51 protein-coding genes, 3 tRNA genes and 1 pseudogene (2 of these 55 cut by a window edge) are annotated in these 57,671 nt (G+C 48.4%); 29 read left to right on the top strand and 26 right to left on the bottom strand.

Going from position 1 to position 57,671, the window contains the following annotated elements; translation table 11 throughout:
* Window positions 1-577, top strand: partial view of an EamA family transporter RarD gene (rarD, locus tag HMPREF3091_RS15400; protein WP_004096061.1) — the 3' portion only. The gene continues 350 nt to the left of window position 1, outside the view; the window shows 577 of its 927 coding nt (coding positions 351-927); its start codon lies beyond the left edge, outside the window; it ends in the stop codon at window positions 575-577.
* A gap of 99 nt (window positions 578-676) precedes the next feature.
* Here the strand turns inward: rarD and HMPREF3091_RS15395 are convergent, their stop codons facing one another.
* The 4 genes from HMPREF3091_RS15395 to HMPREF3091_RS15380 all read right to left on the bottom strand — a co-directional run bounded on the left by HMPREF3091_RS15395 (window position 677) and on the right by HMPREF3091_RS15380 (window position 5,512).
* Window positions 677-2,065, bottom strand: a complete 1,389-nt coding sequence (locus HMPREF3091_RS15395; RefSeq protein ID WP_035504081.1) for an APC family permease — start codon at window positions 2,063-2,065, stop codon at window positions 677-679.
* Window positions 2,055-2,273: a hypothetical protein gene (locus HMPREF3091_RS15390; RefSeq protein ID WP_004096065.1), complete on the bottom strand. Its 219-nt coding sequence runs from the start codon at window positions 2,271-2,273 to the stop codon at window positions 2,055-2,057. Before HMPREF3091_RS15390 ends, HMPREF3091_RS15395 begins: the two co-directional genes overlap by 11 nt.
* A 265-nt stretch (window positions 2,274-2,538) precedes the next feature.
* Window positions 2,539-3,861, bottom strand: a complete 1,323-nt coding sequence (gabT, locus tag HMPREF3091_RS15385; RefSeq protein WP_070716825.1) for a 4-aminobutyrate--2-oxoglutarate transaminase — start codon at window positions 3,859-3,861, stop codon at window positions 2,539-2,541.
* 232 nt (window positions 3,862-4,093) lie between these two features.
* A complete protein-coding gene (locus HMPREF3091_RS15380) occupies window positions 4,094-5,512 on the bottom strand; it encodes a glutamine synthetase family protein (RefSeq protein ID WP_070716822.1) in 1,419 nt (472 codons plus the stop codon).
* A 216-nt stretch (window positions 5,513-5,728) separates the two neighbouring features.
* On the opposite strand from HMPREF3091_RS15380, the gene puuD reads away from it, so the two are divergent.
* From puuD to sanA, 10 genes are all read left to right on the top strand, one after another.
* Complete coding sequence (gene puuD / locus HMPREF3091_RS15375) at window positions 5,729-6,511, top strand: gamma-glutamyl-gamma-aminobutyrate hydrolase (RefSeq protein ID WP_070716819.1); 783 nt, start codon at window positions 5,729-5,731, stop codon at window positions 6,509-6,511.
* A 12-nt stretch (window positions 6,512-6,523) separates the two neighbouring features.
* Window positions 6,524-7,081, top strand: coding sequence for an HTH-type transcriptional regulator PuuR (puuR, locus tag HMPREF3091_RS15370; RefSeq protein WP_008812899.1), 558 nt, complete (start codon window positions 6,524-6,526; stop codon window positions 7,079-7,081).
* Window positions 7,082-7,174: 93 nt separating this feature from the next.
* On the top strand, window positions 7,175-8,671 hold the full coding sequence (puuC, locus tag HMPREF3091_RS15365; protein ID WP_070716816.1) for an aldehyde dehydrogenase PuuC: 1,497 nt from the start codon (window positions 7,175-7,177) through the stop codon (window positions 8,669-8,671).
* A gap of 5 nt (window positions 8,672-8,676) precedes the next feature.
* Entirely contained in the window at window positions 8,677-9,957 is a 1,281-nt protein-coding gene (locus HMPREF3091_RS15360) for an NAD(P)/FAD-dependent oxidoreductase (protein ID WP_004096078.1), read from the top strand.
* 793 nt (window positions 9,958-10,750) lie between these two features.
* Entirely contained in the window at window positions 10,751-11,962 is a 1,212-nt protein-coding gene (locus tag HMPREF3091_RS15350) for an MFS transporter (RefSeq protein ID WP_070717169.1), read from the top strand.
* Window positions 11,963-12,098: 136 nt separating this feature from the next.
* Window positions 12,099-12,506, top strand: coding sequence for a CidA/LrgA family protein (locus HMPREF3091_RS15345; protein ID WP_070716807.1), 408 nt, complete (start codon window positions 12,099-12,101; stop codon window positions 12,504-12,506).
* Window positions 12,506-13,198 (top strand): CidB/LrgB family autolysis modulator, encoded by a 693-nt coding sequence (locus HMPREF3091_RS15340; protein ID WP_004096085.1) that lies wholly within the window; start codon window positions 12,506-12,508, stop codon window positions 13,196-13,198. Before HMPREF3091_RS15345 ends, HMPREF3091_RS15340 begins: the two co-directional genes overlap by 1 nt.
* A 200-nt stretch (window positions 13,199-13,398) precedes the next feature.
* Window positions 13,399-14,283: a cytidine deaminase gene (cdd, locus tag HMPREF3091_RS15335; protein WP_070716804.1), complete on the top strand. Its 885-nt coding sequence runs from the start codon at window positions 13,399-13,401 to the stop codon at window positions 14,281-14,283.
* A gap of 238 nt (window positions 14,284-14,521) precedes the next feature.
* Entirely contained in the window at window positions 14,522-16,219 is a 1,698-nt protein-coding gene (locus HMPREF3091_RS15330; protein WP_070716801.1) for an NAD-dependent malic enzyme, read from the top strand.
* 178 nt (window positions 16,220-16,397) lie between these two features.
* Window positions 16,398-17,144, top strand: coding sequence for an outer membrane permeability protein SanA (gene sanA, locus HMPREF3091_RS15325; RefSeq protein WP_004096090.1), 747 nt, complete (start codon window positions 16,398-16,400; stop codon window positions 17,142-17,144).
* A gap of 726 nt (window positions 17,145-17,870) precedes the next feature.
* On the opposite strand, the gene mglC is transcribed toward sanA, so the two are convergent.
* The 7 genes from mglC to HMPREF3091_RS15285 form a co-directional block, all read right to left on the bottom strand.
* Complete coding sequence (mglC, locus tag HMPREF3091_RS15315; RefSeq protein ID WP_004096093.1) at window positions 17,871-18,881, bottom strand: galactose/methyl galactoside ABC transporter permease MglC; 1,011 nt, start codon at window positions 18,879-18,881, stop codon at window positions 17,871-17,873.
* 33 nt (window positions 18,882-18,914) lie between these two features.
* Window positions 18,915-20,492: a galactose/methyl galactoside ABC transporter ATP-binding protein MglA gene (mglA, locus tag HMPREF3091_RS15310; RefSeq protein WP_083321439.1), complete on the bottom strand. Its 1,578-nt coding sequence runs from the start codon at window positions 20,490-20,492 to the stop codon at window positions 18,915-18,917.
* Between the two features lie 145 nt (window positions 20,493-20,637).
* On the bottom strand, window positions 20,638-21,636 hold the full coding sequence (gene mglB, locus HMPREF3091_RS15305; RefSeq protein WP_070716795.1) for a galactose/glucose ABC transporter substrate-binding protein MglB: 999 nt from the start codon (window positions 21,634-21,636) through the stop codon (window positions 20,638-20,640).
* 358 nt (window positions 21,637-21,994) lie between these two features.
* Window positions 21,995-22,993: an HTH-type transcriptional regulator GalS gene (gene galS / locus HMPREF3091_RS15300; RefSeq protein ID WP_070716791.1), complete on the bottom strand. Its 999-nt coding sequence runs from the start codon at window positions 22,991-22,993 to the stop codon at window positions 21,995-21,997.
* Window positions 22,994-23,224: 231 nt separating this feature from the next.
* Window positions 23,225-24,430 carry a DUF418 domain-containing protein YeiB gene (gene yeiB, locus HMPREF3091_RS15295; protein ID WP_256385889.1) on the bottom strand — a complete coding sequence of 402 codons (1,206 nt, stop codon included), beginning with the start codon at window positions 24,428-24,430 and terminating at the stop codon, window positions 23,225-23,227.
* 86 nt (window positions 24,431-24,516) lie between these two features.
* Window positions 24,517-25,179, bottom strand: coding sequence for a GTP cyclohydrolase I FolE (gene folE, locus HMPREF3091_RS15290; RefSeq protein ID WP_004096103.1), 663 nt, complete (start codon window positions 25,177-25,179; stop codon window positions 24,517-24,519).
* 140 nt (window positions 25,180-25,319) lie between these two features.
* The gene (locus HMPREF3091_RS15285; RefSeq protein ID WP_070716789.1) at window positions 25,320-26,480 is read right to left on the bottom strand and encodes a YbfB/YjiJ family MFS transporter; all 1,161 of its coding nucleotides are present in this window, start codon (window positions 26,478-26,480) and stop codon (window positions 25,320-25,322) included.
* A 132-nt stretch (window positions 26,481-26,612) separates the two neighbouring features.
* Here HMPREF3091_RS15285 and HMPREF3091_RS15280 point away from each other — a divergent pair, with 132 nt between their 5' ends.
* The 3 genes from HMPREF3091_RS15280 (at window position 26,613) to fghA (ending at window position 29,637) form a co-directional block, all read left to right on the top strand.
* Window positions 26,613-27,587, top strand: coding sequence for a putrescine utilization regulator PtrR (locus HMPREF3091_RS15280; RefSeq protein ID WP_070716786.1), 975 nt, complete (start codon window positions 26,613-26,615; stop codon window positions 27,585-27,587).
* Window positions 27,574-28,698, top strand: a complete 1,125-nt coding sequence (locus tag HMPREF3091_RS15275; protein ID WP_004096108.1) for an S-(hydroxymethyl)glutathione dehydrogenase/class III alcohol dehydrogenase — start codon at window positions 27,574-27,576, stop codon at window positions 28,696-28,698. The genes HMPREF3091_RS15280 and HMPREF3091_RS15275 overlap by 14 nt, the downstream gene beginning before the upstream one ends.
* Before the next feature lie 93 nt (window positions 28,699-28,791).
* Window positions 28,792-29,637, top strand: a complete 846-nt coding sequence (gene fghA / locus HMPREF3091_RS15270; RefSeq protein WP_070716785.1) for an S-formylglutathione hydrolase — start codon at window positions 28,792-28,794, stop codon at window positions 29,635-29,637.
* Window positions 29,638-29,677: 40 nt separating this feature from the next.
* Here the strand turns inward: fghA and HMPREF3091_RS15265 are convergent, their stop codons facing one another.
* Together HMPREF3091_RS15265 and HMPREF3091_RS15260 are read right to left on the bottom strand one after the other, a co-directional pair.
* The gene (locus tag HMPREF3091_RS15265; RefSeq protein ID WP_004096110.1) at window positions 29,678-30,310 is read right to left on the bottom strand and encodes a helix-turn-helix domain-containing protein; all 633 of its coding nucleotides are present in this window, start codon (window positions 30,308-30,310) and stop codon (window positions 29,678-29,680) included.
* The gene (locus HMPREF3091_RS15260; RefSeq protein ID WP_004096112.1) at window positions 30,310-30,984 is read right to left on the bottom strand and encodes a helix-turn-helix domain-containing protein; all 675 of its coding nucleotides are present in this window, start codon (window positions 30,982-30,984) and stop codon (window positions 30,310-30,312) included. Before HMPREF3091_RS15260 ends, HMPREF3091_RS15265 begins: the two co-directional genes overlap by 1 nt.
* A gap of 619 nt (window positions 30,985-31,603) precedes the next feature.
* Between HMPREF3091_RS15260 and moeA the strand changes: the two genes are divergently transcribed.
* The 4 genes from moeA to HMPREF3091_RS22260 all read left to right on the top strand — a co-directional run bounded on the left by moeA (window position 31,604) and on the right by HMPREF3091_RS22260 (window position 35,103).
* The gene (gene moeA, locus HMPREF3091_RS15255) at window positions 31,604-32,842 is read left to right on the top strand and encodes a molybdopterin molybdotransferase MoeA (RefSeq protein ID WP_070716783.1); all 1,239 of its coding nucleotides are present in this window, start codon (window positions 31,604-31,606) and stop codon (window positions 32,840-32,842) included.
* Between the two features lie 2 nt (window positions 32,843-32,844).
* Entirely contained in the window at window positions 32,845-33,624 is a 780-nt protein-coding gene (gene moeB, locus HMPREF3091_RS15250) for a molybdopterin-synthase adenylyltransferase MoeB (protein WP_070716780.1), read from the top strand.
* A gap of 141 nt (window positions 33,625-33,765) precedes the next feature.
* Window positions 33,766-34,152: a VOC family protein gene (locus HMPREF3091_RS15245; RefSeq protein ID WP_070716777.1), complete on the top strand. Its 387-nt coding sequence runs from the start codon at window positions 33,766-33,768 to the stop codon at window positions 34,150-34,152.
* 129 nt (window positions 34,153-34,281) lie between these two features.
* On the top strand, window positions 34,282-35,103 hold the full coding sequence (locus HMPREF3091_RS22260) for a hypothetical protein (RefSeq protein ID WP_083321438.1): 822 nt from the start codon (window positions 34,282-34,284) through the stop codon (window positions 35,101-35,103).
* A gap of 71 nt (window positions 35,104-35,174) precedes the next feature.
* Here the strand turns inward: HMPREF3091_RS22260 and mdoH are convergent.
* The 3 genes and pseudogenes from mdoH to HMPREF3091_RS15225 form a co-directional block, all read right to left on the bottom strand.
* A pseudogene (mdoH, locus tag HMPREF3091_RS15235) lies at window positions 35,175-37,724 on the bottom strand (glucans biosynthesis glucosyltransferase MdoH).
* Window positions 37,717-39,213: a glucan biosynthesis protein G gene (locus HMPREF3091_RS15230; protein ID WP_004096126.1), complete on the bottom strand. Its 1,497-nt coding sequence runs from the start codon at window positions 39,211-39,213 to the stop codon at window positions 37,717-37,719. The pseudogene mdoH and the gene HMPREF3091_RS15230 overlap by 8 nt, the downstream one beginning before the upstream one ends.
* A 496-nt stretch (window positions 39,214-39,709) precedes the next feature.
* Entirely contained in the window at window positions 39,710-40,069 is a 360-nt protein-coding gene (locus tag HMPREF3091_RS15225; RefSeq protein WP_246839998.1) for a DsrE family protein, read from the bottom strand.
* A gap of 166 nt (window positions 40,070-40,235) precedes the next feature.
* On the opposite strand from HMPREF3091_RS15225, the gene HMPREF3091_RS15220 reads away from it, so the two are divergent.
* The 4 genes from HMPREF3091_RS15220 (at window position 40,236) to HMPREF3091_RS15205 (ending at window position 43,919) form a co-directional block, all read left to right on the top strand.
* Window positions 40,236-40,610 carry a MysB family protein gene (locus HMPREF3091_RS15220; protein WP_004096129.1) on the top strand — a complete coding sequence of 125 codons (375 nt, stop codon included), beginning with the start codon at window positions 40,236-40,238 and terminating at the stop codon, window positions 40,608-40,610.
* Between the two features lie 210 nt (window positions 40,611-40,820).
* A complete protein-coding gene (locus HMPREF3091_RS15215) occupies window positions 40,821-42,512 on the top strand; it encodes a sensor histidine kinase (protein ID WP_004096131.1) in 1,692 nt (563 codons plus the stop codon).
* Complete coding sequence (locus HMPREF3091_RS15210) at window positions 42,509-43,243, top strand: LytR/AlgR family response regulator transcription factor (RefSeq protein ID WP_004096133.1); 735 nt, start codon at window positions 42,509-42,511, stop codon at window positions 43,241-43,243. Before HMPREF3091_RS15215 ends, HMPREF3091_RS15210 begins: the two co-directional genes overlap by 4 nt.
* A gap of 274 nt (window positions 43,244-43,517) precedes the next feature.
* Entirely contained in the window at window positions 43,518-43,919 is a 402-nt protein-coding gene (locus tag HMPREF3091_RS15205; RefSeq protein ID WP_070716774.1) for an HdeA/HdeB family chaperone, read from the top strand.
* 93 nt (window positions 43,920-44,012) lie between these two features.
* Here the strand turns inward: HMPREF3091_RS15205 and glk are convergent, their stop codons facing one another.
* The 3 genes from glk to HMPREF3091_RS15190 all read right to left on the bottom strand — a co-directional run bounded on the left by glk (window position 44,013) and on the right by HMPREF3091_RS15190 (window position 46,384).
* Window positions 44,013-44,978 (bottom strand): glucokinase, encoded by a 966-nt coding sequence (gene glk / locus HMPREF3091_RS15200; RefSeq protein ID WP_070716772.1) that lies wholly within the window; start codon window positions 44,976-44,978, stop codon window positions 44,013-44,015.
* A gap of 179 nt (window positions 44,979-45,157) precedes the next feature.
* A complete protein-coding gene (locus HMPREF3091_RS15195; protein ID WP_070716767.1) occupies window positions 45,158-45,859 on the bottom strand; it encodes an aspartate/glutamate racemase family protein in 702 nt (233 codons plus the stop codon).
* A gap of 72 nt (window positions 45,860-45,931) precedes the next feature.
* Window positions 45,932-46,384 carry a multidrug/biocide efflux PACE transporter gene (locus HMPREF3091_RS15190; RefSeq protein ID WP_004096141.1) on the bottom strand — a complete coding sequence of 151 codons (453 nt, stop codon included), beginning with the start codon at window positions 46,382-46,384 and terminating at the stop codon, window positions 45,932-45,934.
* 107 nt (window positions 46,385-46,491) lie between these two features.
* Between HMPREF3091_RS15190 and HMPREF3091_RS15185 the strand changes: the two genes are divergently transcribed.
* Window positions 46,492-47,361 (top strand): LysR family transcriptional regulator, encoded by an 870-nt coding sequence (locus HMPREF3091_RS15185; RefSeq protein ID WP_070716764.1) that lies wholly within the window; start codon window positions 46,492-46,494, stop codon window positions 47,359-47,361.
* A 16-nt stretch (window positions 47,362-47,377) separates the two neighbouring features.
* Here HMPREF3091_RS15185 and HMPREF3091_RS15180 read toward each other — a convergent pair whose 3' ends face one another.
* A complete protein-coding gene (locus HMPREF3091_RS15180; RefSeq protein WP_070716763.1) occupies window positions 47,378-49,051 on the bottom strand; it encodes an alpha-keto acid decarboxylase family protein in 1,674 nt (557 codons plus the stop codon).
* Between the two features lie 223 nt (window positions 49,052-49,274).
* Here HMPREF3091_RS15180 and mgrA point away from each other — a divergent pair, with 223 nt between their 5' ends.
* Window positions 49,275-50,264, top strand: coding sequence for an L-glyceraldehyde 3-phosphate reductase (gene mgrA / locus HMPREF3091_RS15175; protein WP_070716756.1), 990 nt, complete (start codon window positions 49,275-49,277; stop codon window positions 50,262-50,264).
* On the opposite strand, the gene HMPREF3091_RS15170 is transcribed toward mgrA, so the two are convergent.
* Entirely contained in the window at window positions 50,261-50,827 is a 567-nt protein-coding gene (locus HMPREF3091_RS15170; protein ID WP_004096148.1) for a sugar O-acetyltransferase, read from the bottom strand. The genes mgrA and HMPREF3091_RS15170 overlap by 4 nt on opposite strands.
* A gap of 193 nt (window positions 50,828-51,020) precedes the next feature.
* Here HMPREF3091_RS15170 and HMPREF3091_RS15165 point away from each other — a divergent pair, with 193 nt between their 5' ends.
* Window positions 51,021-51,458 carry a DUF2502 domain-containing protein gene (locus HMPREF3091_RS15165; RefSeq protein WP_246839997.1) on the top strand — a complete coding sequence of 146 codons (438 nt, stop codon included), beginning with the start codon at window positions 51,021-51,023 and terminating at the stop codon, window positions 51,456-51,458.
* A gap of 60 nt (window positions 51,459-51,518) precedes the next feature.
* Here the strand turns inward: HMPREF3091_RS15165 and HMPREF3091_RS15160 are convergent, their stop codons facing one another.
* Window positions 51,519-52,754, bottom strand: coding sequence for an Nramp family divalent metal transporter (locus HMPREF3091_RS15160; protein WP_008812864.1), 1,236 nt, complete (start codon window positions 52,752-52,754; stop codon window positions 51,519-51,521).
* Between the two features lie 401 nt (window positions 52,755-53,155).
* Between HMPREF3091_RS15160 and HMPREF3091_RS15155 the strand changes: the two genes are divergently transcribed.
* Window positions 53,156-54,358 carry a NupC/NupG family nucleoside CNT transporter gene (locus HMPREF3091_RS15155; protein ID WP_070716752.1) on the top strand — a complete coding sequence of 401 codons (1,203 nt, stop codon included), beginning with the start codon at window positions 53,156-53,158 and terminating at the stop codon, window positions 54,356-54,358.
* Window positions 54,359-54,596: 238 nt separating this feature from the next.
* Here HMPREF3091_RS15155 and HMPREF3091_RS15150 read toward each other — a convergent pair.
* Window positions 54,597-54,672: transfer RNA gene (locus tag HMPREF3091_RS15150), tRNA-Ala, on the bottom strand.
* Window positions 54,673-54,747: 75 nt separating this feature from the next.
* Window positions 54,748-54,823: transfer RNA gene (locus HMPREF3091_RS15145), tRNA-Ala, on the bottom strand.
* Window positions 54,824-55,082: 259 nt separating this feature from the next.
* Between HMPREF3091_RS15145 and HMPREF3091_RS15140 the strand changes: the two genes are divergently transcribed.
* Both HMPREF3091_RS15140 and HMPREF3091_RS15135 read left to right on the top strand, forming a co-directional pair.
* Window positions 55,083-55,478, top strand: a complete 396-nt coding sequence (locus HMPREF3091_RS15140; RefSeq protein ID WP_070716747.1) for a DNA-binding protein — start codon at window positions 55,083-55,085, stop codon at window positions 55,476-55,478.
* Window positions 55,479-55,509: 31 nt separating this feature from the next.
* Window positions 55,510-55,722 (top strand): hypothetical protein, encoded by a 213-nt coding sequence (locus HMPREF3091_RS15135; RefSeq protein ID WP_004096162.1) that lies wholly within the window; start codon window positions 55,510-55,512, stop codon window positions 55,720-55,722.
* A gap of 110 nt (window positions 55,723-55,832) precedes the next feature.
* Here HMPREF3091_RS15135 and gltX read toward each other — a convergent pair whose 3' ends face one another.
* Both gltX and HMPREF3091_RS22750 read right to left on the bottom strand, forming a co-directional pair.
* Window positions 55,833-57,248, bottom strand: a complete 1,416-nt coding sequence (gene gltX, locus HMPREF3091_RS15130) for a glutamate--tRNA ligase (RefSeq protein ID WP_004096164.1) — start codon at window positions 57,246-57,248, stop codon at window positions 55,833-55,835.
* Between the two features lie 186 nt (window positions 57,249-57,434).
* The coding region (locus tag HMPREF3091_RS22750; RefSeq protein ID WP_210403563.1) for a hypothetical protein at window positions 57,435-57,671 on the bottom strand (237 nt) is incomplete at its 5' end.
* Window positions 57,647-57,671: transfer RNA gene (locus HMPREF3091_RS15125), tRNA-OTHER, on the top strand (it continues 48 nt past the right edge of the window). The genes HMPREF3091_RS22750 and HMPREF3091_RS15125 overlap by 25 nt on opposite strands.

Genomic DNA, 57,671 nt, shown 5'->3' with positions numbered 1-57,671 from the left:
TCTGCACGACAAACTTAGCCGTTTTCAGCGAATTGCCGTTGCGCTCGCGATTACAGGGCTGGCCTATCAGGTCGTTTTGTTGGGACACATCCCCATTTTGGCTCTGGCGATGGGCAGTACTTTTGCCTTTTATGGGCTGGTGCGTAAATTTATCCGCTACGACATCATGACGGCGTTAACGTTGGAAACCCTTTGGATGTTGCCGCTGGCTATTGCCATCACGATTTGGCTGCACATGACAGGCAGCAGCATTTTAGCGGGTTCCGGCACTAAAACTTTTGTGCTTTATGCGCTTACCGCCCCTGTCACCTTTGCACCACTTTTACTGTTCGCCGCCGCAATCAAGCGCACTTCTCTAACGGTGATTGGCTTAGCGCAATATGTAGAACCGTCGCTGCAATTCTTACTCGCCGTATTAGCCTTCGGTGAGCCGATTAGTATGCCGAAAATGATCAGTTTCTCCTTGATATGGCTGGGATTGGCATTTTGCGTGTATGAATTATTCCGCCAGCATTGGCGTTATCGACATCTGGCAACGGATATGGTGCGGGGAAAAAGGAACCATCCCGGACATTAACTCACCCGCCATAGTCGCTTAATAAACATCCTCGCTCTAGCGGTGCTACAGACAAAAAAATCGGGGAGCTTTCACTCCCCGATATGACTTCTGCAAATTTTATTCCGCCTGCGGTTGGCTTTCGAACTGCGGCGGAGGTTTACGGAAGCGTCGGGTCAGGTAGACCAAATATCCAAAGCCGAGCGCTGCCCAAATCAATCCCATCGTCAGTGAACTTTTCTCGAGGTTCAGCCACAATACGGCCACGGTGAGCGCACCAATCATCGGCAATATCAAGAAATGGAAGCGATCTTTCCAGGTTTTATTACGCCCTTCACGAATATAGAAATGGCTAATGACTGAAAGATTCACAAAGGTAAACGCCACCAGCGCACCAAAGTTAATCAACGCCGTGGCCGTCACCAGATCAAACGAAATTGCCGACAGAGCCACCAATCCCACCATGATCACGTTTAACGCTGGCGTGCGCCATTTGGGATGTACATAGCCAAAAATCTTCTCTGGGAATACGTTATCACGCCCCATCACGTACAGCAGGCGCGAAACGCTGGCGTGCGATGCCAAACCCGAAGCCAGCGTATTCACGAAGGTGGTGCACAAGAAGATTGACTGGAACAGCTTGCCACCGACGTATAACGCAATTTCCGGTAACGCCTCATCCGGCTGTTTAAAGCGCGTGATATCAGGGAAGAAGAGCTGAATAAAGAACGACACCGAGATGAAAATGATCCCGCCATACAGCGCGGTCAAGAATATCGCGCGCGGAATGGTTTTTGCCGCATCCTTGGTTTCTTCAGACAACGTAGTCACCGCGTCAAATCCGAGGAAAGAGAAGCACACGATGGTGGCGCCGGTGATTATCGGCAGCAGGTGGGCATTTTCACTGACAAAAGGCTGTAGGCTCCATACCTTCCCCACCCCTTCCCCTTTATGCAGTCCTTGCACCACGAGAAAGATGAAGACCAAAATAATAGCAACCTGCACCATGACAAAAATGGTGTTGAAGTTTGCCACTAAACTCACGCTTTTCAGGTTAGCCGCCGTCATTATCGCAACAAAACCAACGACCCAAATCCACGGGGGGACTTCTGGGAACATCGCCGACAGGTAGATTTTTGCCAACAGCACGTTAATCATCGGTAAAAACAGATAATCAAGCAGCGACGACCAGCCCACCAAGAAACCTACGTGTGGATTTATCGCTTTTTGCGCATAGGTATAGGCAGAACCCGCCGTCGGGAACTGGCGTACCAGTTTTCCATAGCTAATCGCCGTAAATAGCACTCCGGCCAGCGCAAACAGATATGACATCGGTACATGGCCGTTGCTGATACCGGAAACAATGCCGAAGGTATCGAACACCGTCATTGGCGTCAGATAGGCCAAGCCCATCATAACGATCTGCCAAAGCTTTAGAGATTTACGTAATTGAGGCTTGCCCGCTTCATGTGCGGTCGCCTGAGAAACAGAAGGAGTTCTAATCGCCATGACGGTTTCCCCCTTTGTCCTCTGCTGGTAACAAATTAACGTCATTCAGAGAGGCCGCGGGGAAACGTCGTATTAGGCGGCGGGATAATCGACTACAGATATAGGTTTGTTCATTCAGCAAAGCGCCAGAAAAACAGTGAGCTGGCCCGTATTCGCTGCGGCTTAGGCGTTCGCCCAAGCGCGGCGGATAAACATAAACATGCACCATCGTTATATCCTCTAGACGTATCCCGATACGTCACATTGAAACCACTACCGCCTGAACGCTCCGTGGTCCGGTAGTGGAAAACAGCCGCGAGTAATGCTTTTGCTCTGGCTATCGCGCAAATCAACCGATCGCGCTCTGTATTTGGAATCTGCCCAATCAGCTGTTCGGGCAGTTCATCGTTTGTTCACCGTCGATGGGTTGTGTTACGCATCGCTTCAGTGATAAAAAAAAGATAACCGTCAGTAAACTGCCGGTTATCTTTATGTCATGCATTCTGCACTTTTTTAGCTACAACAGAAAGTGCCGCAGCTAACTTTTCCATACCTTCTTTTATAACTTCTTTTTCTGCTGTGAGCGGTGCTAAGAATCGAATGACATTACCGCGCACGCCACAGGAGAGCAAAATCAGCCCCTGCTGACCAGCCTCTTTCACTAACGCCGAGGTCAGCGCTTTATTCGGCTTGGTCGCATCACGGTTTTCAACTAATTCCATGGCCACCATCGCACCCACGGCGCGAATGTCACCAATGCAGTCGAAACGCTCAGCCAGCGCATGTAGTTCGCGGGTGATCTGCTCACCAACCTGTTGTGCCTTCTGATTCAGTTGTTCATCCTCAATCAGATCCGTCACTGCCAGAGCCGCTGCAATCGCCACTGGCGAACCGGCATAGGTTCCACCCAATCCGCCCGGCAGCGCTTTTTCCATTAAACGTTTTTTACCCACCAACGCAGACAGCGGGAAACCACCGGCCAGACTTTTCGCCATAGTCACTAAGTCTGGCTCTACGCCGGTATGCTCGATAGCAAAGGTCTTGCCTGTACGACAGAAACCGCTCTGAATTTCGTCCGCGATCAAGACGATCCCGTGCCGATCGCAAATCTCACGCAGCGATTTGAGGAATCCCGCCGGAGCCGCATAGAAACCGCCTTCACCCTGCACCGGCTCGATAATGATGGCCGCGACTTCAGTCGGCGCAATATCAGCGGCAAAAATGGCATCTAACGCATCCAGAGCCTGTTGTTCCGTAATACCGAGGTATGGCGCAGGATACGGCGCATGATAAATGCCCGATGGGAATGGCCCATATCCCTGTTTGTACGGTGCCACTTTCCCCGTTAACGCCATCCCCATGAGGGTGCGTCCGTGGAAGCCGCCGCGAAACGCAATCACGCCGCCGCGTCCCGTTGCAATACGCGCAACCTTAACGGCGTTTTCAACCGCTTCGGCTCCCGTGGTCAATAACAGTGTCTGAGTCGCTTCCTTTATAGGCACCAGCGCATTCAAACGCTCAGCCAACTCAACGTATTCTGGATACGGTGTCACTTGGAAGCACGGATGAGTAAAGCGAGTCAGTTGCTCTTGCACCGCCGCGATCACTTTTGGATGGTTATGCCCAGTATTTAATACCGCGATCCCAGCTGCAAAATCGATATAACGATTGCCTTCGATGTCCCACAGCTCAGCGTTGCGCGCTTTTTGAATGAACGCTGGCAGTAAGGTTGAAACTCCGCCCGCCACCGCTTCCTCACGGCGCTTCTGCCATGATTGGTTGGTGCCATTACCGGACAGATTGTGATTCTCAGACATGGTGTACTCCGTAATTGAATTTGAATTTCGAATACAGACTTCCCCCCACCGTACGCACTTCCCTCTGACAAAAGAGGGGTTAAGGTGGAGTTACAACATTTTTCCGGCTTTCCCCGAAAGATTTCAGAATGTAGAAAGGCGGCAACGGAATGAATCCCCTGAAACTGACGTTAGTCAGTGACTGGGGCGATCGAAAGCAGCCAACGCATCTACCATTTGAAAAATCAAGGGATCAGGCGTTCTTCAACATCCAGTCAATTTCAGTATCAGTCACCATACGCTCGAACTGAATCAGCTCATCGGTCTTACAAGCATGGTAAACATGGCTGAAACGCTCTCCGAGCAGCGAGCGCAGCGCCTGCTGTTCTTCAAATTCATACAGAGCATCGCTTTGGCGGATCGGGAAAGGTAAACCCTCTTGCTCAATACCGTTGCCGGTGATCGGCTCTGCCAGCGTGAGGTCGTTGTCTAAGCCGTGCAAAATGCCGGCAAGAACCGTGGCCATCACCAGATAAGGGTTGGCATCAGCGCCCGCTACGCGATATTCAACACGGTGGCTGTCACGATCGCCGCACGGAATGCGCAGCGCCACGGTTCGGTTGTTATGCCCCCAAGAGGCCTGAGTCGGTACATACATTCCCGGTTGGAAACGACGGAAAGCGTTGACGTTAGGTGCCAACAGCGCCATAGAGGCAGGCATTAATTCCATCATCCCGGCAAGCGCTTTCTTCAATAGCAGAGAATCTTCGCCGTCATCATCGGCAAATACGTTCTGACCTTTGCTATCCAGCATGCTGATGTGAATGTGCATCCCGCTGCCAGCATGTTCTTCATAGGGTTTTGCCATAAAGGTGGCATGCATATCATGGTTTTCAGCCACCATACGCACCAGTCGCTTCAGAGACAGCGCATGATCGCAGGCCTGCAACACGTTATCGGTATGGTTGAGGTTAACTTCGAACTGCCCCGGGGAGGCTTCGGCAACGGCACCATCGGCAGGAATTTGTTGCAGTTTTGCCAGCTCATCGATATCGCTGAGAACATCAGCAAAATGATTCAGGTTATCAACGGAATAAACCTGACTCTGCGTATTTCGCTCTTGCGTCCCCGGCGCACATGGCGGTTGTAGATACCCTTCCGCATCACGTTGTCGATCGATGAGATAGAACTCCAGCTCTACCGCTACCACGGGGAATAATCCGCGCTGGCGTAGTTGCTGCCAGACATTATTCAGCACGTTACGTGGCTCAACGTCAAAGGGAGTACCATCTTCATCCAGCATGGTCAGAAGAACCTGACCGATAAACTCAGGGTCTGCCGCCGACGGCGTTAGCGAACCCAATACCGGCACACAGGTGCGATCTGGTTCGCCTAATTCTTGTCCTAAACCGGACTCTTCAACCACGTTGCCAAGAATATCCATCGCAAACACCGAAGCGGGGAAATAGCACCCTTTCTCCAGTTTTTTCAAACCTGCAACAGGAATTCTTTTCCCGCGGAAACAACCATTAAGGTCGGTTAGGAGTACATCCACATGCTGCGTTGAGGGATAGCGTTCCAAATAATTTTTAACTTCGCGTTGAAACGCGCTACTTCGTCTCTCTTCGCTATGCTGAACAAAATTTTCAACTTCTACGATATTGGTTTGCATGATTCACCCGCCATTGATTGAAGACCGTGGATCTGACCCTTTGAGTTGCTCGATATAATGTCCACAATTGAAATGTAGATGCAAATAAAATGTTTCGCAAGTGTTGCAATTAGTTTGAATATTGGGCTTACCACTGCTAGATTGAGAAAATATTGAACGGAAAAGCGCTGTATGGAAGCAATATGTTCATAATTTAGACCAAGCGGAGAGGGTGGTATGGGCAATATATTTAACAGGCCGGTAATCGGTGTTGTCATGTGTAGGAACAGGGTGCACGGACACTTAACGCAGACCTTGCAAGAAAAGTACCTAAATGCCGTATTGAATGCCGGTGGCGTGCCAGTCGCTTTGCCCCATGCGCTAGCAGAGCCGGAATTACTGGAAACGCTTCTTCCTCATCTGGACGGCATTATGCTGCCAGGTAGCCCAAGCAATGTGCAGCCGCACCTATATGGTGAAAACGGCGATGAGCCTGACGCCGATCCTGGGCGTGATAGTTTGAGTCTGGCGCTAATTAGCATCGCACTCGAAAGGCGCATTCCCCTTTTCGCCATCTGCCGAGGGTTACAAGAAATGGTGGTGGCAACCGGTGGCACACTCTATCGCCGTCTCTATGAACAGCCTGAGCTGTTGGAACACCGCGAAGATCCTGAGTTACCGCTTGAACAACAATATGCCCCTTCTCATGAAGTGCTGGTACAAGATGGGGGTTTGCTTTCAAAATTAGTACCGGGTTGCAACAAGTTTTGGGTTAACTCATTGCACGGCCAGGGCGCAAAAACGCTGGGGCCTTTGCTGCGCGTGGAAGCCAAGGCATCGGATGGATTAGTGGAAGCCGTGAGCGTTCACGATCACCCCTTTGCTTTAGGCGTGCAGTGGCATCCTGAATGGAACAGCGATGAATACGCCCTATCCCGCTTGTTGTTTGAAGGTTTTATCACCGCTTGTCAGAAAGCCAGTGCTGAAAAAAGCAGCCAGCCTGACAAGAACTATCAATAAGGAAGTATGCATATGAGCGATGTCAGCTTGGCGCCAGGAAAACGCCTGTCACATATCCGTCAACAACTGGGTTTGTCACAGCGCAGGGCAGCTGAACTGTCTGGATTAACGCACAGTGCGATTAGCACCATTGAGCAAGATAAAGTCAGCCCAGCAATTAGCACCTTGCAAAAACTGCTCAAGGTCTATGGGTTGTCGCTGTCGGAGTTTTTTGCCGAACAGGAAAAACCGGATGAACCACAGGTTGTGATTAATGCCGAAGACTTAATCGAAATTGGCAGCCAGGGAGTTTCCATGAAGCTAATTCATAACGGAAATCCTAACCGCACGTTGGCCATGATGATTGAGACTTACGAACCCGGAACCACAACCGGTGAACGCATAAAACATCAGGGTGAAGAGATTGGCACCCTGTTGGAAGGGGAAGTGATGCTGACAATTAATGGTCAGGTATATCACCTTGAAGCGGGACAGAGTTATGCCATTAACACTGGTATTCCCCATAGCTTCAGTAATACGTCAGCGCGTATATGCCGCATTATCAGCGCCCACACGCCAACGACGTTCTAATGCATATGTTGGTTACATAGATAAATACCCAAAATACAGGCCTCGCTGCTAACGCACGGCGGAGCCTGTCACGGCGGGAATTAAGGGGAATGCATGGACTTTCACAACTTGCAGTACTGGCAGCAACGGGCGAAGGCCCTAGAGATTGAGAATCGACTGTTTATCAATGGCCGTTATCAGCAGGCCGCCGATGGCGCACAGTTTTCAGTGGAAGATCCTGCGGGTCAGCGTGAGCTGGTTCGCGTCGCTCAGGGAAATGAGCACGATGTGAATCAGGCCGTCAGCGCAGCGCGCGAAGTTTTTGAGCGCGGCGACTGGTCACGCGCTACCCCAGCTAAGCGTAAATCCATATTGATGAAGCTGGCTGATTTGATGGAACAACATCACGAGGAGCTGGCGCTGCTGGAAACACTGGATACCGGCAAGCCGATTCGCCACAGCCTGCGCGATGATATCCCTGGCGCCATTCGCTCACTGCGCTGGTATGCCGAAGCGATTGACAAAGTCTATGGCGAAATTGCCCCGACCAGCCAAGATGCGCTGGCATTGATTGAGCGTGAACCGGTTGGCGTGGTAGCTGCTATTGTTCCTTGGAATTTCCCACTGCTACTCGCCTGCTGGAAACTCGGCCCCGCGCTGGCGGCAGGCAACAGCGTCATACTCAAGCCCTCAGAAAAATCGCCACTCACTGCGCTGCGCGTCGCGGGGTTAGCCAAAGAAGCTGGCTTACCCGACGGTGTGCTTAGCGTGATTTCAGGCTTCGGCCAAGGCGCTGGACAGGCACTCTCCCGCCATCCTGACGTTGATGTGCTGACATTTACCGGTTCTACCCGTACAGCAAAACAGCTACTGAAAGACGCGGGCGACTCCAACATGAAGCGCGTATGGCTAGAAGCCGGTGGCAAAAGCGCCAATATCATTTTTGCTGACTGTCCCGACTTGCAAAAAGCCGCGGCTAATGCGGCGGCTGGCATTTTCTATAACCAAGGACAGGTGTGCATTGCAGGTACGCGCTTGCTGGTCGAAGAAAACATCAAAGAGGAATTTCTTGCCGCCTTGCGCGATCAGGCTGCGGCCTATCGGCCTGGTAACCCACTCGATCCTGAAAGCGTGATGGGTACGCTGATTGATGCTGAGCACTGCTCTAAAGTACAAGAATATGTTCAGCAAGGCATTGCCGAAGGCGCCACGCTGTATCTCGACGGCCGCGATCACGCCCAAGGCGAGCACGGGGGTTATCTCGGCCCCACCATATTTACCGACGTCAGCAATCACATGCGCATTGCGCGTGAAGAAATCTTTGGCCCTGTGCTTGCCGTCTCAACGTTTACCACCGAACAGCAGGCTTTAGACCTGGCCAACGACAGCGATTATGGCTTAGGTGCGGCGATCTGGACGCGCGACCTGTCTAAAGCTCACCGCCTGTCTCGCCGCCTCAAAGCGGGTTCGGTATTCGTGAACAACTACAACGATGGCGACATGACCGTACCGTTCGGCGGCTATAAACAAAGCGGTAACGGGCGCGATAAGTCTCTGCACGCCTTAGAAAAATTTACCGAATTAAAAACCATCTGGATTTCGCTGGAGTAAATATCATGACAGAACATGTAAACAGCTATTATGCCGCCAGCGCGAATCCACACGCGCCCTATCCACAGTTAACCGAATCCGTCCAGTGCGACGTGTGCATTATCGGCGGCGGCTACACGGGGTTATCCTCCGCACTGCATCTGGTTGAAGCAGGCTACGACGTCGTGCTCTTAGAATCTGCGCGTATCGGTTTCGGTGCCAGCGGCCGTAACGGCGGTCAACTGGTGAACTCGTATAGTCGCGATATTGACGTTATCGAGCAGCGCTACGGCATGGACACGGCCAGAATGCTCGGCAGCATGATGTTTGAAGGTGCTGAAATTATTCGCCAACGTATCAAGCGCTACGCGATCGACTGTGATTACCAACCGGGTGGTATTTTTGTTGCGCTGAATAACAAACAATATCACACCCTGATCGAACAGAAAGCCCATTGGGAGCGATACGGCAATACGCAACTCGAATTGTTGGATTCAGACCGAGTACGTGAAGAAATCGCGTCCGACCGCTATGTCGGTGGCTTATTGGATCACAGCGGCGGCCATATTCATCCTTTAAATCTAGCTCTGGGTGAAGCAGAAGCCATTCGCTTACAGGGCGGTCGTATCTTTGAACAATCTGCGGTGGTAAAAATCAACCACGGCACGCCAGCAACCGTTATCACCGAAAAAGGTCAGGTACAGGCAAAATACGTCATCGTCGCAGGTAATGCCTATTTAGGTAACAAAGTGGAGCCTGAATTAGCGCGTCGCAGCATGCCGTGCGGAACGCAGATTGTTACCACCGAACCGTTACAACCAGAGGTTGCAGCGTCATTACTACCTAAGAACTATTGCGTAGAAGACTGTAACTATCTGCTCGATTACTACCGTCTAACGGGGGATAACCGTCTGCTATACGGTGGCGGCGTGGTCTATGGTGCACGCGATCCTGATGATATCGACAATCTGATCGTGCCAAAACTGTTGAAAACATTCCCGCAGCTAAAAGGGGTCAAAATAGACTATCGCTGGACAGGGAATTTCCTGCTCACCCTATCACGCATGCCGCAATTTGGCCGACTTGAGAACAATATTTACTACATGCAAGGCTATAGCGGGCACGGAGTCACCTGCACGCATTTGGCCGGCAAACTGATTTCAGAAGTCCTGCGTGGTGACGCTGAGCGTTTCGACGCCTTCGCCAAACTGCCACACCTTCCGTTCTTTGGGGGGAGGAATCTACAGATTCCGTTCACCGCTATTGGTGCAGCATATTATACAATCCGCGATCGGTTGGGCGTTTAATTCTTTTTTATCTTATCAAATACAAGAGCCATATAGGCTCTTGTATTTTTTAGTTAAAAACAACACAGCCTTAAATAATTCCACATAAAATAAGTGCTTATTTTTATCACTATCTGCCGCCCTTTTCGTCCCTTATTGTCTAGTTTTATATTAGGAAATTACAATCTGTAATTATTAAATATTAAAATAGCGCTGGCATTACTCTCATTTTAAAAACAAAATATCACCTTGGCATGTTTTGTCTTACTCCAATTATTGATGAGAGGATATTATGCAGTTAATTTATAATTACAATGAATATTACGAATGGATATCTAAGGCCTTTTATTATGAGTCCAGATATGATCCCACACCGCTGATTGATGAAAGTGAAATGCTGGATTTCTGCAATAAATCTCAGCCAGAATCATACCCCTGCCTCGCTTACCTTACTGTTAGCACCGCCTTATCGCCCTTTCCTACAATAAAATTCATCTATAAAAATCAAATTCATGAGTGGTCACAGCTGTTCCTTGTCGCATCTGAGTAACTTAAGCTAGTATCGAAAACCAATGGTAACGGATTGCCATTGAAACCTTTTAACCCATTATTTTTTTGAAGCAGTATTTTCTTTATGCTTTCTGGTTTTTGACAGTTATTGATCATCAAATAAGCCACAAATTATAAATAACTTACTGAATTTATTGTTTACCCTAGCTGATTAGAATTTTTCTAATACACTCCATAATTATCGTGCTCGTCACCGACTCCAGCATTCGTAAAACCACACATAATAAGAAATCAATACATGAGACTGAAAGGATTTCCGCCATTAATTACCCTGCTATTAATATCATCACTGATATTAACCATTGGTCGTGCTATCACCCTGCCTTTTATCACTATCTACATGACTGAGCATTTTCATTTAAAACCTGAAGGCGTTGGATTAATTTTAGGGATCAGTCTCGCCATAGGCATTGTGAGCAGCTTCTATGGTGGATACTTAGTCGATAAATTTAACAAGCACCACCTGATGATCCTCAGCATTGCACTATTCGCCATGACATTCTGCATAATGCCTTGGCTGGGTAACGTGTGGTGGATGGTTCCCGTACTTGCCTTGTTGCACGCTGCCTATTCTGTTTTTAGTATTGCCATCAAAGCCTGCTTCGCTGAATGGCTTCCCGTAAGCGAACGCATCCGCGGTTTTTCAATGAACTACACGTTGGTCAATGTTGGCTGGGCGGTAGGCCCTGCGCTCGGCGTATTTGCCGCTTCTTATTACCCCATGCTGCCTTTTTTCCTTTCTGGCATGCTGGCTTTTTTAGTGGGTCTAACCCTCTGGCTGCGTCTTGATGGCTACGGCTTGCCGCCCAATAACGGCGATGCCGTTTTTACCGAGCAACGCTTAAATTTTAGTGCCACATTTAAGATCCTGAGTCACGATCGCCGCTTAATCTTTTTTACTCTCGGTAGCACAATGGGAGCGGTGGTCGCCGGTCAATTCACCGGCTATCTTTCTCAGTATCTGATTACCGTCAGCAATGCACAGTTTGCCTATCAGGTGATTGGATCCGTCATGACGGTAAACGCCACCGTGGTGATTTGCCTTCAGTATCTGCTCAGCCGAAATATGAACAGTACAAACCTGCTGCGCTGGCTAACCGCAGGCACGTTGTTTTTCTGTTTTGGCTTAGTGGGTTTCGCGCTGGCCGATCGATCCATTCCTATGTGGATGGTCGCAATGGCCATTTTCACGCTCGGAGAAGTGATTGTTATCCCCGTCGAATATCTGTTTATCGACTTTATTGCCCCTCCGCATTTAAAAGGGAGCTACTACGGAGTACAAAATCTGGGGAATTTGGGTGGTGCCGTGAACCCCATCCTGTGCGGTTTTTTGTTATCTTTCGCCCCACCCACTACGCTTTTCTATGTGCTAGTCGCCGTTTCGCTGCTGGGTTTAGGTTTCTTCTGGTACGGCTACCGACTTTCCGGTGCCTCTATCCAACACTCTGAAGGTTGATTCCAGTGCCACATCGTCGATAGATAAACCTTCATAAATGGCATGATTGCGATAACTTGTTTTCATGATGTGATCAGTAGCACATTTCTGAATTTAATTGTATGATGAATGCGTTTTCTTTCTTAGGTATTCACTGATGTCAAAAGCAATTTCAGTTTGCTGGCAGTATTTGAGAGCGTTCATATTAATTTACCTGTGTTTATTCGCCGGTAATGCGATTTCGACGCTGCTGCCAATCACCATCCCCGGCAGCATCATTGGCATGCTGATCTTATTCGCCCTCCTAGCCTCGCAGATTATGCCGGCAAAATGGGTGAAGCCCGGTTGTAATATTTTGATCCGCTACATGGCACTGTTGTTCGTGCCCATCGGCGTCGGTGTGATGCAGTATTATGACGTAGTCGTCAAGCAGTTCGGTCCTATCGTAGTGTCATGCCTTATCAGTACGTTGGTTATTATGGTTGTCGTCGCCTATAGCTCTCATATGGTACATCGTGAACGTATCATCGGAGAGGCAACAGACGGCAGCGAGGAGGAAAAATAATGGCTTATATTTGGTGGTCATTACCGCTGACGCTGTTGGTCTTTTTCGGTGCCCGTCGCATCGCGCAAAAACTCAACATGCCGTTATTAAATCCTTTGCTAGTTTCAATGGTGATTATTATTCCCTTGTTATTAGCGCTGCGAATTCCCTATGAACATTACTTTGCGGGGAGCTCTACGCTTAATAGCCTGTTGCAGCCTGCCGTCGTGGCATTAGCATTTCCGCTTTATGAACAGATTCACCAGATTCGCGCACGTTGGAAATCTATCATCACTATCTGTTTTATTGGGAGTGTTACCGCGATGGTTTCCGGCACCGTGATTGCGCTATGGATGGGGGCAACACCACAAATTGCTGCCTCGATATTGCCTAAATCAGTCACCACACCGATTGCGATGGCTGTCGCTCAGTCAATTGGTGGCATTCCGGCCATCAGCGCCGTTTGCGTTATTTTCGTTGGTATTGTGGGCGCGGTGTTTGGTCATATGCTATTAAACCTGATGAGAATCAGCACCAAGGCATCTCGTGGATTAGCTATGGGTACGGCCTCACACGCATTGGGCACCGCACGCTGTGCTGAGATGGATTTTCAGGAAGGCGCATTCAGCTCATTAGCTCTGGTTATCTGCGGGATAATCACTTCGCTGTTAGCCCCGTTTTTATTCCCAATCCTGATTCATCTCTTTAGCTAAGACGCGTTTTTCCACTCTCTTATCGTTTCCCATCGCGTTGGGAGAGTGGAAAAAGAAGCAAAAATCACAAAAACCCTGCGATATATCTCTCATTTTTTACAATCATTACATTCATTACATCGAAATAGTGACAAAAATCACATAACCGAGCCAATCGCTTGCCTAGAATACTCTCCCGTAACTAACTAAGAGGCTCCCCCATGCACGCACGTTATGACGCGGCATTCAGCCAACTGCCAGCCGCTTTGCAGGCGGCGCTCTCACCCATTCTTAATCACGCCGATTTTCATGCTGTCATTACGGCTTCTCAGGTTGAAACCCTGAAACAAGCGACCGGCATGAACGACAGCGAACTGGCTTTTGCCCTGCTACCTTTAGCCGCGGCCTGCTCATTAGCTCCGATATCTAAATTCTACGTTGGTGCAGTTGCCCGCGGCGTTAGCGGCAACCTGTATTTCGGTGCCAATATGGAGTTTTTGGGTGCCCCTATGCAGCAGACTATTCATGCTGAACAATGCGCAGTCACCCACGCATGGTTACGCGGCGAAAAAGCCTTGGCGTCCATTACCGTAAACTACACGCCTTGCGGTCACTGCCGTCAGTTTATGAACGAGCTAAATACCGGCACCCAGCTAGCGATTCATTTACCGGGTCGCCAGCCAGCGACGCTAGCGCATTACCTGCCAGATGCCTTTGGGCCACGCGATCTGGAGATCAAAACGCTGCTGATGGATGAAGAAGATCACAATCTGTCACTGACCAGCGGTGATGCACTGGCTCAAGCGGCGATGGATGCGGCAAACCGCAGCCATGCGCCATACAGCCAAGCTTATAGCGGCGTGGCGTTGGAAGCAGCAGATGGCAACGTTTACTGCGGTCGCTACGCTGAAAATGCCGCATTCAATCCAAGCTTGCCTCCGCTTCAGGCGGCACTGATCTTGATGAACGTCTCCGGTAAAGATGTGTTGCAGATCCGTCGTGCAGTATTAGTTGAAACCAAAAGCACGATGTTCTCACAGTGGGATGCCACCCAAGCGACACTCAACGCGTTAGGTTGTACTCAGGTCGAACACACGCAAATTTAAAGCACATACTCGCAGGGCCACTCGGCCCTGCGTCTTTATTTCCCGCCAAATCCTGTAAAAAAGTGTTACTTAGTTCTCACTTCTCCAGCTTTATGTCATCTTTCCATAACAACCATTGAACAACTTTATAGTATCTCTTAGGATCGACGGCATGACGTATTATTCTCTCAGATAAATATATCGCCCGACCAATAGACATATAGACATATAGACATATAGACATATAAGAGTGCTACTCATGGAATTGGAATACGAAAGTAAACGCCCGTTATACATCCCCTACGCTGGCCCTATCCTGCTAGAGTTTCCCCTGCTGAACAAAGGCAGTGCGTTTAGCGAAGAAGAACGCAGTAACTTCAACCTGCATGGCCTGTTACCTGAAGCTGTAGAAACTATCGAAGAACAAACCGAACGCGCCTACCGTCAGTACCTAGATTTTAAAACCGATAACGATAAGCACATCTATCTGCGCAATATCCAAGATACCAACGAAACGCTGTTTTATCGCATGCTTGACGCGCATCTGAGTGAAATGATGCCGATCATCTACACCCCAACGGTGGGTGAAGCCTGTGAGCATTTCTCTGATATCTACCGCCGTGCACGCGGCCTGTTCATCTCTTATCCAAATCGCGATCGCATTGATGACATGCTGCAAAACGCCACTAAGCAGAACGTTAAAGTGATCGTCGTGACAGACGGCGAACGTATTCTCGGCTTGGGCGACCAAGGCATCGGCGGCATGGGGATTCCTATCGGTAAGCTGTCTCTTTATACCGCCTGCGGCGGGATTAGCCCTGCCTACACGCTGCCTGTCGTGCTAGATGTCGGAACTAACAATCCACAGCGTCTAAACGACCCGCTGTATATGGGATGGCGTCACCCGCGTATTTCAGGCGATGAGTATTATGCTTTCGTCGATGAATTCATTCAGGCCGTGAAGCGTCGTTGGCCAAACGTGCTGTTACAGTTTGAAGATTTCGCTCAGAAAAACGCTACGCCGTTGCTGAATCGGTATCGCGATGAATTATGCTGTTTTAATGATGATATCCAAGGCACCGCCGCCGTTACGCTAGGAAGCTTAATTGCCGCTAGCCGCGCCGCCGGTAGTCAGCTGCGCGATCAAACCATCACCTTCCTCGGCGCAGGCTCTGCAGGCTGTGGGATCGCAGAGCAAATCATCGCTCAGATGAAATCTGAAGGACTTAGCGACGATGAAGCACGTGCACGCGTATTCATGGTAGATCGCTTTGGTCTGTTGACAGATAAGCTGCCCAACCTGCTGGAATTCCAAAGCAAGCTGGTGCAAAAAAGCGCCTCTCTGACCGAATGGAACGTTGAAAGTGACGCGATATCACTGCTGGAAGTGGTGCGCAACGCGAAACCAACGGTTCTGATTGGCGTCTCGGGGCAGCCGGGGCTTTTCACCGAAGAGATTATCCGTGAAATGCATAGCCACTGCGCACGTCCGATTGTGATGCCACTGTCGAATCCAACTTCACGCGTCGAAGCGCGCCCAGAGGATATTATCAACTGGACCGACGGCGCTGCGCTGGTCGCGACCGGTAGCCCATTTGGCCCCGTGAGCTATAAAGACCAGGTATTCCCTATTGCTCAGTGCAATAACTCTTATATCTTCCCAGGTATAGGTCTAGGTGTTCTGGCCTCGGGAGCCAAACGTGTCACCGACGGCATGTTGATGGCGGCAAGCCGCGCCTTGGCTGATTGCTCTCCTCTAGCTCTGGAAGGAAAAGGTGCGCTGCTGCCGGATGTCAAAGATATCCAGCAAGTTTCCCGCTCCATTGCTTTCCAAGTTGCTAAAGAAGCACAGCTTCAAGGCGTTGCGGTTCTGACATCAGATGAAGCATTGCTGCAAGCCATTGAAAGCAATTTCTGGCAGCCGCAATACCGTATCTATAAACGCACATCGTTCTAATTTTTGGCGTAAAAACGCGCCAATGAGATAGCATCAAGCGCAGCATAATCGCTGCGCTCCTTCCATTCCGTTCAAAAAATCATCAAGCTAGGAAAATCCTCTTCAGATTGCTTGCGTCGTCTTGGCGGGTAAAGTAGCCTCGTATTTAACAACGACAACGGACGCAGCAGGCATCATCATGTGGAGACGACTGATATACGGTATTTTGACCGTCGCGATATTATTGGCGGTGACTGCTATTGGTCTGGATCGCTGGATTAGCTGGAAAACTGCGCCGTATATTTATGAAGAAGTACAAGATTTGCCACATCGTCAGGTGGGTGTGGTCTTGGGCACCGCGAAATATGTCAGCACCGGCACTATCAACCAGTACTATCGCTACCGCATTCAAGGGGCGCTAAACGCCTACAACAGTAATAAAGTAAACTACTTATTGCTGAGCGGCGATAACGCACTGGAAAGCTACAACGAGCCCGTCACCATGCGCCGTGACCTGATCACGGCTGGCGTTCCCAGCGGGGATATCGTGTTAGATTATGCCGGATTCAGAACGCTGGACTCGATTGTCCGCACGCGAAAAGTTTTCGATACCAACGATTTCACCATTATTACCCAGCGCTTCCACTGCGAACGCGCCCTGTTTATCGCGCTTCATATGGGCATTCAAGCACAGTGTCTGGCCGTCCCCTCGCCCAAAAACATGATGATGATAAGAATCAGAGAAATTGGTGCCAGACTCGGTGCCTTAACCGATTTGTACATTCTGAAACGAGAGCCACGCTTTCTTGGCCCCATGATCCCAATCCCAGCGGTGCATAAAGTTCCGGCCGACGCCCAAAGCTATCCGGCGGTATCGCCAGAACAGCTACAAGAACTTGAACAAGTGCTGCAAAAAGAAAAAACCGCCGATAAACCGGCGGAGTAAGTTTTGAGAGAAAAGTGACAAAGATTAACTGTCCTTCGTTTGGCTACGATACTGAAACTCACTGCCGACAGTCAGCCGAACGTTGATCGAAGTCAGAGATGCATCATCTAACAATAAGAAATACAGATACAAAGTCATAAAACGCAAAACTCTTTCTATTAAGAGAAAATCCATTAAATAGCCTTGGTGCCTATAGTTGGTTAAGTTAAAAGCATATCTATTGATTTTTATCGTGGCATTTTTGATAGCACTCACCATTCTCATCGCCTATATAGGCATGGGAAAATATATGGATTACTTTTATACAAAACTATTTTTTGCGTTAAGCATTATTATCGGAAGTATATCGATATTTTATGCAACATACCGAATAAACCATAAGCACCTATACCATAGCGTTATACATAGCATCATCGCGATACTTATGGCGATCTATTTTGTTGGTTTGATTCTAGTAAATATGTATGGTTCATGAACGCTCAGTATACCCATAATTAATGGATAACAGATAACGCGCCGGGAATACCCTATAAACTGGAAGAATGTTTTTTATGGTTTGCTAAATACCGAGGTGAATAAACAAAAAAGCCAGACTTTCACCTAATGCTGATCGTTTAAGAGATCGAGATACACGGGGCTAGTACACCGCGGGGCGGTGTACTAGCCCTAAAATCACGCTTAAGCGACCGGTATTAAACTTTCGCCCGGATTTTTACTACAGATAGACTATTTCTTCTTCGCGTATTTGAGTGAATCAAGCGCTACGGCGAAAATAATAATTGCGCCTTTGATAATGTATTGCCAATACGGATTCACACCGATATAGGTTAAGCCGTAGTTGATAACGGTAAAGATGATAACCCCCGTCACAACGCCGATAACCGTACCAACACCGCCGCTAAACGATACGCCGCCCACTACGCAGGCAGCGATAGCATCGAGCTCATACATAAAGCCTAGGTTATTTGTAGCACTACCGATACGCCCAGCTTCAAGCATCCCACCGAACGCGTAAAAGACGCCTGACAAGGCATAAACCATAATCAGATTTAACGGCACGTTCACGCCAGATACTTTTGCGGCTTCGGGATTCCCCCCGATAGCAAAAATGTTTTTACCAAAGCGGGTTTTGTTCCACAGGATCCAGACAAATACGACGGCAATCAGTGCATAGAACGTAATATACGAAAGTTTAAAATCACCGAAGCGCAAGAATCCTTGCGCAAAATTAGAGAAATTAGGCGCAAATCCGGCCACCGGAGAAGCTCCCACGTAGTCGTAATACAGCGAGTTTATGCCATATACAATAATCATGGTGCCCAACGTCGTAATGAATGGCGTCACGTTAAGATAGGCAATGATTAAACCGTTGACCAAGCCAATCACCGCGCCGACGGCACATACGATCAGAATCACAACCGGAATCGGCACAGTATCAATATTTGGAAATACCTTATTAACGTTATCCATCGACTGTAGCAGCGTCGCAGCGATTACTGCCGCCAATCCGACCTGACGCCCTGCGGACAAGTCTGTCCCCTGAGTCACGATCAGCCCTGCAACGCCTAGTGCAATAATGATGCGCACGGAAGACTGAGTAAGAATGTTACTCAGGTTCATGAGGCTTAAAAACGTTGGATCCTGAAAAATAATAATGGCCAATAGCACCAACAAAACAACGTAAATCCCGCCTTCTTTGAAATAAGTAAACAGGCTTTTTTTATTCAATACGCTCATATTCGGAACCCTTAAAATACGACAGAAGCTGCATTACAGATGCAAAGAGGCCAGACGCAGAATTTCATTCTGAGAAGTTCTTTTGGTATCAACGATACCGGCAACCTGACCATTACTCATCACTAATATGCGATCGGTTATTCCCAATAACTCAGGCATTTCAGATGAAATAATAATGATGCCCTTACCTTTTTTTGCCAGCTCGGTCATCAGTTGGTAAATTTCAAATTTAGCCCCAACGTCAATTCCACGCGTTGGTTCATCCAGCATTAGGATCTCCGGCTGAGTAAGCAACCAGCGGCCAATAATTACTTTTTGCTGATTTCCCCCAGACAGTGAACCAATTGAAGTGTGATGACCCGGCGTTTTCACCCGCATAGAATCGATAACCCACTGGGTATCACTTTTCATGCGGCGATTATCCAGCAGGCCAACCTTATTTTTATATTTCCGAATATTTGAAATCAGCGAGTTAAAGCCTATATCCAGATAGGCATAAATTCCCGTTGAACGGCGTTCTTCGGTAACTAATGCAAAACCATGGTTGATAGCTTCGTTCGCGCTATGGTTATTAATCGCTTTACCACGCAGGCGGATCGTACCTTTGACCTTTTCTCGAATACCAAACAGTGTCTCAACGATATCGGTGCGTTTTGCGCCCACCAGCCCAGCGATACCTAATATTTCACCTTCATGTAAATCAAAGGAAACATCGCGGATGGAAGGCTGACGTAGCGAAGTTAGCTCCCTCACCTCAAGGATTACCGACCCCGGTGTATTAACACGATCGGGAAAACGCTGAGTCAGCGAGCGGCCAACCATCATTGAGATAATCTGGTCCATATTCATGCCATCCAATGTTTGGGTAGCAATCCATTGTCCATCGCGCAGAATGGTAATTTCGTCGCACAGCTTAAATATCTCTTCCATTTTATGGGAGATATACACAATGCCGCAGCCACGATCTTTTAGCTTACGAATAATCGTGAACAGATGATTGACTTCTTTTTCAGTCAAAGAGGACGTAGGCTCATCCATAATGACTATTTTAGCGTTGTAAGAAAATGCCTTGGCAATCTCGATCATCTGCATTTGAGATACAGACAAGCCAGCGACTTTCTCACGCGGATCGATATCAATTTCCAGCTCGTCGAATATCGCTTTGGTATCGTGATACATTTTGTCCTGATCAACAAAGATACCTTTCATGGGATAACGTCCGAGCCACATGTTATCCATGACGCTGCGCTGAAGCACTAAATTAAGCTCTTGGTGTACCATAGATACACCGTGTTCCAATGCTTCTTTAGCACTCTTAAAATTAATCTCTTTTCCCTGAAAAATAATGCTGCCGGAATCCTTTTGGTAAATGCCAAACAAACATTTTAACAGCGTGGACTTCCCTGCCCCATTCTCGCCCATCAAGGCGTGAATAGAGTGTGGACGCACACGAAGATTGACATTATCCAGCGCTTTTACGCCGGGGAATGACTTATTGATATTATCCATTTCCAGCAAATAAGTTGCATCGTGATGATCTGGCGCCGATGTTATTTGTTCGGAAACAGGGGCTTTCGTCAACGAGCTATCGGTAAAAGAGTTCTCTGGCATAACGCCCACCTGAATAAACACGCATTCTCAGCCCAATGAAATTGGGCAGTTAAACAACGGCAGGGTCGAAATAAACCCTGCCGTTGTGCGAACCATCCGTTAATATCGGACTAATAGGTTATTGTTATAAATACTGGGTAGACGCTTATTTCTTAATAAACTGGGCCAGATTATCCTGATCGACACCGACATACGGAACGCGAACGATTTTATTGTCGATTTTCCAGTTAGTGCCTTCGCCAGCAGGTTTTCCTTCAGCCAGATTTTTGGTCAAATCAAAGGTCGCTTTAGCCTGGTTGTTCGCATCGTTCAATACGGTCCCTGCCATGGCACCCGACTTAACCAATGCCAGCGCTTCTGGCAACGCATCCACGCCAAATACCGGAATATTGGTTTTGTTGTGTGCTTTCAGTGCTTCAACCGCGCCCATGGCCATCGCATCGTTATTGGCGATAACCACTTCAATTTTGTTTGCATTTGGACCCGATAGCCACGCGTCCATTTTATCTTTGGCCTGTGCCGTATCCCACATCGCCGTATCTAGCTGCAGCTGTTGGGTTTTAATACCTTTATCGTTAAGGCTTTTCACCACGTACGTGGTACGTGCTTCGGCATCTGGATGACCCGGTTCACCTTTGAGCAATACGAACTGGATTTCGCCGTCTTTATTCAAATCCCAGTTTGGATTAGCCTTCCAGTGTTTAGCGATTAGCTCCCCCTGAATGATGCCGGACTCTTTGGAGTCAGTCCCAACGTAGTAAGCTTTGTCATAGCTATCCAATGCCTTACGAGAAGGTTCTTTGTTGAAGAAAACAACCGGAACATCGTTGGCTCGAGCTTTATCAATAATCGTTGGCGCAGCGGCGGGGTCAACAAGGTTAATCGCAAGCCCTTTCACGCCGCGTGCCATCAAGACGTCAACCTGATCGTTTTGTTTTGACTGATCGTTTTGTGAGTCATTCATCAGCAATTTAACGCTAGGATCGGCCTTAGCATCGTTTTCCAGCGCCTTACGCACCACGGACATAAAGTTGTCGTCATACTTATAGATTGTCACACCAAGATTGGTGGTTGCTGCCTGTGCCGCGACGCCAAACATCATGCTGGCCGCCAAAGTTGCTAAGGTAAACGTCTTCTTATTCATGTGAAGCTCCGGTTGGATGTAGGGTAATTCAGCACGGATGTCCGATTTTTCAGACGCCCTTTGGGTTATCGCTTCTTTATCATTTATTTCTCGCTTCCACCGTCGCTGCGGCAATAAAACAGACACCCACGCGAACCAAAAAACAAAACATATTTTTTACATTTAGAATAATCCTCATGCTCTAGGTTTGACGCCCGAAAAACCTAGAGCACTAGGGCGGTTTACACGTATGGAAGGTATCTATGACAGTGAAAACGCCACAAGAATAGACACGATTATGTTAATTATCTGTGAATAAACTCACAAATTGAAAACGGTTACATGGTGCAATCTGCTGACAAAGTGAGCTATGCCACAATTATCGAGAACCCACGCTCCAACGTTGTACCAGCGTCGGCATAAAACAGTGCCCTTCAGGGGAAAGCGGCGTTTGGTGCACGGATTGAAGCGCCAGCTCAGTAGCCAAAGTTGCCATAGAAACAATAGGATAGCGTATCGTAGTCAATTTTGGGCTGGTGTAACGCGCGATAGGAATATCATCGAATCCAACGATAGAGAACTGCTCAGGGATGGAGATGCCATTTTCTTTCAGCACCGCCAATGCGCCAGCGGCCATGGCGTCGTTATAGGCAAAAACCGCGCTGAGCTGCTGGTTGCGCCCCAACAACTCAACCATCGCCACCTCTCCTCCCTGTAAATCGGGCGAAGCATAGGCATACCAAGCCTTGCTACCATCAATTCCCGCGGAATGTAGAGCCATTTCATAGCCCTTCTGCCGCATTCTTTGATCTTCAATATCATGATTAGAACCCAAAAATCCGACGCGGCGATGGCCTTTATCCAGCAATAATTGGGTCGCCATTTGCCCACCCGCCTGATTGTTGAGCCCTACACAGCGGTGCTCATAGCCTGGCACAATCCGATTAATCAGCACCATACCTGGCACCTGATGCATAAAGGCCACTAACTCTTCATCAGACAACATTTTTGCGTGAACAATCAATGCATTGCACCGCTGGCGGATCAGCATTTCTATGGCCTTACGCTCTTTGTCTGCATCGTGGTAGCTGTTAGCAATCAGTAAATTTTTACGCTCGCGCTGCGCGACCTCATCCACGCCTTTGACTAATGCGCCAAAAAACGGATCTGATACATCCATCACCACAACACCGAGCATATCGCTGCTTTGGGTTGCTAACGCCTGCGCATTGGCATTAGGCCGATAGCCCAACTCAGCCACCGCACTCTGCACAACCGCTTTGGTTTCAGCCGTCGTTATGGCCGTATTGTTCAAGACTCGCGAAACCGTCGCGACCGATACTCCGGCCAGCCGCGCCACGTCACGGATGGTAATCATGCCCGACGCTCGTGGCGGAGAAGAGAAAAGAGAAAAGCAAAACAGAATGGTGCAGGACGAAGAATAGCGTTCATAGAGATCCCTGAGTCGAAAGCACGCACATAGTGTGACCGCGCTATGCTACTCAGTTTTTCATCATCGCTGCGTGAAATATGTCACAGGAAAGAAAACGTTTTCATACATTTCGTTAACCTTTCCTGTTTGCCACGCCTTTTGGGGTATCTCTAAAGGCTACTTTTGCTGAATAGTGCGAGAACCCAGCGCAGTAAGCTTGCGCCACAGCCATTCAACCGGCCCTTGTTTGAAGTGACTTAGCCAGAATAGCGAGAACAGAATATTAATTAGCCATACCGCAGGCACCACCCAGAGCAATGTACTTCTCGACCACTGATTGAACATCCCAAGGTGATAAAACAGCGTAGTGCACAGCAACGTTTGTAGCAGATAGTTACTCAGTGCCATACGTCCGACCTGACGCAGCGCATAGGCAATTTTCAAGCGAGAGAGCTGCGGCCAAAACCCATAAATCAGCGATACATAGCCTATCATCATTAGCGGTGCTGAAAGCTCGCAGGGTACCTGAAGCAAATAGCCACTAACATGATATTCCCAACCGTTCAGCCACTGCGCCAGCGTTGTGGGGATCTGAATACTTAGCCCCACCAGCAGTGACCACAATGCCGTGCGGCGATAGTGCCGCTGGCTGAAATTACCGCTCAACCAGCCGCTGCGTATCAGCGCTGCGCCCGTTAACATCAGGCCGGCAAGCTGCCAGCCGTATTGCACCGCTAACGCCATTAGGTTCGCGCTGAGCAAATCACTGCGATTACGCCAAGCTTCCCATCCGCCGTGAATTTTCCAAATCTCTTCATACTGAATCGCCGCGTAGCCGGGCAGCCAAAATGAGCTCGGCTCAGGTCCGGCAATTAGCCCAAGCAACAGCAATAACCCAAGCCCTATGGCATACAACACCAAACCGGTACGCAACAGCTGCAATGTAGAGCTCGCGTCGCGGATCATGCGCCAACTGATTAAGCCAATGAGCCCGTAAGCGAGCAAAATATCGCCATCCCAAAAGAAAATGGCATGAACCAAGCCAAACAAAACTAGCCAAGATAAACGAGCTCGCAGCCAATGCTTTCCTTTCGGCATCAGCAGCTGTAGCCCCGCGCCGAACAGAAAAGCAAACATAGCTAAAAATTTGCCCTGCACAAAAATGTGCAATATGCCCCACGTTAAGGTGTCTGCACCGTCAGGTAATCCGTTATAGGCAGGGTTGAGATAAGCGGCCTTCGGTAAACCAAAGCCGGTGATATTCATCAAAAGAATAAAAAGAATCGCCAATCCACGCGCAAAATCCAGCGTACCAATACGCGATTTAAGCTGCGTAGATTTGGTCACCGCATTGGACTCAAAGGCTTGCAAACGCTGCAACATAGCGGCGATTCCTATAAAGAGTGTTCATCTCAGACAAAAACGCCGGCACATGGCCGGCGCTGTATCACTTCGGGTCACAGATTCATTTACCCGTGATGGCGTACCGCCCGCAAAAATTCCTGACGCGTGTTTTGGCTAGACTTAAACAGCCCACCCAACGATGTCGTCGTTGTCGCGCTAGTCGCATCTCTGACTCCGCGAGCTTTCACACAATAATGCGTGGCATCAATCGATACCGCAACATTATTGGTACCCAGCAGCGTTTGCAAAGCAACCAGAATCTGCTGGGTTAAACGCTCTTGTACCTGTGGGCGTTGCGCGAAAAACTGTACGATACGATTGATTTTGGACAGACCAATAACGCAATCTTTTGGGATATACGCCACGGTAGCCTTGCCATCAATAGTGACAAAGTGATGTTCGCAGGTGCTGGTCAGTGTGATATCACGCACCGTGACCATTTCATCCACTTTCATCTTATTTTCGATAACGGTAATCTTCGGGAAATTCGCATAATCGAGGCCGGAGAAAATCTCATCTACGTACATTTTTGCAATACGGTGCGGCGTCTCTGCCAGACTGTCGTCCGTTAAATCCAGATTGAGCAACTGCATGATTTCCGTCATGTGCTCTTTGATACGCTGCTTGCGCGTTTCACGATCTAACACTTCGCCCCGGAGCGGGGTCTCCAGACCACGAGCTTCTAACGCCGCATGAACCTGAGCTGCTTCTTTGCTTAGCAATGACATCAATTTTCTCCTGCAGGTGATCTTAATTCTGAGCACTACGTGATGTAGATCAAGTTCAGAATTTTGCCAACACTTTAGTGGAGAGTGAAAGCTTTATCCAGTGATACTCTTTCAGGGACACATGAAAAACTGTCATTTAGTTAAGGCTCAGCCCGCTCTGTTTTCGCACTGAGCGCGGGTTGCACGCGGAAAACTAAACCTCCAGCAACGATTAAACCTATTGCAGCAATATACAATGCGGGCTCTAAGCGATGCGTGAGCGACGTTGATAATGCGGACAGCATAGGGCCAACGAGCTGCCCCACCGCATAGCCGGTCGTGAGTAGTCCCGCCATGTAGCGGATATGCGCCGGTGCCAGTTCACGCCCATATTGCAGCGAAAGTTGTACCACGCACAGAAAACCACCGCCGGTGAGCAGCGCCCCGAGAACCAAGCCGCTAACGCCGGGAACGGTTTCGCTGAACACGATACCGAGCGCCTGAATCCACAGCACGAGCGCCAAACGCTGCTGGGTCAGTAGCCAACGGCGCGTCAGGATCCCCAAACCAATCCCCACGACCGCCGAAAAACCAAACACCGGCCAGACAAACTGGGCAAACAGGCTCGCAGGAAAACGCGCATGCGCCATCTGCGATAAAAACGTGGCGGGGAGAATATAACCAAATCCGGCCAAACTGTAGCTCCAGACCAAGCGTTTCAATGCGGGTGTTAGTACTAGCGGCTCGGCAGGCACATCAGGACGATGTAGCTCTCCCGCTTTAGGCAGAAAACGCGCCACCGCAGCGATCAGCACCAGAGCCAAAACGCCATAGACCAGCCACGCTTGCGCCGCATCGAGATGAAGTGCGCTAATAGCGACGGATAATATTCCACTGATAAAAATTCCTGCCCCCGGCCCAGCAAACACTGCGGCGGCTAAATTAGGTTTACCAAAATGCGCCAAGCGTTCATTGGTCCACGCGGCGACGAGCACCATCGCCCAACCGCTGGCCCAACCAATGGCAAAGCGGATTAGGCTGTGCCACCAAAAACCACTCACACAGGCCGACAAGAGCGTTAACACAACGGCCCCCCATAGCCCTAGCTGTAAGCGGCGCTCTACGCTGCGGCTAGCGCGCATGGCATCAAAGGCACCCGCTAAGTACCCCAGATAATTGAGTGCGGCAACTAATCCAGCGCCGGTCAAAGAAAACTGATGCTCGGCAATCATCAATGGAACCTGAGGCGTAAAGGCAAACCGCCCTATCCCCATTGCAACAACCAAGGCTAAAAAGCCACTTAACGCGATACGCACTGCCATTGCAGGATCTCCCTCTCTCACTTATTCAAGTCAGAGATTTTTTAAATAAATTATTGTTGTTATATTGCCTTGCCAAATAAGTCACAAAAAGTGAATAATGATAACCAAGTTATTCACGATATGAGAACGACAATGGATCTTACTCAACTCCGCATGTTTTGTAGCGTAGCTGAAACTGGCTCGGTTGCTCGCGCAGCAGAGTTGCTTCATCGCGTTCCCTCGAATCTCACCACCCGTCTACGCCAGCTAGAGCAAGAGCTCGGCACGGATTTGTTCATCCGTGAAAAACAGCGTTTACGCCTTTCACCGATGGGACACAATTTTCTCAACTATGCCAAACGCATTTTGGCACTGAGCGACGAAGCCATGAGCATCACTCATGCCGGTGAGCCCGCAGGTAACTTTGCGCTGGGATCTATGGAGAGTACCGCCGCCACGCGACTACCCGCGTTACTTGCGGCCTATCATCAAAACTTTCCTCAGGTTGCCCTTTCACTGGTTACCGGCACGTCAGGCGAAATTATCGAAAAAGTACGTGCGGGTACCTTATCTGCAGGATTGGCTGATGGACCGATCAATCATGATGAACTTAACGGTTGCATTGCTTTTCGCGAAGAAATGGTGGTGATTTCAAGCTTAGAGCATCCGCCGATTACCCGTGCGAAGGACGTTGCAGATGAGACGCTGTTCGCCTTTCGCCCTAGCTGCTCATACCGACTCCGCTTTGAGTCTTGGTTTCAGCAGGATGGCGCCGTTCCCGGAGCCATCATGGAAATTCAGTCATATCATGCGATGTTAGCCTGCGCCGCCAGCGGCGCCGGTATCGCGATGATCCCACGCTCGGTGCTCTCACTGCTGCCCGGCCACGAACGTGTCGCCGTTCATACCTTGCCTGACAGCATTGCACAAACGGCTACGCGGCTAATCTGGCGCCGTGACGCGTTCAGTCCTAACGTCCGTGAGCTTAAGATGCAAATCATTGAGCAAGAGCGCATTCAAGAAAGCGTTGAAGAACAAAATGAATCTGAACACGCCGAAATAACCGTGTCAGAACCCGCTATCGTCTTACATCAAGAAGAACCAGGAGCACACCATGCAAATGATTAAAACTCGCGCTGCCGTCGCTTGGGGGCCAAATCAGCCACTGACTATCGAAGAAGTTGATTTGATGCCACCCCAAAAAGGTGAAGTGTTGGTGCGCATTGTCGCGAGCGGCGTGTGTCATACCGATGCCTATACCCTATCGGGAAAAGATCCTGAAGGCGTTTTTCCGGCCATTCTCGGCCATGAAGGCGCTGGCATTGTCGAAGCCATCGGTGAAGGCGTCACCAGCGTGGCGGTAGGCGATCATGTCATTCCGCTGTACACGCCGGAGTGCGGTAAATGTAAATTCTGTTTGTCTGGTAAAACCAATCTGTGCCAAGCCATTCGTGAAACACAGGGTAAAGGGTTGATGCCGGATGGAACGACTCGCTTCTCCAAAAACGGTAAACCTATTTTCCACTATATGGGCACCTCTACCTTCTCGGAATACACGGTTTTACCTGAAATCTCTTTGGCAAAAATCAGCAAAGAAGCACCACTGGAAGAAGTCTGCCTGCTAGGCTGTGGCGTCACCACCGGCATGGGTGCCGTAGTCAACACCGCTAAAGTGAAAGCCGGTGATAGCGTCGCCGTCTTCGGCTTAGGCGGCATTGGTTTATCAGCCATTATCGGTGCCAAAATGGCCGGTGCGGGGCGCATCATCGGGATTGATATCAACACCGATAAATTCGAACTGGCGAAAAAGCTAGGGGCGACTGACGTTATCAACCCAAAAGACTACGACAAGCCAATCCAGCAGGTTATTGTTGAATTAACTGACGGCGGCGTCGATTTCTCCTTTGAGTGTATCGGCAACGTTGACGTCATGCGTTCTGCGCTCGAGTGCTGTCATAAAGGCTGGGGAGAGTCGGTGATTATCGGCGTGGCTGGCGCGGGAGAAGAAATCTCTACCCGTCCATTCCAACTGGTGACGGGTCGCGTATGGCGAGGCTCCGCTTTCGGCGGTGTAAAAGGACGTACTCAGCTACCGGGCATTGTACAGCGTTATATGGATGGCGAATTCGCCCTCAATGACTTCATTACGCACACCATGAGTTTGGATGAGATCAATGATGCTTTCGATCTGATGCATGAAGGTAAATCCATTCGTACCGTCATTCATTTTGACCGCTAGGACAAGTGAATAGTTAAGAGCCGTTTTAGCCATAATAATTGGGGTTGCGCTTATACGAAGGCAGCTCCAAGTATCAAGGATAAGGAGAACGCCGTGGATTCGCTTGAACTACTGGAAGAACATCGCCTGTTTAATGGCTGGCAGCAGCGTTATCGACATGCTTCTGACGCACTGAACTGCCTGATGACATTTAGTATTTATTTACCGCCTACCGCTGACGATGCCCCGCCACCGGTGCTGTACTGGCTATCAGGCCTCACTTGTAATGACGAAAACTTCTCTACCAAAGCGGGCGCTCAGCGGATCGCCTCTGAGCTAGGCCTAGCCTTAGTGATCCCAGACACCAGCCCACGCGGCAACGAGGTGCCTAACGATGTGGGCTACGATCTCGGGCAAGGCGCGGGCTTTTATCTGAATGCTACCCAGTCGCCGTGGAATAGCCACTATCGTATGGATGATTACATTACACAGGAGTTGCCAGAGCTAATTCGTAATCACTTCAACGTGGGCGATAAGCAGTCAATTAGCGGCCACTCGATGGGCGGCCACGGGGCTCTAGCACTGGCATTACGTAATCCGCAGCACTATCTGTCAGTCTCTGCTTTTGCACCTATTGTGAATCCAACGCAGGTGCCTTGGGGACGCAAAGCCTTTGCGGCTTATTTGGGGGAAGACCCATCGCTTTGGCAAAGTTATGACAGCTGCTATTTGATCGCCCAGTGTAAACCGTCATTCCCGATCTTAATTGATCAAGGCGACGACGATCAGTTTCTCGCCGATCAGCTACAACCCGCTAAACTCGCCGAACTGGCTCGTCAGCACGATTGGCCGCTAACGCTGCGCATTCAGCCCGGCTACGATCATAGTTATTACACCATTGCGACTTTTATCGAAGATCATCTGCGTTTCCACGCACAGCACCTTGGTTTAGCGCAATAGAAAAGTGTACGAGCAGAAATGGTCGCACCTGCGGCCATTTTTAATACCCCTTCGGCAATTTACCCACAGAAATCAACTTTGCACGCTGCATCTTGATGAACTCCCCTTTACGCAGGTCGGAAAGAATCGCCATCACTGCACTACGGGATAAAGCGCTTCGCTCAACGATATAGTTAGCAACATTATATTTATATCGTTCAGCATCATCCATATCAGCAAGTTCGAGCAAATAATTTTTGACGACCTCATAAGCGGTATCAGCGACATTGAGATTCTGCTCGACAAAAATTGAAATGAGATTTGTGCTAAGCACTAAACAAATATCTTCCCACAGATCAAAATCCTCTGCGGCTTGAATAAAATCATCGGGATAAACTAATATAGCCTCGCATGCTTCATCCGCTTTAATATAATGGAACGAGTTGTTATACAGCGCCTCACTAAAGCTAGTCACATTGGGGGCACTAATCGTCCCTAAGAACAGATCGCTACGCCTGCGGTATACTGAGAAAGAACCACTTTTAATAATCAAAACACCTGATGATGTACCATAGTCTTCAAAAGCATAGCGTTTCCCCGCCTTTAACTGCTCATGAACCACATTAGGTAAAGTACTTAGTACATCCACAATACGTAAAATAGCTTTCTTAACAGCCAGTTGTGGTTCCTCCATTATTTTTTCTCCTGTACTTGTTGTGCAATAAGCTCATCAGGTAATCGATTTATCTTTATCAACTTTCCATCTTTCATCTCGATACATTTCTGATTACGTAACTCAGACAAAATGCTCATGATGGCACTACGAGAAAGTACGGTGAGATTTTGCAGATATTTCCATACTGCAATTGACTGACGAAAGTCAGGCGACATAAATTCAAGCTCGATAAGATAGGTTTTTACAATATCGTAAGCTCGGCGACTGTCTGTGTTGGCCAAACGCGAATAAAGCACCTGAGCATGCGCACTAAGCACATAACAGATATCTTTCCACAAATGATTTTCACGTAAAAAAAGCACAAAATCATCATAAGGCGCATAGGCCATCACAATATCAGTCTCTGCCACAACTTCATGAAACCGCTGATTTAATAATAATTCCCCTATCCCGATCATATTAGGCGCTTCACAGATTGCCATCATTTTTCCAGAACTGACTCTCTGAATACTGACACTGCCTTGTTCTATAATCAAAACATGCTGTCCGCCCCAGATTCCGTGTTCTGATAAGTGCTTGCCCTTGGCAAAATGATACTGCCGATAAAAAGGCTGCTGTTTGAGCAAGCTGATAATTCTGTCTATTTGTTCGCTGGGTTTAAAAACAGTATGTTCAACCAAGTGAGTATTCATATCGTCATCTCATTGCTTTAATTCCAGTTCATTTTAACCCAGTTCGTTTAGGGAACATTCCCATTTTTATCCGTAAAAGTCTTATTATTATAGAATCTGTCATTTTTATTGGTAAGAAAACGTTACGTAAGCCAAGGTATTGGCGGTTCCTCTATTGAATTCGTCTCTTTGAATAGGTATCGCCATGAATGCAATTTCACTTTGAACCTCCTTATTTTAGCTTTCGACAAAAAAATATAAATCACCATTTTCATCTTAAGAATCAGTTTAATAGATAGATATCAAAGCATTTTTACCGAAACCCTCAGTAAAATAGCTACCATGTATTCCTTAGACCGTTTGGATCGATATGCGCGAACATGATGTTATATCACTATATATGCCCATACCGTTTTCTAACAATTCATGCAAATGACTTATAAATAATGGCAGTGATTATTTTTTAGAATAAATAGCTAATTATGGTTATTCATATCTGTATTGATATCGAAGAGATTTTTACTTTCAGCGCCGGACAAGCAGGCGTTCTCCCTTCCGCTGATTTCTGCCATAATACGCCTATTATTGACCGCCCTAGAGCTGAGAATGGCTGTCGGGAAACCTGCCACGGAGCTAACCGATGGATTGCTACAACACATCTGATTTAATCTCTATTGAACAAGCGCTAAACAAATTACTGACCCAAACCTCTGCCATTACCGAGCGTGAAGACATTGCACTTACTGAGGCAGCAGGCCGCATCACTGCTCAGCCAGTCATTTCCCCAATCAATGTGCCACCATTTGCTAACTCCGCAATGGATGGATATGCCGTACGTTTACAAGATGTGACTCCCGATGCGGTTCTTACGATCGCGGGAAAGGCATTTGCTGGTTCACCGTTTAGTGGCGAATGGCCATCAGGAACTGCTATCCGCATTATGACGGGAGCGCCAGTCCCCGCGGGAGCGGATGCGGTGATTATGCAAGAACAGGCTGAAGTGTCTGAACAAGGTGTACGCTTCACCGTCATGCCACAGCAGGGACAGAATATTCGCTTGGCAGGTGAAGATATCCAACAGGGTGCCGAAGTTCTGGCTGCAGGTGTGCGCTTGGGAACGGCAGAATTACCCTTATTGGCGTCTTTAGGAATAGCTCGTCTGCAGGTTGTACGTAGACTAAAAGTGGCTCTATTTTCTACCGGAGATGAGCTACAGCCTGTCGGTACTCCGTTGCAGGAGGGGCAAATCTACGATACCAACCGTTTTGCCGTTCGCTTGATGTTAGAGCAAATGAACTGCGACATCATCGATTTAGGTATTATCCGCGACGACCCGCAGGCATTACGTGAAGCCTTCAAAGCGGGCGACCTGCAAGCAGACCTGCTGATTAGTAGCGGTGGCGTATCCGTGGGGGAAGCCGATTTCACCAAACAGATTTTAGATGAAGTAGGCAAAATCAGCTTTTGGAAACTGGCAATGAAGCCGGGTAAACCTTTTGCTTTTGGTCAGCTTAACCGTGCGCTGTTCTGCGGTTTACCAGGCAACCCTGTTTCGGCAGTCGTGACTTTCTATCAGCTCGTGCAACCGCTCATCGCCCATCTTTCTGGCGATAAAAGCTGGCAGGCTCCGGCGCGTTTGAAAGCTAAGGCGATGACGCCTCTGAAAAAATCCCCAGGACGTCTCGATTTTCAACGTGGCATCGTGAGCGCTAATGCACAAGGTGAACTGGAAGTTCGCACCACGGGCCATCAAGGCTCGCACGTATTTAGTTCATTCACCCTTGGAAACGCTTTTATCGTGTTAGAACGCGAACGCGGATCGGTTGAAGCAGGTGAGCTGGTCGATGTTGAGTTGTTTAATCCACTGTTGAGATTCTAACTATGACGCCAGAGGTACCCGTGTCCTCACCAGAAGAGCTAAGTGACGCAGAGATGATGCGCTATAACCGTCAAATCGTCCTGCGTGGTTTTGATTTTGATGGACAAGAAAAACTCAAAGCGTCACATGCGCTGATCATCGGATTGGGCGGCTTAGGCTGCCCTGCTAGCCAATATCTGGCGGCTGCTGGAGTGGGAACGCTAACGCTGGTCGACTTCGACACCGTATCTCTGTCAAATCTGCAACGTCAAATTCTGCATAGCGATGCGCGCATTGGCATGGCGAAAGTTGAATCCGCGGCTCAGTCGCTGCGCGTGGTTAATCCCCATACGCAGCTTCATCCTATTCATGCTGTGCTTGACGATGTGGCTTTGGCTGCGCTGATTGAAAAATCAGATGTGGTTCTTGATTGCACAGATAATGTGGATATCCGCGATCGGCTCAACCGTCTGTGCTTTAGCCAACGTAAACCGCTGGTATCCGGTGCAGCTATCCGTATGGAAGGCCAAGTTAGCGTATTCACCTATCAGGAGAATGAGCCTTGCTATCGCTGCCTCAGCCGCTTATTTGGTACTAATGCACTGACCTGCGTCGAGGCTGGCGTGATGTCTCCTCTCGTCGGGATCATTGGTGCAACTCAGGCGATGGAGGCCATCAAACTACTGAGTCACTTTGGTCGTATCCCGCACGGGCAGATAATGATGTATGACGCGATGAGCTCGCAATGGCGAACCATGAAACTTGCGAAGAACCCGACCTGCGAAGTTTGTGGTAACGCATAGCCGATCTGGTCAGTGCTCCTAGCTGTTGCATATTTGTTGAATATTATAAAGATAAAACGTTATGGTGGCTCCGAAACGTTTTATCCATCGATTTATTGAACGCTATTATCTCTCTGATTTTTTCATTATGCGGAGCCACCTATGCTAAGACTCTCCACGTTGGATCATTTAGTTCTCACCGTCGCTGATATCAACAAATCCGTACAGTTCTATCAGCAGGTGCTAGGAATGGAAGTCGAAACATTCGGCGCTGAAGGTCGAACCGCCCTGAAATTCGGTGAGCAAAAAATCAATCTCCACGCGGCCAAAGCGCCCTTCCGCCCACACGCCAAACACCCAACACCGGGTAGCGCTGATTTATGCTTTATCACGTCTCAACCGGTGCAAGAAGCTGTTCTTTGGGTTATTGGATGCGGCGTTGAGGTAATTGAAGGGCCGGTCACTCGAACCGGTGCGACGGGAAAAATTCACTCTATTTATCTACGCGATCCAGACGGAAACCTGATAGAAATCGCCAATCGCCTTTAAATTTTTCCTGGCCACCACGTATGCAGTGTGAATTATTACAGAGCAGCCCATTCAGTCCTCCTTCTATGTCGCACGTGGTGTATTATCAATAGAGTTATCTCTCCAATTCTACCGCCACAAGGAGCCTGAATGCGGCACCCAGAGATCCTACTCACTGCTGCTACGCTACTTTCCGTCATTTTATCTCAGTCGAGTGCCATGGCCACTCTGCCGCTTCCCAGTAGTCAGCACATTGTGCGCTCCAACAATATTATCTTGATGGAAGGGGATATTATTGGCCCAGCCAAAAGCTACCATCAGTACGTTATTGGCCCGGAAAGCCAAGATACTTTGCGCGATATCAGCATCGAATTTGCCCGTAATGGACAAATAAACACGGCGAGTCAAAGCTACGGACCTAACCCTGTTTGGGAAAGTCGATTAGTCCCTGATGATATTGGCTGGATGAGTCGCAGCGTGGTTGCCGTTCAGACCAACGACGAGCAGGACGTTTCGCAGTTGATTAGCGCTTATAAAACCGATGAGCGCGGACGGATCGTGAAAGTCACAGAAGTTGAAGCCGGTGACAAAACGATTGGGATCACTAACCAATATTATTTCTATACGCCTGACGATCTGGTGCGTTTTTATGTCGCCGTGGGACACAATCCAGGATTTGGCGTCTATCTTTATCGACCTGATGGCCGATTAGAGAAAGTGATCAAAAATGACAATGACTCCGTTTCTACATTTACCGACAATGGTAAAGATCTCAGCTCCACAACAAAAACACCGCATGTCACCTACATTACCGAGTGTCAGAAATGGGATAACAGCAGCAACTGCGTGCTATCAGAAAAGCAGGAAATCATCAGCTTCGACTACCTAGGCGAAACGAAATCCATCACGTCACGCTTTATGCTACAGCAGGACATTTTGTACTACCCGCCACATCGAGCAACTCATCCTTAACGGGAATTGAAGATAAAAAAAGGGCATTTGCCAAAGCAAATGCCCTTTTTACATTTTAGCTCAATCAACCACTAAGCCGCAGGTTTCAATGCCTGGTAAGCCTGAGTCCATTGCGGATAGCGATCTGGCGCATTCCACACAAGCTGATGCAGACGAGCCAGCGTCACAGGATCGCTTAACAGCGCTAAACGCTCATCGCGGCTGAGATCCTGTGGTGCTCCACTCAGTGCTTTCTCAACTCGCTCTTCACGAGCCTTGGAGATCGCTGCGTGTGCGTGGTGACGCGCCGTTGCCATCGCCGTGGCTAAGGCGTTGTATGACGGATCAAACACCGCACGTAAAAATCCATGATCGAGTTCACGCTGGTTATTCATTTCAACGTAGCGCTCAGTCGCCACCATCTCAACCGGAGGTGAATACTCCTCTGGGATCAGGAAGATCTTGGCTCGCTTGCACTTCACGCCAAGAGTACGGCGGCTAGTGATAACCGACACGATCGGTGACAGGATCAACGATACGACGATCGGAGACAGCCACCATAGGAAGCGAAGATCCAGTATCGCAACGCCACCGGCCCAAATAAGACCGAGCAAACATTGCGAACCATGACGACGGAAAGCTTCGCTCCACGGCGTAGCATCATCGTCACGCTGAGGAGACTGCCAAGTAATTGACCAGCCGAGGAATGCACTTACCACAAACACCGTATGGAAGATCATGCGCACCGGCGCTAGCAACACGGAGAACAACATCTCCAGCAGCATAGAAATCAGCAGGCGGAATGAACCACCATACTCTTTCGCACCTTTAGCCCAAATAAGCACCACACTAAGCAGCTTGGGTAGGAACAACAACACCAACGTGGTTGAGAACAATGCAATTGCCAGTTCAGGTCGCCACTGCGGCCAAACCGGGAATAGCTGACGTGGCTGCAAGAAGTATTGCGGCTCCATCAGCGTATGCACCACCTGCAACGCCGTCGAGAGCACCAAGAACATAAACCACAGCGGCGCAGAGAGGTACGACATCACCCCTGTCAGGAACACCGCACGGTGAACCGGATGCATCCCTTTGACGAGGAACAGACGGAAGTTCATCAGGTTACCCTGACACCAACGGCGGTCACGTTTTAACTCATCCAGTAGGTTTGGCGGAAGTTCTTCATAGGAGCCAGGCAAATCGTAGGCGATCCATACGCCCCAGCCCGCACGGCGCATCAGCGCAGCTTCAACGAAGTCATGCGACAGAATAGAACCCGCGAAGGTGCCATTACCCGGCAACGGTGCCAGCGCACAATGTTCGATAAACGGTTTAACGCGGATAATCGCGTTATGGCCCCAGTAGTGAGACTCGCCCAACTGCCAGAAATGTAAGCCCGCCGTAAAGAGCGGCCCGTACACGCGCGTAGCAAACTGCTGAATACGCGCATACAGCGTATCCATACCGGTAGCCTTTGGTGCGGATTGAATAATCCCTGCGCTTGGATTGGCTTCCATCAGACGAACCAGATTGGTTAAACAATCTCCGCTCATCACGCTGTCGGCGTCGAGAATAACCATGTAGCTGTATTCTCCGCCCCAGCGACGGCAGAAATCGTCGATGTTGCCGGATTTGCGTTTTACGCGGCGACGGCGGCGGCGATAAAAAATACGCCCTTCGCCACCGACTTCTTTGCAGATTTCCATCCACGCTTTTTGCTCAGCGACGCAGATATCAGGATCGTAGCTGTCGCTCAGAACAAAGATATCAAAATGCTCAATTTGCCCTGTCGCCACAACAGATTCGTAGGTAGCACGCAGACCCGCAAATACACGCGATACGTCTTCATTGCAAATCGGCATAATGAGCGCCGTGCGATGGTTCGGATTTAATGCTTCATCCCCCACCGTCGTCGCGGAAATGCTGTATTTATCCCGTCCGATCAATAGCTGAAGGAAGCCCATCAGCGCCGTCCAGAATCCCGCCGATACCCAGCAGAACAGAATGGCAAATAGCACCAAAATGCCCGACTGCAATACATAAGGCAGCAATTCCAACACTGACTGCATCAATGGCTTATCAAACATTGACAGCGGATCGATCAGATCCCAGCCCTGATAAGGCAAAATGGTTTTCATGTACCACGTTGCGATCACGGTTTGGGTCAGCATCAAGATCAACAACACCCAACGGCGCATTGAGCCCACTTTACGCCAGCGTTTATCCGCCTCAGCTTCTGCTGCGGTTTTAAACTGGTGCTTAGGCGGCTGGGTTCTGCCTAGGAGACTATCCCACATGCGACCCACTGGGTTAGTGCGCCACTTTTCAGGGAACATCGACGTACGCTTAATCACCGGCATTGCTTTGATCGCAGTACGTCCTGCCGCATCTTTTGTTAGCAATGCTTTTTCTTCCAGCGTATCCGACCAGCCCATTTCCAGACGCGATTCAACTGAACAAAGAGGCGCATCTTGCGCCTCTAAATCCGACAGTTGAACATCGTCTGAGGCCAGCGACCTATGCACCGCATCAACAGAAATTTCCTGTGATGCGGCCATTTACTGCCTGAGCGCGGCTTCTTGCTCCGCGCTCATCGCCAGTGCCTTCAAATAGGCATCAGCATTCTCAGTAGACTTATTCATTGGCAGGTAACTGATAGCTCCAGGTTTCACTCAGCGGTTTATCTTCTTTAACCAGATAAGCGCGCATCTCAACCGGTTTTTTGTTGTCGATAACGTTGAAGCGCAGCGTCAAACGCCAGCCGCCGGTTACCGGGTTGTAACGCAAATCATTCTGTACCAGTTTAGTGTTGTCATCCGTCGTCACCTGAGTAGTCACAGGAGCATCTGGCGTCAACGCTTTCAATGCCGGGCCAACGAAGTCAACAATCAGCGCCGTCGTACCGTCGGGTTCACGGATCAGGTTGGACTGTTTCACGTCGCCAGTTGAGCGCATTGTCTGTTTTACCCACGCTAACGCAGGATCATGAAGTTTTGCTTCGTCACGAGTGAAGTGTAGACGGTAATCCAGATTAATTGGTTTTCCGACTTCTGGCAGGCTGGCAGGGATCCAGAACGCAACGATATTGTCATTGGTCTCATCCGCAGTTGGAATTTCTACCAGTTCAACTTTACCTTTGCCCCAAACGCCACGTGGCTCAACCCAAGCTCCCGGACGCAGATCGTAACGATCGTCCAGATCTTCATACTGGGAGAAATCACGAGTACGTTGCAGCAGGCCGAAACCTTTAGGGTTTTCAACGCTGAAGGTACTTACGGACAGATGCTTAGGATTGTTCAGAGGACGCCAGATCCATTCACCATTACCGGCATGAATCGACAAACCTTCAGAATCATGCAGCTGTGGACGATAGTTCACGTTGCTTGACGGTTGGTTAGAACCGAACAAATACATGCTGGTCAGCGGAGCCATACCCAGCACGCCGACTTTATCACGCAGATAAACGCGAGACTGAACGTCAACCACAGTATCTGTCCCCGGCGTTACAATCATGCGATAGGCACCCGTAGCACGCGGAGAATCCAGCAGCGCATAAATCACTAAATGCTTATCTTTGGCCTTTGGACGTTCGATCCAGAACTCACGGAAACGCGGGAACTCTTCACCAGAAGGCAGCGCGGTATCAATGGCTAAACCACGGGCAGAAAGACCATAAACCTGACCTTTCCCCACCACGCGGAAGTAGCTGGCCCCCAGCATGCTCATTATTTCATCGTTTTTACCCGCCTGATTGATCGGATAAACCACTTTGAAACCGGCAAAACCTAAATCTTTCACAGCTTCAGGGTCGTGTTTGACAGAACCAAAATTAAAGTAATCTGGGTTGTATTTGATCTGACGAACGGACGTTGCTGTCACTTCGTTGATTTTGACTGGTGTATCGAAATACATTCCCTGATGGTAAAACTCTAACTTAAATGGAGTCTTGAGGTTATTCCAATAGGGTTTGTCATGATTGAATTGAATTTGCTGGTAATCAGCAAACTTCATCTCACGAAACTCTGATGGCAGATTGCTTTTAGGCGCCTTGAAGGACTCCCCTGCCAGAGATTGTGCTTTTTTTGCAACATCATCTAGCGAAAACGCCCATGCCTGTGTTGTTGCGAGCATCAGAAATACCGATGCTGCCAGCCCTGTTAAAGCGCGAACCTTGGGCCGGGTGATTAATAAATGTGTTAGCACATACCCCCCTGATGGTGCTCTACGAAACGAAGAACTCAGTTATAAATTGGTTTATTGGACAGCATAGTAATGGATCACTCACCCCGCCGACAACAACCTAATAAGGCTAACGACAAGGCAGAATTGGTTTTAATTATACCTGCCGCAGGTAATAATTAAATTAACATTTAAAATCAAAATGTTACATTAAGTGTTTTTAGGAGTATCCCTAATAGAGAGCTAATTCAATCGGCTAAAAATTTCACTGAATAAAATTAGCGCAATGGTTTCAAACATCGCGATATAGCGCAGGAAGACGCTTTTTTATCCATAATTCTGATTGACCACGGGTGTGATAACGGAACCCTAAAACGCTTAACTCAACATGAGCAAGCCAATCCACACCGGTCGTTTTCAGAAACCGGTGCGGCTACGGGGATACGTTTTAAGGTTTGATGTAGAAATAACCATTTTCTTGGTGCTCTACCAATGCCAATATTCCGGCAGGAACTGCATTTACGCCCATCAATAGTCTATCTAGCGTTATGTTATTCGCTCGCATGGCATTTTCACATGCAAGTAGAACAACGTTAGCTTGCTGCAGGGCTTCCCAATTGGGCGACTCGTCGCTGTCAGCAATCAGTGTACTGATGGCCGAACCCGTGAAGATAATATGAATATCGGTAAACGCGCCGCTTCGGGCTTTGAGTAGATTGGTTGCGTTATTAAAGGCAGAGATACAGTGCATTGATTCAGAGACATGCATAACGACTTTCATGATAGCCAACGATATTGATGAAAACATGAAATGAACCTTAGCAGTCTGCGTAAGCAAAGTCATTGCTGGGCACTTCTGTTGCCATCTTGAAATGCAAAAAAATCTTGCCGTTTTCTTGCACCTTTACAGAAACAATCAACAATAGATATTCAAATAGAAAAATTCATAACCACTACCAATAGCGAGAAACATCATGGACATGTATCTAACCTTAGATGAAGCTATCGACGCCGCCCGCGAAACCTATCTGGCCGATCATGAGAATAGTGACGATGCATCGCAGGTGGCACAATTCAATCTGCAAAAATATGTCATGCAAGATGGCGAGATTATGTGGTTAGCGGAGTTTCACGCCACTGAAGATGAAGGCGGTGAAGGCGTGCCTATGTTTAGTGGCGAAGCTGCACAGGCTATTTTCGATAACGACTACGACGAAGTGGAAATTCGCGAAGAGTGGATCACCGAGAACACACTCTATGAGTGGGACGAAGATGACTTCCAATATGAGCCGCCGCTGGACACCGAAGAAGGCGAAGCGGCCTCCGACGAATGGGAAGAACAAAATTAGTCGCGATTTCACATCTCAATCGATCTATCGTACTTCTGTTCCTTTGATAGATCGATTGTGTTCTCTTCTTCTAATTCTGCCTCCTCATCATAGATCTAAACAGCGCTACCGCTCTGGTTGATTATCATCGCTGATACTTTATGGCTATAATCGCCATTCACCTATGCGATGAATGATTCGGTTTAAAATATTTTGCAAGAAAATTTCAACATGCTGTTGGCGGTTTTTGAACGCGCCGCCCTGATGCTCATCTGTATCTTCTTTCTGACGCGTATTCGCCTATTCCGCCAACTGCTGCAAAAAGAGCAGCATACTCGGATTGAATTGGCTGCGGTCACCGCGATCTTCACCACTTTTGCCCTTTTCAGTACTTATAACGGCATCAGCGTGGAAGGCGCGCTCATCAACGTGCGAATTATCGCCGTGGTTTCTGGTGGGATACTGTTTGGTCCGTGGGTGGGAATTATTACCGGCGTCATTGCTGGAGTGCATCGTTATCTCATCGATATGGACGGTGTAACGGCTATTCCATGCCTAATCAGCAGCATCGTGGCCGGTATTATTTCTGCTTGGATCCATCAACGCGTGGCCAAAGAAAAGCGTTGGAGCGCCGGTATTTTGGCGGGCATGCTGTGCGAAAGCCTCACCATGCTGTTGATCATCGTCTTTATCGACTCCAAACCGTTAGGCATCGATATCGTTGAGCATATCGGTTTACCCATGATCCTTGGCGCGGGTTGTATTGGCCTGATCGTTTTACTGGTGCAGAGCGTGGAGGATGAGAAAGAGGTTATCGCCGCTCGTCAGGCTAAATTGGCACTCGATATTGCCAACAAAACCCTCCCCTACTTCCGTAATATCAATAATGACTCTTTGATGACGATCTGTAGCATCATTCGGGATGATATCAACGCCGACGCGGTCGCGATTACCAACACAGAAAACATTCTTGCCTACGTAGGCGTCGGCCAAGAGCAATATAATATTGGACAAGAGCTCATCAGCGATGTCACTCGCCAAACCATCCAGCGCGGCGACATTACCATTAATAATAACGACGAAGCCCACCGCACACCGCAGATCCATTCGCAAATCATCATCCCGCTTCGGGAAAAAGGTGAAGTGACAGGCACACTAAAAATTTATTACTGCCACGCCCATAAAATTACCTATTCATTGAAAGTGATGGCTGTGGGGCTATCACAAATTATCTCTACCCAAATTGAAGTTTCACGCATTGAACAACTGCGTGAAATGGCTGACAAAGCCGAACTCCGTGCCCTACAAAGCAAGATTAATCCGCATTTTCTATTCAATGCGCTTAACGCTATTTCTTCCTCGATTCGAACTAATCCAGACACCGCTCGCCAACTGATTATCAATTTGGCTAGCTATCTGCGATTCAACCTTGAACTCAACGACGAACATATTGATATCAAACGCGAACTGCATCAGGTACAAGACTATGTCGCGATAGAAAAAGCGCGCTTCGGCAATAAGCTAACCGTCATTTTTGATATTGACGACGTGGATTTAACCATCCCCAGCCTACTCATTCAGCCATTAGTCGAAAACGCGATTGTTCACGGCATTCAGCCATGCCGTGGCAAGGGCGTTGTGGCAATTGCGGTGAAAAAGAAAGACAACCGGATCCGGATTTCAATCAAAGATACAGGTAATGGAATCAGCCAAGAAACGATTGACCGCGTCGAGCGCGGCGATATGCCAGGGAATAAAATTGGCCTGTTGAACGTACATCAGCGTGTCAAACTCCTTTATGGGGATGGGTTGCATATTCGCCGCCTTGAACCCGGCACTGAAATCTATTTTTACATTACCCCAAGCGTTTCTACGCACAGCGAACTCTCGGTGCTAGAACCCAAGGAGGTTAATACACCATGAAAGCCATCATCGTAGAAGATGAATTCTTAGCTCAGGAAGAACTGAGCTACTTAATCCGTACGCATAGCAAAATTCAGATCGTTGGAACCTTCGACGATGGGCTCGACGTCTTAAAATATCTCCAACACAACGAAGTGGACGCTATCTTCTTAGACATTAATATCCCGTCGTTAGATGGTGTTTTGCTGGCGCAAAACCTAAGCAAGTTTGCGCGTAAACCGCAGATTATTTTCATTACTGCCTACAAAGAACATGCGGTTGAGGCTTTTGAGTTAGAAGCGTTTGACTACATTTTGAAGCCCTACCATGAGTCACGCATCATTACCATGCTGCAAAAGCTAGAAGCAAGCCACCAGCGCGATCAGGAATTAACTCAAAACAATACCGTGACGCGTCCTGCGCCAAAAACCATCAATTTGATTAAAGACGAGCGGATCATTGTCACCGAGTGCAACGATATCTATTACGCTGCCGCAGATGAAAAAGTCACGCGCGTCTTTACGCGTCGTGAAGAGTTTGTGATGCCGATGAATATCACCGAATTCTGTAACCGTCTGCCAGAGGAGAAGTTTTTCCGTTGTCATCGTTCGTACTGCGTAAACCTTTCAAAAATTCGTGAAATCGTCCCTTGGTTCAATAACACCTATGTACTGCGTCTTACCGATCTTGAATTTGAAGTCCCAGTAAGTCGTGGAAAAATAAAAGCATTTAGACAATTAATGCGACTTTAACACTGGCATATTTGCCAGAAAATGCCCAATAAATGGAGAGATTTCACAGGAAATCTCTCTTTTTTTTCAAAATAAAAATCTACACCGACACCTACAACTAGACCAAATCACTACACATATAGAGCTAATCTCTAAACAGATAAAATAATTAAGTGATATATATTATTTGTGTTACAAAAAATAATTTCACAAGTTATTATACCCACCTAATAACACAGTAATTTATTGATTGATTTATGAGCAATTAGCTCAGTGGTATGACAAGAGAATAGTGATGAATAACAACATTTTTGCAGTTGCCCTTATTGGCGCACTTCTGGCGACGACCTGTGCTTATGCCACCTCAGTGGAAGGTTGTGAGCAACAGAATAGTATGGTTATTCCCATCGATACGTCGGCGGGCGCGGTGCAAACCGCAGATCTAAAAGAGTCCAAAAACACATCGGTTCATATGTCCTGCGAAGACTTTTTGGCGTTGGATACACAAGCACAAACCCCCGTCGTATTCTGGGTAAGCAATCTCGACCCAAATGACCAAGGTAATGATGACGTTGATGAAAGGCAGATTGACGAATTCGTCACCCCAATGGTGATTGAAGAGTGTCATAAAACACCAGCGCTTAAGCTGGTGGACTTAAAAAGTAAAATAGAGCAATACATCCAAAGACACTTCTGATCGTCGTTATTTCTGATTACCACGACTAACGAAAAAAGCCTGCATAGGATGACTATGCAGGCTTTTCGATCGCATGATTCACACCGGTAGAAGCTAAAGTTTAATCCCCAACTCTTGACGCAAATGTGCACCTGCGCCCAGCAGGCCTGGGTTATCATGCGTAATCATATACACAGGAATATCATGCACATAATCTTTGAAACGACCTTTGTCTTCAAAGGCTGCGCGGAATCCTGAGGCCTTGAAGAACTCAAGGAAACGAGGAACAATCCCCCCTGCGATATATACGCCGCCAAAAGTCGCCATATTCAAGGCCAAATTACCGCCAAAACGCCCCATGATGACGCAAAAGAGTGACAGCGCTCGACGGCAGTCAGTGCATGAGTCAGCCAGCGCGCGTTCAGTCACATCTTTTGGCGCTAAATTTTCCGGCAAACGCCCGTCAGATTTCACAATCGCATGATATAGATTGACTAAACCCGGTCCAGAAAGGATACGCTCAGCGGAAACATGACCGAGTTCTGGACGTAACACTTCCAGAATCATATCTTCCTCTTCGCTATTGGCTGCAAAATCGACATGCCCCCCCTCGCCCGGCAAGCTGATCCAACGATCGGCCGCATGGATCAGGTGTGCAACGCCAAGCCCTGTTCCCGCACCGTAAATAGCGATCGGTTTATCCTTCTGCGGCTCTTTGCCGCCAAATTGCATCAGGTGCTCAGGTTTGAGCATCGGAATCGCCATCGATACCGCAGTAAAGTCATTGATGACTTCTAATTTTTCCAGCGCCAGATTCTTTTTCATCTCTGTAATAGAAAATGCCCAAGAATGGTTGGTCATCGCCACCCAATCTTCGGTCACGGGGCAAGCGATGGCGATACAGGCTTCCTTGACAGAAACGTTATGTTCTTGCAGATAAGTACGGATTGTTGCTTCCAAGCTATCGAACTCTAAGCCGGAATAGGTCTTGGCCAGTGAGATCTCACCGTTTTCCAGCGAACAAAGTGCCAGACGAGCGTTAGTGCCGCCGACATCCCCGACCAGTGCGTGCGTAGTCATACTGCCCTCTCCCCAATGTGCTGCCTGAACCACCCAAAAATGACAGAGCGTATCTAACCACAGCCCCAGCGGCGGTCACAATGACCGATCATCTCCGTGCCACGCAATAGTGAAATCGATCACAAAAATCGTTTCAGCTTTCAATTTCACCTTGTCATTTTACCTGTGAACTTAGGCTATTAACGCACATGCTCCAAAGCCCAATGCGCTGCATATTCGGCGTGTATTTGGGCCGTATCAAACAAAGGAACAGAGGCGTCGGTTTGATCCACCAACAGAGCAATCTCCGTGCAACCAAGAATAATCCCTTGCGCACCCTGTTCAGACAGGCGCTGCATAATCTCGCGATACTGCTGACGTGACTCAGGGCGGATCTGGCCTAAGCACAGTTCCTGATAAATAATGCGGTGGATGACTTCTCGATCTGACTCGTTAGGCACCATGACCTCGATACCAAATTTATCCGTGAGTCGCCCGCGATAAAAATCCTGCTCCATGGTAAAACGCGTGCCTAATAGCCCAATGCGCGTTAGCCCTTGTGCCTTGATGCGCGCAGCCGTTGCATCGGCAATATGCAGCAGAGGTAAACCGCAGCGAGATTCGATCTGTTCAGCCACTTTATGCATGGTGTTAGTACACACCACAATTCCTTCAGCACCGGCGGCCTGTAGGCGCTGTGCGGCATCTGCCAACAACTCTCCCGCCTGCGCCCATTCACCGCGCATTTGCAAATGTTCTACTTCGGCAAAATCAACGCTATATAAAACCAGCCGAGCGGAATGCAATCCACCCAGCTGGTTTTTGACCGTTTCATTGATAATCCGATAATAAGGAACCGTTGACTCCCAACTCATTCCGCCCAGCAAACCCAATGTTTTCATGTTTCAGCCTCCCGCTAATCCCATATTGCTTCTTGGATTAACATAACGCAGGCTTGCGGAGCGAGTACAGCATTAGCGGAGTGTTGACGCCATCTTGCGAGCAGAGCGGCGCTCAACGATACGCTCACGCAAGGTGTCATAAACCCAGTTATACAGCATGGTATACGGCAGGAAGAACAGGATAATCCCTAACTCCAGCAGGAAAGCCTGTAGCATCGAAATCCCTAATACAAAGGCCGCGATATTGACACCAATAACGATAAATCCGCACTCAAAGCCTAGCGCGTGGAAAATACGCACTTTGACATTACGCACGACGCGGCTCACTGGCCACAGTCGATCAAATATCGCGTTATAAATGATGTTCCAAATCATCGCGGCGGTAGCCAAAATAATGGTTAAACCGCCCATCTCCCACACTGAGCGCTGCATAAGATAAGCCCCCACAGGGGCACAAATAAGCGTGGCAATAGCCTCGAAAGTGACGGCATGGAATACACGTTCCATCAAAGTTTTACGTTGCATAATCACAAGAACCTCAAATAAACACTCTGAGAGATGTCAGAGATCGTGATTATCATCGGTTAAAACGTTATATTGAAATTAGATACCATCGATAAAATAGATACTTTATGCGATATTCTCCCGAAGCACTGAATGCCTTTGTTGAAACCGTTTCTGCGGGCTCCTTCTCGGCCGCCGCACGCCGGCTACATAAAAGCCAGTCCACTATCAGTACGGCAATTGCCAATCTGGAAGATGATTTAGGTGTCATCCTATTTGATCGTTCAGCGCGCCAACCGGTGCTGACGGAACAAGGACAGCGGGTATTGATCCATGTGCAAGAGATCCTTGCCGCCAGCGAACGTTTGGATCAGCTTGCCGTGCGGTTAATGGATCAGATTGAGCCGCGACTCACATTCGTCCTTTCTGATACTTTTCATCCCAGCGCGCTCGAAGCACTCCTGCATGAATTCGATCGCCGCTATCCCGATACGGAATTTGAATGCCTGATAGGTGAAGAAGAGGACGTTATCGATCTACTACAAAAAAATCGCGCCCACATCGGGCTTATTGAAGCGAGGAAAAGTTATCCACCCGACATTAGCGCCGCACGGTTAAGCAAACAAACCGAGATGGCCATTTACGCGGCGCCGACGCACCCACTTGCTCAGCGAGAACGTATCCGCCCCGAAGAATTGGATGCCGCTAGAGAGCTACGTTTAAGTACCTATCTGGAACGCGATCAGGCTCGTGTGCATGGGGTGATTTGGTCTGCGCCGAACTATTTACTGCTGCTAAGTATGGCGGTTCAGGGACTTGGCTGGAGCGTTCTACCTTGTGCGCTAGTCGACGAGTTTTGCCACCGCGATGAGCTGGTGCAGCTATCGGTTCCTGGCTGGCCGAAATCCACCTCGGTCGATGTTGTGTGGTCAAAAAGCTCCCCACCGGGACCAGCAGGGAGTTGGATCAAAGACTATTTGTTGGAGATGCCAGCGTAGCCATCACTCGAATATATTACTCATGCGCTGCATTACGCTCGGCAATGGCTTTACTCAGCTTAGCGAGATATTCCGGCACATCCATCTTAGGTAACATCACTTCGATGAGCGTTAATGCCTTGGGAACGTTAACTTCGCTAAGCACCTTTTCCAAAGCCGGAACGCTGTCCGCCTTATAGGTGGAAAAATCGCCATTCACCGATAGCGCCGCCGGAATTTTAGTCCAATTCCACGCCGCAATATCGTTGTAGCTCTCTTCAGGCCCGTGAATTGCGCGCTCCACCGTATAACCGTCATTATTCAGCAAAATAATAACCGGTTTTAGGCCGTGGCGTAGCAGAGTACCCAGCTCTTGGATCGTCAGCTGCGCCGAACCATCACCAATCATCAGTACTACACGTCGGTGAGGCTGCGCCAGCTGAGCACCCAATATTGCTGGCAGGGTATAACCGATAGATCCCCATAACGGCTGAACAATAAAAGTCACCCCTTTAGGCAATCGCAATGTGGCCGAGCCAAAACTGGCCGTCCCTTGCTCGGCAACCACAATGTCATCTGGACGTAAAAAGCGTTGCATCTGCTGCCAAAACGCAGGCTGATCGAGTTTGTTTCCATGGTTTTCCGGCAAACAGTCGCGCAAAGATTCCGGTGCCTGCCATTCAACACTTAGCTCCTTAGCCAGCTCAGTCAGTGCTGCCAACGCATCACCCATCGGTAACTGGCTGAAAACCTGCCCTGCAACGCTGGCCGAAAACGGTTGCAGGTCGATGGTTTTATTAGCCGCGATTTGATGAGTAAAACCAGCCGTAACACTGTCGGTCAAACGCACACCAACGCTAATGAGCACATCGGCGTTTTCCATTGCAGCCTTGACCTTGGGTTGGCTGGCTCCACCGGCATAGGTGCCAATAAAATTAGGCCGGCTTTCATCCAGCACACCTTTCCCCATCAGCAACGTTGCACTGGCTACACCCTGTAGGTCAGAAAGTTGTTGAACCAGCTGTTTTTGCCCAAATCGATCGGCGAGAAAATCTGCCAACAAAGCCACTTTGCGAGCTGGTTTTAGCAGCTCACGCGCAGCCTGAATAAACTCACTCAGCCCAGTCACCTCATCCTGTCTAGCGGCAAATGGATAAAGCTCAGTACGGATTGGCTCATCGCAGACATCGCTTGGCAGTAAGATATAACCCGGACGGCGGTGATACAGCACATCGCTGAGCACGCGGTCGATTTCTAGCGCGGCATTCTCAGGGGTTAACACCGCCTGAGAGCAGGTCACTTCCGCCGCCATACGATAGAAATGACCATAGTCGCCGTCACCTAAAGTATGGTGTAGCAACTCCCCTTTTTGCTGAGAACGGCGGTTGGGAGCCCCTACGATATGTATCACCGGTAAATACTCGGCATAACTACCGGCGGTGCCGTTTATCGCACTCAACTCCCCTACGCCAAACGTCGTTACCAAGGCCGCAGCCGGAGCGCAACGTGCATAACCATCAGCCGCATAGGCAGCGTTAAGTTCGTTAGCGCATCCGACCCACTCCAACTGCGGATGAGCGGTGACAAAGTCTAAAAACCTGAGGTTGTAATCTCCGGGAACACCAAATACGTGTTGGATACCCGCCTGTGAAAGTCGATCAAGGAGATAATCGGACACGCTGTAAATATTGCTGTTTAAAGTCTTGCTCATTACGATGCTCCCAATTAGCGATTTCAGTGCAACACGCGTTGCAGAAACGAAAATTCAATTGACGATTAGAAGTATAGGGGGCGCTTTTTAGTGGCGTAAAAACCCACTGGGGAGCATGATGGAAAGCTAGATTTACGCAGTGAACACGCATTTGTGTGCATTATCAGCGATGAGAATTCACGCTCTAGTGAGCTTTTTTCATGTTTTCGTGTAAGGAAGATCAATGAGTTATCTTGCAAGTCCTAAGCGCTATCAATCTATGGAATATCGACGTTGCGGGCACAGCGGTTTACAGCTACCGGCTATTTCGCTCGGGCTGTGGCATAACTTTGGTGATACCACGCTGTTTGATAACAGCCGCGATATGTTGCTGTGTGCCTTCGATTTAGGCATTACTCATTTTGATTTGGCGAATAACTATGGTCCACCTCCCGGCTCTGCGGAAAGCAATTTTGGCCGCATTCTGCAGCAGGATCTCATGCCATATCGAGACGAAATGGTGATATCCAGCAAAGCGGGTTACACCATGTGGGATGGCCCCTACGGTGACTGGGGCAGTAAAAAGTATCTGATCGCCAGCCTGAACCAAAGCCTGAAAAGAATGGGATTGGACTACGTCGATATTTTCTATCACCATCGACCAGACCCGAATACGCCGTTGGAAGAAACCATGGGCGCTCTCGACTTGATAGTGCGTCAAGGCAAAGCGCTGTATGTCGGGCTATCAAACTATCCGGCCGAAACGGCTCGCCAAGCCATTAAGATCCTGCGCGATCTCGGAACACCGTGTCTGATTCATCAACCGAAGTATTCAATGTTTGAACGTTGGGTTGAAGGCGGTTTGCTGGACGTATTACAGGATGAGGGCGTTGGATCGATTGCCTTTTCCCCATTAGCCGGCGGTTTGCTTACCGATCGCTACCTGCACGGCATTCCACCGGATTCGCGTGCAGCACACAGCAAGTTCTTAAAGCCGGAAGTCATTACTGAGCAGAAGCTTGGTCAGATTAAAAAATTAAATGATATGGCGCTGGCTCGTGGGCAAAAACTTTCGCAAATGGCGCTTGCGTGGGTTCTGCGCGGCGACCGCATCACCTCAGTGCTTATTGGTGCAAGCCGCACCAGCCAAATTGAAGATGCTATTGGTATGCTAGAAAACCGTCATTTTAGCGCCGAAGAGATCAGCGCCATTGAAAGTATTTTGGCCAGCTAGTCTTCATCTACCGAACGCAGTACACGACATGGATTTCCCGCTGCCACCACGCGCGGCGGGATATCTTTGGTCACCACGCTTCCCGCTCCAATCACTGAGCCATCACCAATAGTGACTCCCGGACAGACGATCACTCCACCACCAATCCACACGTTGTTGCCAATGGTTATCGGTTTGCCAAACTCGATACCGGAAATGCGCTGTTCAGGATTTGTAGGATGCGCGGCGGTATAGAGCTGTACGTGCGGTGCAAACATCACATTATCACCAATAGTGACGGGCGCAATGTCCAGAATCGTCAGATCCGTATTGGCGTAAAAATGCTGACCAATGTTGATGTTGTAGCCATAGTCACAAAAGAAAGGGCCTGTGATCTCCGCCTGCTTATCCGCATGGGGTAGCAATTCATGAATCAACGCTTGGCGCGCTTCCCGCTGAGATGGAAGGGTATGATTAAAGCGATAACATAGATCAATAGCCCGCGTTCTATCTGCGACTAATTCACTATCTGACGAGTAATAGTTTTCTCCATCAATCATCTTCTGCTTTTCACTTTTGCTCATGCATACAGCTCCTTTAATTGGCTAGGCAGACAGAATAATCTCAAACACAGACTTCACCAGCAGATTACCCCATTTCTCCACATTATCATCACATTCAGAATGCTAATATCAGCTAACAAAAAGGAATGGCGACGTTATGTATCAGCCATTGATGACAATAGCGATTAGCGTCCTTCCGCATAAGGAGAAAAATATGTACCAGCGCATTGCGGCCATCGCACTGGCCTTCTGTAGCCTGCTGCCTCTGGGCGTTGCACAGGCAACATCGGCGGATATCGATTTACTTCCAGGCGTTACATTGCATTTAGGTGACCGCGACCAGCGAGGGAACTATTGGGACGGCTACGACTGGCGCGATCAGAGCTGGTGGCGTAGCCATCAGGGGCGCTGGATTGGCGATCGTAGCCCTCGCGGATATTATTGGGATGGTGGGCGCTGGCGAGATCAGGGATGGTGGCATAAGAACTATTACTCGCGCGGCGGAAAATACTATCGCTACAAAAACAAACATTACCGCCACGACAATGGCAATCACTATGGTCACTATAAAAATGGCCATAACAAAAATAAAGACCACGATCACCATGACCATGACCATGACGATCATGGTAAAGGGCGTGGACACCATTAAGTACTGAACAAAAATGGGCTCCCAAAAGGAGCCCATTTTTTTCTTTAAATTTTCTCAATGCTAAAACAGCATACTCGCCAGCAGATAAAAGTTTAACCCTACGACGATAACCACAATCACTCTGCCCGCATTCTGTACATAGCGACCGTTAACCATTTCACCCATGAGTTCTTTATTACCGGTAAAGCGAAGCAAAGGCACTAAAGCCAAAGCGATACCGAAACTCAATAATACCTGACTGAGCAACAGGATACGCGTTGCATCTAGACCCGCCATAATGACGATGAACGACGGTAACATGGTCACGACGCGGCGCACCCACAAAGGGATATAGAAGCGGACAAAACCTTGCATCACAACCTGACCAGCCAATGTGCCGACCACGGTAGAAGAAAGACCTGCGGCCACGAGACTCAGGCCAAAGATAGTGGCGGCAGCATGACCAAGCAGAGGTTTCAGCGTCAAATAAGCCTGATCAAGTTCTGCAATCCCACTATGACCAGAGAAGTGAAATGCCGCAGCCGCTGTCGCCATCATCGCAAGGTTCACAAAACCCGCAATTGTCATGGCAATTGCGACATCAAGCTTGGTCGAAGAGTAACGTTCTGCCTTGGTCCCTTTGGATGACGATGTCTGAGTCAGCGAAGAATGCAAATAGATAACATGCGGCATAATGGTTGCGCCCAATACCCCTGCGGCCAAAAATACGGCTTCATGAGTGGGTAAATCAGGAACGAGCATCCCATGAGCTAATTGCGCAATACTTGGCTGAGAAAATACGAGTTCCACAATATAAGCCGCTGCAACAAATAAGAGTAAGCCACCAATCACCAGTTCAAGAGGCTTCTGCCCACGGCGCTGTAAGGTAAGAATCAAAAATGTAGCAATACCGGTTAATACCGCACCTTCCAGCAAAGTGCATCCCAGCAGCAGTTTGAAACCAATCGCTGCGCCGATGAACTCTGCTAAATCAGTAGCCATCGCAATAATTTCAGCCTGAACCCAGTAGGCCCACACGGCAGGTCGAGGAAAGCGATCGCGAATATGTTCTGCAAGGTTTTTGCCCGTAGCAATCCCGAGCTTAGCAGAAAGAAGTTGGATCAGCATGGCCATGAAGTTGGCCCAGACAACCACCCATAACAGCTTGTAGCCGTAAGAAGCGCCCGCCTGAATGTTAGTGGCAAAATTGCCGGGATCGATGTAGCCAATGGCGGCGATAAAAGCAGGCCCCATCAGCGAAAGTTTTATCTTTCGAGACGCTGGAGGAGTTGTTTCTACAACGCGTGAATCAAGCATATCAGCCACCTTAACACCTATAGTCACATCAGCAATTTGTGACCTAAACTTTGTTCTTGACTCCATTATCCTCAAAATGAGAATGATTATCAATATCAACTTAAGCGATATTCCCTATCTCTTTGATAGGTCGTTGGCTTGTGGAGTCTGGCAAGGCGCTTTCTGCTTTACATACTTTCACCTTCATTCCCAAACGGCAGAATATGGTGTTTAATAATAATATCACATTTTTTCAAACTTTCACTAACACCGCTATTGGGGCAGTTTTGTTACTTTTCTAACTTTTTTCTTGATTTACGTTATAACAATTTCAATATTTGCAACCTAAGTCTCGTTTTTACCTGTGCCGTTACATAGAATGTGCTGCGAAATTTAGCCTGCCTCATAATTTGGAGCACTGTATGTCCCCTATTTTGCATTTTGTTTTAGCCCTTGCGGTGGTAGCGGTACTTGCCCTGCTCGTTAGCCGCGATCGCAAAAGCATTCGTGTGCGCTTCATTGTTCAGCTGTTAGTCGTAGAGATCCTGCTGGCCTATTTCTTCTTGAACTCCAACATCGGTTTGGGCTTCGTGAAAGGTTTCTCAGGTTTCTTCGAAACTCTGCTCAAGTATGCGGCAGAAGGTACCAACTTCGTCTTCGGTAACATGAGTGACAAAGGACTGGCCTTCTTCTTCCTAAACGTACTGTGCCCAATCGTCTTTATCTCTGCCCTGATTGGTATTCTTCAGCACATCCGCATATTGCCAATTATCATCCGCGCAATTGGTACCGTGCTGTCTAAAATCAACGGCATGGGTAAACTGGAATCTTTCAACGCCGTGAGCTCACTGATTCTGGGTCAGTCTGAGAACTTCATCGCGTATAAAGATGTTCTTGGTAAAATGTCAGAAAAACGTATGTACACCATGGCAGCAACGGCGATGTCTACCGTTTCGATGTCCATCGTAGGTGCATATATGACCATGCTGGATGCCAAATTTGTGGTGGCAGCGCTGGTGTTAAACATGTTCAGTACCTTTATCGTACTGTCACTGATTAACCCATACTCTGTGGATGGTGAAGCCGATATTCAGTTGAAAAACACCCACGAAGGTCAGAGCTTCTTTGAAATGCTGGGCGAATATATTCTGGCTGGTTTCAAAGTTGCGATTATCGTTTCTGCTATGCTGATTGGCTTTATCGCCCTGATTGCAGCGCTGAACGGCTTGACCGAGTGGATCTTCACATTCTTCCATATCGAAGGAATGACCTTCCAACGACTGCTAGGCTATGTCTTCTATCCATTTGCATGGGTGATGGGTGTACCAAGCCACGAAGCGCTGAACGTGGGTAGCATCATGGCAACCAAGCTGGTTTCCAATGAATTCGTTGCCATGATTGATCTGCAGAAGATTGCTACCGAGCTGTCTCCTCGCTCACTGGGCATTCTGTCTGTGTTCTTGGTTTCCTTCGCTAACTTCTCGTCAATCGGTATCGTTGCAGGTGCAATCAAAGGCCTGAACGAACATCAGGGTAACGTCGTTGCGCGTTTCGGCCTGAAGCTGGTTTACGGTTCTACGCTGGTAAGTATTCTGTCTGCATCGATTGCAGGTCTGTTCCTGTAATTCACAGTCTCATTCTGATTGGTTAAAAGGCGCTTAGGCGCCTTTTTTATTATCTCCTACCCAACCCCACACCTTTTTTAGGAAAATTCCATAGTATCGATTACAGCGCCTTTTGCGGATACGCCTCACTCGATAGCTAGAACCATGGTTTAAAAAGACGAAGTAGAGCTTTTGAGTGGGATTGAACGCGGGATCTAGAAAAGCAAAAAGCCGACATTTCTGTCGGCTTTCTTAATTTTGGTGGAGCTAAGCGGGATCGAACCGCTGACCTCTTGCATGCCATGCAAGCGCTCTCCCAGCTGAGCTATAGCCCCACGACTGATACTACGAGAAGTGGTTGTACTTCTTTCTTATTACTTGAAATGTTTCCAACCAATCTGAGAAAAGGTTGGTGGAGCTAAGCGGGATCGAACCGCTGACCTCTTGCATGCCATGCAAGCGCTCTCCCAGCTGAGCTATAGCCCCAACGCTGACGCTTAATCGCGTTAACGGGGCGCATGATATGAAACCTCACAAAAGCTGTCAACGGCTAAATGTTCTTCCTGATTTAAACGCTGAAAAAGACGCCAACTCAACGTTATTTATCGACAAATCAGTAGTCAGAGCAAATTCAATCTTTAGGAAAGCTAACGCTGTTTTATGGTTCTACTCACTGTATTCTATTAGCTAGATATGTAACTATTTCGAGTAATAGAAACGCGGTGACTTTTAGCAAGGAAGGATTATGAACAAGGAATGGTATGCAGCAAAAGAATTGGTTGGAATCGCCGGTTTCCCGACCACGCCTCAGGCAATAAATCAGCGTGCGAAATCTGAGGGATGGCGTAAGCAGAAGCGAAGTGGCGTTCAAGGCAAAGCGCTTGAGTACCATATCAGCAGCTTCCCGGATGAAGTTGTTTCTGCCCTGCTTGCGAATGAGGAGTCATCGTTTTATTTAGCAGATATGCCCAAGGCAGAAAAAGCATGGAGCGCGATATATTACCAATTGACTGAAGAAGAACGTGAACTGCTAACGCGTTTTATTATGCGCCAAGGTATCAATGCTCTCTTCGATCGCTTAGGTGCACGTCCTCAAGCCGTTACTACACCTGATGACGATAATATCGAACCTCTCTCTTAATCGTATCGTACCCAATTGCAAGGATTGCAAAATGAAAAAGGAATGGTTCACCAAAAAAGATCTGGCCAATTTAGGCTCAGGCTCTTCCACACCAGACAAAGCATGGCTCACTATTTTTAACCAAATGAGCCAAGAAGAGCGCCAGATTCTGACGACTTTTGTCATGCGTGAGGGAATTGATGCTTTACTTTGTTGCCTACACACCAACGCTAAAACTAGCCATACCATGATGATGGAAAACTAAGATTCTCATTAATCTCCATCATACGTAAGCTAGACAACAATAATCGTAAGTTTCAGATGCAAAAAAACCGGCCTTAGCCGGTTTTTGTTTTACTGATGCGACTCTTTTGTTTATTGCTGTGCTTCACGCTCTGCAATAAAGGCCAAAGCCATATCGATACGCTTAAGCGAGCGCTGCTGACCAATAGCATGCACGGTAACATCCACACCTGGTGACTGACCTGCGCCTGTAACCGCAACACGCAGTGGCATCCCAACTTTGCCCATACCTACTTCAAGCTCATCCGCAGTGCCCTGGATCGCGTGATGAATATTTTCAGCAGTCCAATCGGTAATAGCGGCCAGTTTAGCTCGCACTAACTCCAATGGCTGACGTGCAACAGGACGAAGATGTTTTTTCGCTGCGTCAGCGTCAAACTCGGTGAAGTCTTCATAGAAGTAGCGCGCCTGAGCGGCCATCTCTTTCAGCGTTTTGCAACGCTCGGCCAGCAACTTAACGATTTCTACCAGCTGTGGACCGTTGCGAGTTTCATAACCCGCCTCATGGATGTGCCATGCTAGGTGGATAGCAACATATTCTGGAGGCATGGTGTTGATGTAATGATGGTTCAGCCACTGTAACTTCTCAGTGTTGAACGCACTTGCCGACTTGCTGATGTCATCAAGCGTGAAGAACTCTTTCATTTCATCAATGCTGAAAATTTCCTGATCGCCATGAGACCACCCCAAACGAACCAGATAGTTCAGCAGAGCTTCCGGCAGATAGCCGTCATCACGATATTGCATCACGCCAACCGCACCGTGACGCTTAGACAGTTTCTTACCGTCATCCCCCAAAATCATGGAGACGTGTGCATATTCAGGAACCGGAGCTCCCAGCGCTTTCAAGATATTGATCTGGCGTGGCGTATTGTTGATATGGTCTTCACCACGAATAACATGGGTAATTTCCATATCCCAGTCATCGATAACAACACAGAAGTTATAGGTTGGAGAACCATCGGTACGGCGGATAATCAGATCATCCAGCTCCTGATTACTAAATTCGATAGGGCCACGAATTTTATCATCAAAGATCACCGAACCTTCCTGCGGGTTCAAGAAACGCACCACGTGCGGCTCGTCATCAGCATGATGTTCATGGCTATGGCGGCAGCGACCATCGTAACGAGGCTTCTCACCGTTAGCCATCTGTGTTTCACGCAGCTCTTCCAGACGTTCTTTAGAGCAGTAACATTTATACGCAGTGCCCTGCTCTAACATCTGATCGATCACATGGTTATAGCGATCAAAACGTTTGGTCTGGTAGTACGGACCCTCGTCCCAATCGAGATTCAGCCAGTTCATACCATCCATGATGGCGTCGATCGCTTCCTGAGTTGAGCGCTCAAGATCGGTATCTTCGATACGAAGAACAAATTCACCGCCAGCGTGGCGGGCGAACAACCAAGAATAAAGTGCGGTACGCGCACCACCTACGTGCAGGTAGCCAGTTGGGCTAGGTGCAAAACGGGTTTTGATTTTCATGTGAAACGTGGCCTTTATTACGCAATGACCGACATTATATACCCTAAATAATTCGAGTTTCAGGCTGCCGACAGATTTGTGAGCCTATAGCCACATAGATAACGATGTGACCAAGAAGACAAACACTGCCAGCGCACATGCAACGGGAAGAACGACGGGAATAAAAATGTTGCCTGCTTTCTATTACTAATAAGTAGCCAGCATTCTACCATTACGCCCCAATTCCTCAACGCCGTTACGTCTATAGTTCGGGGGCATATTGCAGAATGTGCTTAAAAAGCTATCATTGCTGCCTATGTATAAGACATCTTGACTATTTTTCCAACGAACAGCATTTTTTCTTGAAAAAAGCGTTGACCATTTTCGGGCGCTCCCTATAATGCGACTCCACACAGCGGGGGTGATTAGCTCAGCTGGGAGAGC

The organism is Hafnia sp. HMSC23F03, assembly GCF_001816025.1.
In the GTDB taxonomy this organism is placed as follows: Bacteria; Pseudomonadota; Gammaproteobacteria; order Enterobacterales; family Enterobacteriaceae; genus Hafnia; species Hafnia paralvei.
This window is presented reverse-complemented; position numbering and strand designations above follow the sequence as displayed.

What these genes read in the sequence shown, in the direction of transcription:
- HMPREF3091_RS15395 (WP_035504081.1), bottom strand. Translation starts at nt 2,065, where the DNA reads ATGGCGATTAGAACTCCTTCTGTTTCTCAGGCGACCGCACATGAAGCG.
- HMPREF3091_RS15390 (WP_004096065.1), bottom strand. Translation starts at nt 2,273, where the DNA reads ATGGTGCATGTTTATGTTTATCCGCCGCGCTTGGGCGAACGCCTAAGC.
- gabT (WP_070716825.1), bottom strand. Translation starts at nt 3,861, where the DNA reads ATGTCTGAGAATCACAATCTGTCCGGTAATGGCACCAACCAATCATGG.
- HMPREF3091_RS15380 (WP_070716822.1), bottom strand. Translation starts at nt 5,512, where the DNA reads ATGCAAACCAATATCGTAGAAGTTGAAAATTTTGTTCAGCATAGCGAA.
- puuD (WP_070716819.1), top strand. Translation starts at nt 5,729, where the DNA reads ATGGGCAATATATTTAACAGGCCGGTAATCGGTGTTGTCATGTGTAGG.
- puuR (WP_008812899.1), top strand. Translation starts at nt 6,524, where the DNA reads ATGAGCGATGTCAGCTTGGCGCCAGGAAAACGCCTGTCACATATCCGT.
- puuC (WP_070716816.1), top strand. Translation starts at nt 7,175, where the DNA reads ATGGACTTTCACAACTTGCAGTACTGGCAGCAACGGGCGAAGGCCCTA.
- HMPREF3091_RS15360 (WP_004096078.1), top strand. Translation starts at nt 8,677, where the DNA reads ATGACAGAACATGTAAACAGCTATTATGCCGCCAGCGCGAATCCACAC.
- HMPREF3091_RS15345 (WP_070716807.1), top strand. Translation starts at nt 12,099, where the DNA reads ATGTCAAAAGCAATTTCAGTTTGCTGGCAGTATTTGAGAGCGTTCATA.
- HMPREF3091_RS15340 (WP_004096085.1), top strand. Translation starts at nt 12,506, where the DNA reads ATGGCTTATATTTGGTGGTCATTACCGCTGACGCTGTTGGTCTTTTTC.
- cdd (WP_070716804.1), top strand. Translation starts at nt 13,399, where the DNA reads ATGCACGCACGTTATGACGCGGCATTCAGCCAACTGCCAGCCGCTTTG.
- HMPREF3091_RS15330 (WP_070716801.1), top strand. Translation starts at nt 14,522, where the DNA reads ATGGAATTGGAATACGAAAGTAAACGCCCGTTATACATCCCCTACGCT.
- sanA (WP_004096090.1), top strand. Translation starts at nt 16,398, where the DNA reads ATGTGGAGACGACTGATATACGGTATTTTGACCGTCGCGATATTATTG.
- mglC (WP_004096093.1), bottom strand. Translation starts at nt 18,881, where the DNA reads ATGAGCGTATTGAATAAAAAAAGCCTGTTTACTTATTTCAAAGAAGGC.
- mglA (WP_083321439.1), bottom strand. Translation starts at nt 20,492, where the DNA reads ATGCCAGAGAACTCTTTTACCGATAGCTCGTTGACGAAAGCCCCTGTT.
- mglB (WP_070716795.1), bottom strand. Translation starts at nt 21,636, where the DNA reads ATGAATAAGAAGACGTTTACCTTAGCAACTTTGGCGGCCAGCATGATG.
- galS (WP_070716791.1), bottom strand. Translation starts at nt 22,993, where the DNA reads ATGATTACCATCCGTGACGTGGCGCGGCTGGCCGGAGTATCGGTCGCG.
- yeiB (WP_256385889.1), bottom strand. Translation starts at nt 24,430, where the DNA reads ATGTTGCAGCGTTTGCAAGCCTTTGAGTCCAATGCGGTGACCAAATCT.
- folE (WP_004096103.1), bottom strand. Translation starts at nt 25,179, where the DNA reads ATGTCATTGCTAAGCAAAGAAGCAGCTCAGGTTCATGCGGCGTTAGAA.
- HMPREF3091_RS15285 (WP_070716789.1), bottom strand. Translation starts at nt 26,480, where the DNA reads ATGGCAGTGCGTATCGCGTTAAGTGGCTTTTTAGCCTTGGTTGTTGCA.
- HMPREF3091_RS15280 (WP_070716786.1), top strand. Translation starts at nt 26,613, where the DNA reads ATGGATCTTACTCAACTCCGCATGTTTTGTAGCGTAGCTGAAACTGGC.
- HMPREF3091_RS15275 (WP_004096108.1), top strand. Translation starts at nt 27,574, where the DNA reads ATGCAAATGATTAAAACTCGCGCTGCCGTCGCTTGGGGGCCAAATCAG.
- HMPREF3091_RS15265 (WP_004096110.1), bottom strand. Translation starts at nt 30,310, where the DNA reads ATGGAGGAACCACAACTGGCTGTTAAGAAAGCTATTTTACGTATTGTG.
- HMPREF3091_RS15260 (WP_004096112.1), bottom strand. Translation starts at nt 30,984, where the DNA reads ATGAATACTCACTTGGTTGAACATACTGTTTTTAAACCCAGCGAACAA.
- moeA (WP_070716783.1), top strand. Translation starts at nt 31,604, where the DNA reads ATGGATTGCTACAACACATCTGATTTAATCTCTATTGAACAAGCGCTA.
- moeB (WP_070716780.1), top strand. Translation starts at nt 32,845, where the DNA reads ATGACGCCAGAGGTACCCGTGTCCTCACCAGAAGAGCTAAGTGACGCA.
- HMPREF3091_RS15245 (WP_070716777.1), top strand. Translation starts at nt 33,766, where the DNA reads ATGCTAAGACTCTCCACGTTGGATCATTTAGTTCTCACCGTCGCTGAT.
- HMPREF3091_RS22260 (WP_083321438.1), top strand. Translation starts at nt 34,282, where the DNA reads ATGCGGCACCCAGAGATCCTACTCACTGCTGCTACGCTACTTTCCGTC.
- HMPREF3091_RS15230 (WP_004096126.1), bottom strand. Translation starts at nt 39,213, where the DNA reads ATGCTCGCAACAACACAGGCATGGGCGTTTTCGCTAGATGATGTTGCA.
- HMPREF3091_RS15225 (WP_246839998.1), bottom strand. Translation starts at nt 40,069, where the DNA reads ATGTTTTCATCAATATCGTTGGCTATCATGAAAGTCGTTATGCATGTC.
- HMPREF3091_RS15220 (WP_004096129.1), top strand. Translation starts at nt 40,236, where the DNA reads ATGGACATGTATCTAACCTTAGATGAAGCTATCGACGCCGCCCGCGAA.
- HMPREF3091_RS15215 (WP_004096131.1), top strand. Translation starts at nt 40,821, where the DNA reads ATGCTGTTGGCGGTTTTTGAACGCGCCGCCCTGATGCTCATCTGTATC.
- HMPREF3091_RS15210 (WP_004096133.1), top strand. Translation starts at nt 42,509, where the DNA reads ATGAAAGCCATCATCGTAGAAGATGAATTCTTAGCTCAGGAAGAACTG.
- HMPREF3091_RS15205 (WP_070716774.1), top strand. Translation starts at nt 43,518, where the DNA reads ATGAATAACAACATTTTTGCAGTTGCCCTTATTGGCGCACTTCTGGCG.
- glk (WP_070716772.1), bottom strand. Translation starts at nt 44,978, where the DNA reads ATGACTACGCACGCACTGGTCGGGGATGTCGGCGGCACTAACGCTCGT.
- HMPREF3091_RS15195 (WP_070716767.1), bottom strand. Translation starts at nt 45,859, where the DNA reads ATGAAAACATTGGGTTTGCTGGGCGGAATGAGTTGGGAGTCAACGGTT.
- HMPREF3091_RS15190 (WP_004096141.1), bottom strand. Translation starts at nt 46,384, where the DNA reads ATGCAACGTAAAACTTTGATGGAACGTGTATTCCATGCCGTCACTTTC.
- HMPREF3091_RS15185 (WP_070716764.1), top strand. Translation starts at nt 46,492, where the DNA reads ATGCGATATTCTCCCGAAGCACTGAATGCCTTTGTTGAAACCGTTTCT.
- HMPREF3091_RS15180 (WP_070716763.1), bottom strand. Translation starts at nt 49,051, where the DNA reads ATGAGCAAGACTTTAAACAGCAATATTTACAGCGTGTCCGATTATCTC.
- mgrA (WP_070716756.1), top strand. Translation starts at nt 49,275, where the DNA reads ATGAGTTATCTTGCAAGTCCTAAGCGCTATCAATCTATGGAATATCGA.
- HMPREF3091_RS15170 (WP_004096148.1), bottom strand. Translation starts at nt 50,827, where the DNA reads ATGAGCAAAAGTGAAAAGCAGAAGATGATTGATGGAGAAAACTATTAC.
- HMPREF3091_RS15165 (WP_246839997.1), top strand. Translation starts at nt 51,021, where the DNA reads ATGTACCAGCGCATTGCGGCCATCGCACTGGCCTTCTGTAGCCTGCTG.
- HMPREF3091_RS15160 (WP_008812864.1), bottom strand. Translation starts at nt 52,754, where the DNA reads ATGCTTGATTCACGCGTTGTAGAAACAACTCCTCCAGCGTCTCGAAAG.
- HMPREF3091_RS15155 (WP_070716752.1), top strand. Translation starts at nt 53,156, where the DNA reads ATGTCCCCTATTTTGCATTTTGTTTTAGCCCTTGCGGTGGTAGCGGTA.
- HMPREF3091_RS15140 (WP_070716747.1), top strand. Translation starts at nt 55,083, where the DNA reads ATGAACAAGGAATGGTATGCAGCAAAAGAATTGGTTGGAATCGCCGGT.
- HMPREF3091_RS15135 (WP_004096162.1), top strand. Translation starts at nt 55,510, where the DNA reads ATGAAAAAGGAATGGTTCACCAAAAAAGATCTGGCCAATTTAGGCTCA.
- gltX (WP_004096164.1), bottom strand. Translation starts at nt 57,248, where the DNA reads ATGAAAATCAAAACCCGTTTTGCACCTAGCCCAACTGGCTACCTGCAC.